Annotated in this window: 48 protein-coding genes and 2 pseudogenes (2 of these 50 running past the window's edge); 27 read left to right on the top strand and 23 right to left on the bottom strand. The window is 73.6% G+C overall.

Annotation, left to right across the window (positions count from 1 at the left end; translation table 11 throughout):
- On the top strand, nt 1-1,066 hold the 3' portion of the coding sequence (locus ACPXCS_RS13295; protein ID WP_425947022.1) for an MFS transporter. It extends 290 nt beyond the left edge of the window; the window shows 1,066 of its 1,356 coding nt (coding positions 291-1,356); its start codon lies beyond the left edge, outside the window; it ends in the stop codon at nt 1,064-1,066.
- Nucleotides 1,067-1,230: 164 nt separating this feature from the next.
- On the opposite strand, the gene ACPXCS_RS13300 is transcribed toward ACPXCS_RS13295, so the two are convergent.
- Nucleotides 1,231-2,436 (bottom strand): flavin-containing monooxygenase, encoded by a 1,206-nt coding sequence (locus ACPXCS_RS13300; RefSeq protein WP_425947020.1) that lies wholly within the window; start codon nt 2,434-2,436, stop codon nt 1,231-1,233.
- A 294-nt stretch (nt 2,437-2,730) separates the two neighbouring features.
- Here ACPXCS_RS13300 and ACPXCS_RS13305 point away from each other — a divergent pair, with 294 nt between their 5' ends.
- A complete protein-coding gene (locus tag ACPXCS_RS13305) occupies nt 2,731-3,690 on the top strand; it encodes a phosphatase PAP2 family protein (RefSeq protein ID WP_425947019.1) in 960 nt (319 codons plus the stop codon).
- A 24-nt stretch (nt 3,691-3,714) separates the two neighbouring features.
- Here ACPXCS_RS13305 and ACPXCS_RS13310 read toward each other — a convergent pair whose 3' ends face one another.
- Nucleotides 3,715-4,398: a sterol desaturase family protein gene (locus tag ACPXCS_RS13310; RefSeq protein WP_425947017.1), complete on the bottom strand. Its 684-nt coding sequence runs from the start codon at nt 4,396-4,398 to the stop codon at nt 3,715-3,717.
- Between the two features lie 76 nt (nt 4,399-4,474).
- Entirely contained in the window at nt 4,475-5,656 is a 1,182-nt protein-coding gene (locus tag ACPXCS_RS13315; RefSeq protein ID WP_425947015.1) for a GNAT family N-acetyltransferase, read from the bottom strand.
- 237 nt (nt 5,657-5,893) lie between these two features.
- Here ACPXCS_RS13315 and ACPXCS_RS13320 point away from each other — a divergent pair, with 237 nt between their 5' ends.
- From ACPXCS_RS13320 to ACPXCS_RS13350, 7 genes and pseudogenes are all read left to right on the top strand, one after another.
- Complete coding sequence (locus ACPXCS_RS13320; protein ID WP_425947014.1) at nt 5,894-7,567, top strand: AMP-binding protein; 1,674 nt, start codon at nt 5,894-5,896, stop codon at nt 7,565-7,567.
- A 28-nt stretch (nt 7,568-7,595) separates the two neighbouring features.
- A complete protein-coding gene (locus ACPXCS_RS13325; protein ID WP_425947012.1) occupies nt 7,596-7,874 on the top strand; it encodes an acyl carrier protein in 279 nt (92 codons plus the stop codon).
- Nucleotides 7,875-7,929: 55 nt separating this feature from the next.
- Nucleotides 7,930-9,129 (top strand): aminotransferase class I/II-fold pyridoxal phosphate-dependent enzyme, encoded by a 1,200-nt coding sequence (locus ACPXCS_RS13330; protein WP_425947010.1) that lies wholly within the window; start codon nt 7,930-7,932, stop codon nt 9,127-9,129.
- Nucleotides 9,130-9,205: 76 nt separating this feature from the next.
- Nucleotides 9,206-11,473 carry an MMPL family transporter gene (locus ACPXCS_RS13335; RefSeq protein WP_425947008.1) on the top strand — a complete coding sequence of 756 codons (2,268 nt, stop codon included), beginning with the start codon at nt 9,206-9,208 and terminating at the stop codon, nt 11,471-11,473.
- 75 nt (nt 11,474-11,548) lie between these two features.
- Nucleotides 11,549-12,151: a GNAT family N-acetyltransferase gene (locus ACPXCS_RS13340; RefSeq protein ID WP_425947007.1), complete on the top strand. Its 603-nt coding sequence runs from the start codon at nt 11,549-11,551 to the stop codon at nt 12,149-12,151.
- 94 nt (nt 12,152-12,245) lie between these two features.
- Nucleotides 12,246-12,458 (top strand): DUF4287 domain-containing protein, encoded by a 213-nt coding sequence (locus ACPXCS_RS13345; RefSeq protein ID WP_425947006.1) that lies wholly within the window; start codon nt 12,246-12,248, stop codon nt 12,456-12,458.
- Nucleotides 12,459-12,517: 59 nt separating this feature from the next.
- Nucleotides 12,518-13,470 (top strand): annotated as a pseudogene (locus tag ACPXCS_RS13350) (GNAT family N-acetyltransferase).
- Nucleotides 13,471-13,564: 94 nt separating this feature from the next.
- On the opposite strand, the gene ACPXCS_RS13355 reads toward ACPXCS_RS13350, so the two are convergent.
- From ACPXCS_RS13355 to ACPXCS_RS13365, 3 genes are all read right to left on the bottom strand, one after another.
- Nucleotides 13,565-14,230 (bottom strand): pyridoxine/pyridoxamine 5'-phosphate oxidase, encoded by a 666-nt coding sequence (locus ACPXCS_RS13355; RefSeq protein ID WP_425947005.1) that lies wholly within the window; start codon nt 14,228-14,230, stop codon nt 13,565-13,567.
- A 36-nt stretch (nt 14,231-14,266) separates the two neighbouring features.
- A complete protein-coding gene (locus ACPXCS_RS13360; RefSeq protein WP_402611912.1) occupies nt 14,267-14,692 on the bottom strand; it encodes a pyridoxamine 5'-phosphate oxidase family protein in 426 nt (141 codons plus the stop codon).
- A gap of 207 nt (nt 14,693-14,899) precedes the next feature.
- A complete protein-coding gene (locus tag ACPXCS_RS13365) occupies nt 14,900-15,535 on the bottom strand; it encodes a TetR family transcriptional regulator (RefSeq protein ID WP_425947110.1) in 636 nt (211 codons plus the stop codon).
- A 134-nt stretch (nt 15,536-15,669) separates the two neighbouring features.
- Between ACPXCS_RS13365 and ACPXCS_RS13370 the strand changes: the two genes are divergently transcribed.
- Together ACPXCS_RS13370 and ACPXCS_RS13375 are read left to right on the top strand one after the other, a co-directional pair.
- Entirely contained in the window at nt 15,670-16,392 is a 723-nt protein-coding gene (locus tag ACPXCS_RS13370) for a VOC family protein (protein ID WP_425947003.1), read from the top strand.
- A gap of 192 nt (nt 16,393-16,584) precedes the next feature.
- A complete protein-coding gene (locus ACPXCS_RS13375) occupies nt 16,585-18,957 on the top strand; it encodes a PQQ-binding-like beta-propeller repeat protein (protein WP_425947002.1) in 2,373 nt (790 codons plus the stop codon).
- Between the two features lie 230 nt (nt 18,958-19,187).
- Here ACPXCS_RS13375 and ACPXCS_RS13380 read toward each other — a convergent pair.
- The 4 genes and pseudogenes from ACPXCS_RS13380 to ACPXCS_RS13395 all read right to left on the bottom strand — a co-directional run bounded on the left by ACPXCS_RS13380 (nt 19,188) and on the right by ACPXCS_RS13395 (nt 24,477).
- Nucleotides 19,188-20,112: pseudogene (locus ACPXCS_RS13380) on the bottom strand (SMP-30/gluconolactonase/LRE family protein).
- A gap of 168 nt (nt 20,113-20,280) precedes the next feature.
- On the bottom strand, nt 20,281-20,466 hold the full coding sequence (locus ACPXCS_RS13385) for a hypothetical protein (protein ID WP_425947000.1): 186 nt from the start codon (nt 20,464-20,466) through the stop codon (nt 20,281-20,283).
- Nucleotides 20,467-20,656: 190 nt separating this feature from the next.
- On the bottom strand, nt 20,657-23,668 hold the full coding sequence (locus ACPXCS_RS13390) for a BTAD domain-containing putative transcriptional regulator (RefSeq protein ID WP_425946998.1): 3,012 nt from the start codon (nt 23,666-23,668) through the stop codon (nt 20,657-20,659).
- 416 nt (nt 23,669-24,084) lie between these two features.
- Nucleotides 24,085-24,477, bottom strand: a complete 393-nt coding sequence (locus ACPXCS_RS13395) for a nitroreductase/quinone reductase family protein (protein WP_425946996.1) — start codon at nt 24,475-24,477, stop codon at nt 24,085-24,087.
- Nucleotides 24,478-24,577: 100 nt separating this feature from the next.
- On the opposite strand from ACPXCS_RS13395, the gene ACPXCS_RS13400 reads away from it, so the two are divergent.
- Complete coding sequence (locus ACPXCS_RS13400) at nt 24,578-25,405, top strand: endonuclease/exonuclease/phosphatase family protein (RefSeq protein ID WP_425946994.1); 828 nt, start codon at nt 24,578-24,580, stop codon at nt 25,403-25,405.
- 9 nt (nt 25,406-25,414) lie between these two features.
- Here the strand turns inward: ACPXCS_RS13400 and ACPXCS_RS13405 are convergent, their stop codons facing one another.
- Nucleotides 25,415-26,944 carry a CehA/McbA family metallohydrolase gene (locus ACPXCS_RS13405; protein ID WP_425946992.1) on the bottom strand — a complete coding sequence of 510 codons (1,530 nt, stop codon included), beginning with the start codon at nt 26,942-26,944 and terminating at the stop codon, nt 25,415-25,417.
- 200 nt (nt 26,945-27,144) lie between these two features.
- On the opposite strand from ACPXCS_RS13405, the gene ACPXCS_RS13410 reads away from it, so the two are divergent.
- The 3 genes from ACPXCS_RS13410 (at nt 27,145) to ACPXCS_RS13420 (ending at nt 30,967) form a co-directional block, all read left to right on the top strand.
- Nucleotides 27,145-27,990, top strand: a complete 846-nt coding sequence (locus ACPXCS_RS13410) for an LLM class F420-dependent oxidoreductase (RefSeq protein WP_425946990.1) — start codon at nt 27,145-27,147, stop codon at nt 27,988-27,990.
- Nucleotides 27,991-28,130: 140 nt separating this feature from the next.
- The gene (locus ACPXCS_RS13415) at nt 28,131-28,337 is read left to right on the top strand and encodes a hypothetical protein (protein ID WP_425946988.1); all 207 of its coding nucleotides are present in this window, start codon (nt 28,131-28,133) and stop codon (nt 28,335-28,337) included.
- A gap of 44 nt (nt 28,338-28,381) precedes the next feature.
- Nucleotides 28,382-30,967, top strand: a complete 2,586-nt coding sequence (locus tag ACPXCS_RS13420) for a bifunctional FO biosynthesis protein CofGH (protein WP_425946986.1) — start codon at nt 28,382-28,384, stop codon at nt 30,965-30,967.
- Between the two features lie 7 nt (nt 30,968-30,974).
- Here the strand turns inward: ACPXCS_RS13420 and ACPXCS_RS13425 are convergent, their stop codons facing one another.
- Nucleotides 30,975-32,387: a hypothetical protein gene (locus ACPXCS_RS13425; RefSeq protein WP_425946985.1), complete on the bottom strand. Its 1,413-nt coding sequence runs from the start codon at nt 32,385-32,387 to the stop codon at nt 30,975-30,977.
- 18 nt (nt 32,388-32,405) lie between these two features.
- On the bottom strand, nt 32,406-32,876 hold the full coding sequence (locus ACPXCS_RS13430) for a GtrA family protein (protein WP_425946984.1): 471 nt from the start codon (nt 32,874-32,876) through the stop codon (nt 32,406-32,408).
- 120 nt (nt 32,877-32,996) lie between these two features.
- Here ACPXCS_RS13430 and ACPXCS_RS13435 point away from each other — a divergent pair, with 120 nt between their 5' ends.
- Together ACPXCS_RS13435 and ACPXCS_RS13440 are read left to right on the top strand one after the other, a co-directional pair.
- Nucleotides 32,997-33,995, top strand: coding sequence for a glycosyltransferase family 2 protein (locus tag ACPXCS_RS13435; protein WP_425946983.1), 999 nt, complete (start codon nt 32,997-32,999; stop codon nt 33,993-33,995).
- Between the two features lie 101 nt (nt 33,996-34,096).
- The gene (locus ACPXCS_RS13440; RefSeq protein WP_425946982.1) at nt 34,097-34,651 is read left to right on the top strand and encodes a hypothetical protein; all 555 of its coding nucleotides are present in this window, start codon (nt 34,097-34,099) and stop codon (nt 34,649-34,651) included.
- On the opposite strand, the gene ACPXCS_RS13445 is transcribed toward ACPXCS_RS13440, so the two are convergent.
- Nucleotides 34,644-35,156 carry a DUF2165 domain-containing protein gene (locus ACPXCS_RS13445; RefSeq protein ID WP_425946981.1) on the bottom strand — a complete coding sequence of 171 codons (513 nt, stop codon included), beginning with the start codon at nt 35,154-35,156 and terminating at the stop codon, nt 34,644-34,646. The genes ACPXCS_RS13440 and ACPXCS_RS13445 overlap by 8 nt on opposite strands.
- 91 nt (nt 35,157-35,247) lie before the next feature.
- On the opposite strand from ACPXCS_RS13445, the gene ACPXCS_RS13450 reads away from it, so the two are divergent.
- A complete protein-coding gene (locus ACPXCS_RS13450) occupies nt 35,248-37,650 on the top strand; it encodes a tetratricopeptide repeat protein (RefSeq protein ID WP_425946980.1) in 2,403 nt (800 codons plus the stop codon).
- Here ACPXCS_RS13450 and ACPXCS_RS13455 read toward each other — a convergent pair.
- Nucleotides 37,634-37,828 carry a DUF397 domain-containing protein gene (locus ACPXCS_RS13455; RefSeq protein WP_425946979.1) on the bottom strand — a complete coding sequence of 65 codons (195 nt, stop codon included), beginning with the start codon at nt 37,826-37,828 and terminating at the stop codon, nt 37,634-37,636. The two genes, ACPXCS_RS13450 and ACPXCS_RS13455, sit on opposite strands and share 17 nt — an antisense overlap.
- Entirely contained in the window at nt 37,825-38,637 is an 813-nt protein-coding gene (locus ACPXCS_RS13460) for a helix-turn-helix domain-containing protein (RefSeq protein ID WP_425946978.1), read from the bottom strand. The genes ACPXCS_RS13455 and ACPXCS_RS13460 overlap by 4 nt, the downstream gene beginning before the upstream one ends.
- Nucleotides 38,638-38,750: 113 nt before the next feature.
- Between ACPXCS_RS13460 and ACPXCS_RS13465 the strand changes: the two genes are divergently transcribed.
- The 5 genes from ACPXCS_RS13465 (at nt 38,751) to ACPXCS_RS13485 (ending at nt 43,281) form a co-directional block, all read left to right on the top strand.
- The gene (locus tag ACPXCS_RS13465; protein ID WP_425946977.1) at nt 38,751-39,173 is read left to right on the top strand and encodes an ATP-binding protein; all 423 of its coding nucleotides are present in this window, start codon (nt 38,751-38,753) and stop codon (nt 39,171-39,173) included.
- A gap of 247 nt (nt 39,174-39,420) precedes the next feature.
- Nucleotides 39,421-40,209, top strand: a complete 789-nt coding sequence (locus ACPXCS_RS13470) for a helix-turn-helix domain-containing protein (protein ID WP_425946976.1) — start codon at nt 39,421-39,423, stop codon at nt 40,207-40,209.
- A gap of 2 nt (nt 40,210-40,211) precedes the next feature.
- Nucleotides 40,212-40,529: a DUF6247 family protein gene (locus tag ACPXCS_RS13475; protein WP_425947108.1), complete on the top strand. Its 318-nt coding sequence runs from the start codon at nt 40,212-40,214 to the stop codon at nt 40,527-40,529.
- A gap of 160 nt (nt 40,530-40,689) precedes the next feature.
- Nucleotides 40,690-41,808, top strand: coding sequence for an ADP-ribosylglycohydrolase family protein (locus tag ACPXCS_RS13480; protein WP_425946975.1), 1,119 nt, complete (start codon nt 40,690-40,692; stop codon nt 41,806-41,808).
- 165 nt (nt 41,809-41,973) lie between these two features.
- Entirely contained in the window at nt 41,974-43,281 is a 1,308-nt protein-coding gene (locus ACPXCS_RS13485) for a phytase (protein WP_425946974.1), read from the top strand.
- Between the two features lie 62 nt (nt 43,282-43,343).
- Here the strand turns inward: ACPXCS_RS13485 and ACPXCS_RS13490 are convergent, their stop codons facing one another.
- The 3 genes from ACPXCS_RS13490 to ACPXCS_RS13500 form a co-directional block, all read right to left on the bottom strand.
- Complete coding sequence (locus ACPXCS_RS13490) at nt 43,344-44,918, bottom strand: sodium:solute symporter family protein (protein WP_425946973.1); 1,575 nt, start codon at nt 44,916-44,918, stop codon at nt 43,344-43,346.
- 271 nt (nt 44,919-45,189) lie between these two features.
- The gene (locus tag ACPXCS_RS13495) at nt 45,190-47,064 is read right to left on the bottom strand and encodes an MFS transporter (protein WP_425946972.1); all 1,875 of its coding nucleotides are present in this window, start codon (nt 47,062-47,064) and stop codon (nt 45,190-45,192) included.
- Between the two features lie 199 nt (nt 47,065-47,263).
- Nucleotides 47,264-50,059: a D-alanyl-D-alanine carboxypeptidase gene (locus ACPXCS_RS13500; protein ID WP_425946971.1), complete on the bottom strand. Its 2,796-nt coding sequence runs from the start codon at nt 50,057-50,059 to the stop codon at nt 47,264-47,266.
- Between the two features lie 241 nt (nt 50,060-50,300).
- On the opposite strand from ACPXCS_RS13500, the gene ACPXCS_RS13505 reads away from it, so the two are divergent.
- The 3 genes from ACPXCS_RS13505 to ACPXCS_RS13515 all read left to right on the top strand — a co-directional run bounded on the left by ACPXCS_RS13505 (nt 50,301) and on the right by ACPXCS_RS13515 (nt 52,551).
- Nucleotides 50,301-51,053, top strand: a complete 753-nt coding sequence (locus ACPXCS_RS13505) for a GOLPH3/VPS74 family protein (RefSeq protein WP_425946970.1) — start codon at nt 50,301-50,303, stop codon at nt 51,051-51,053.
- Nucleotides 51,054-51,305: 252 nt separating this feature from the next.
- Nucleotides 51,306-52,163, top strand: coding sequence for a helix-turn-helix domain-containing protein (locus tag ACPXCS_RS13510; protein WP_425946969.1), 858 nt, complete (start codon nt 51,306-51,308; stop codon nt 52,161-52,163).
- Nucleotides 52,164-52,359: 196 nt separating this feature from the next.
- Nucleotides 52,360-52,551, top strand: a complete 192-nt coding sequence (locus ACPXCS_RS13515; RefSeq protein ID WP_425946968.1) for a DUF397 domain-containing protein — start codon at nt 52,360-52,362, stop codon at nt 52,549-52,551.
- 106 nt (nt 52,552-52,657) lie between these two features.
- Here ACPXCS_RS13515 and ACPXCS_RS13520 read toward each other — a convergent pair whose 3' ends face one another.
- The 3 genes from ACPXCS_RS13520 to ACPXCS_RS13530 form a co-directional block, all read right to left on the bottom strand.
- A complete protein-coding gene (locus ACPXCS_RS13520) occupies nt 52,658-53,536 on the bottom strand; it encodes a MerR family transcriptional regulator (protein ID WP_425946967.1) in 879 nt (292 codons plus the stop codon).
- Nucleotides 53,537-53,663: 127 nt separating this feature from the next.
- Entirely contained in the window at nt 53,664-54,173 is a 510-nt protein-coding gene (locus ACPXCS_RS13525; protein WP_425946966.1) for a glutathione peroxidase, read from the bottom strand.
- A 9-nt stretch (nt 54,174-54,182) separates the two neighbouring features.
- A complete protein-coding gene (locus ACPXCS_RS13530; RefSeq protein ID WP_425946965.1) occupies nt 54,183-55,166 on the bottom strand; it encodes an ArsR/SmtB family transcription factor in 984 nt (327 codons plus the stop codon).
- 67 nt (nt 55,167-55,233) lie between these two features.
- Between ACPXCS_RS13530 and ACPXCS_RS13535 the strand changes: the two genes are divergently transcribed.
- A complete protein-coding gene (locus tag ACPXCS_RS13535; protein WP_425946964.1) occupies nt 55,234-56,424 on the top strand; it encodes an MFS transporter in 1,191 nt (396 codons plus the stop codon).
- Between the two features lie 36 nt (nt 56,425-56,460).
- Here the strand turns inward: ACPXCS_RS13535 and ACPXCS_RS13540 are convergent, their stop codons facing one another.
- On the bottom strand, nt 56,461-56,658 hold the 3' portion of the coding sequence (locus ACPXCS_RS13540) for a nucleotidyl transferase AbiEii/AbiGii toxin family protein (RefSeq protein ID WP_425946963.1). 504 nt of this gene lie beyond the right edge of the window; only the last 198 of its 702 coding nucleotides appear in the window; the start codon falls outside the window, past its right edge — the gene reads right to left on this strand; its stop codon occupies nt 56,461-56,463.

A 56,658-nucleotide genomic window follows, 5' to 3' on the forward strand; every position in this document is an offset into this window, starting at 1 on the left:
CGCCCTGAGCGTGATCGCGCTCGGCTCCGGCCTCACGGTGTGGATGACGGCGGCCTGGCAGCTGATGCTGTGCTGGGGGCTGCTGGTCGGTCTGGGCTCCGGCTCCATGGCGCTGGCCTTCGCCGCGACCGTCACCAACCGCTGGTTCACCGAGCGGCGCGGCCTGGTCAGCGGCATCCTCACCGCCGCGTCGGCCTCCGGGCAGCTGATCTTCCTGCCGCTGCTGTCCTGGATCGTGGAGACGTACGACTGGCGTCCGGCCGCCGTCACCGTCGCGCTCGCCGCGCTCGCGGTCGTGCCGTTCGTGTGGCTGCTGCTGCACGACCACCCCGCCGACGTGGGCCAGAAGCCCTACGGTGCCACCGAGTTCGTGCCGAAGCCGGCGCCCGTGCCGGGCGCCGCCCGGCGTGCCCTGACGGTGCTGTCCTCGGCCGCGCGCACCGGCCCGTTCTGGCTGCTCGCCGGCACCTTCGCGATCTGCGGGGCCTCCACGAACGGCCTGGTCCAGACCCACTTCGTGCCCGCCGCGCACGACCACGGCATGCCCCTCACGGCCGCGGCCTCGCTGCTGGCGGTCATCGGTGCCTTCGACGTCGTCGGCACGATCGCCTCCGGCTGGTTCACCGACCGGTTCGAGCCGCGCCGGCTGCTGGCCGTGTACTACGCGCTGCGGGGCGTGTCGCTCCTCTTCCTGCCGATGCTGCTGGCACCGAGCGTCCATCCGCCGATGATCTTCTTCATCGTCTTCTACGGCCTCGACTGGGTCGCCACCGTCCCGCCCACCCTCGCCCTGTGCCGCGAGCAGTACGGCGAGGACAGCGCGATCGTCTTCGGCTGGGTCCTCGCCTCCCACCAGGTGGGCGCGGCCCTGGTCGCCTTCCTCGGCGGCGTGGCACGCGACGCCTTCGGGTCGTACGACGTGGTGTGGTACGCGTCGGGGGCGCTGTGCGCCGCTGCGGCGCTGATGGCGCTGGTGATCAGGCGACGGACCGGGGGCGTGGCGGTGGCGCCGGAGCCGGTCGGTGGTCCGGGTCCGGGACCCCGGCGTGCAGCGGACGGCCGCTGACGTCGAGGCCGCCCCCCTGGGCCGGCCCGCCGTGCACGGCGGGCCCTCACGGCACGCCGCTCACCACCGACGCCGAACTGACATACCGTCAGGTCCGCGAGGCTGACGGAGCGTCAGGGAATGGGCGGGAGCCAAGCGAGTCGGCCCGGGTGGGCGGTGCGTGGTCAGCCCGGCAGCCGGGCCACCGTCCCCGAGCCGTCCCGGGCGACGGCCTTCGCGATGCGGACCGCGTCGATCGCCATCTCGCGGAGGTTGCCGCTGATCGGGTTGGTGAATCCGGTGAAGTACAGGCCCGGGGCGGTCCGAGGGGTGCGGGCGCCGTGCACGACGGGCCTGCCGCGGTCGTCGAGCACGCCGAGGTGGCCGACCAGATCCTCCAGGGCGCGGACGTAGCCCGTGGCGGCGATCACGACGTCGGGTGAGATCCGGCTGCCGTCGGCGAGGGCGATCTTGCCGCCGTCCTCGAAGCCGTCCACGGCGGCGACGATCTCCACCCGGCCCTTGCGTACGGCGTCGATCAGGCCGACGTCCTGCACCGGGATCGCGCCCTGCTTGACCCTGCTGTACAGGCCGGTGTCCGGGCGCGGCAGCCCGTGCGCCGACAGGTCGGGCGTCGCCACCCTCGCCTGCAGCCGGGACATCCGGTCGACCAGGCCGACCGGCAGCCGGCGCACGAGGATGCCGCTGTACTGGGCGGCCCAGCCCGCGGTCGACCGGCGCAGGATGTGCGGGACGGTGCGCACCGCGAGCCGGACCCGGGAGGCACCGCTGTCGGCCAGGTCCACGGCGATCTCGGCGCCCGTGTTGCCGACCCCGACGACGAGGACGTCCCGGCCGGCGAACGGCGTGCCGTTGCGGTACTGGGCGGCGTGCAGGAACTCGCCCGGATAGGAGTCGCGGCCCGGCCAGTCGGGCACGCGCGGGGTGTGGTTGAAGCCGGTCGCGACGACCACCGCGGCCCCGGTCAGCTCCCGGCCGCCGGTGGCGTGCAGCAGCCAGCCCGTGCCGTCGGGGAGGCGTTCCACGCGGGACACCTCGACACCGGTGACGATCTCCAGCCGGTGGTGCTCGGCGTACTTCTCCAGGTAGCGCACCACGTCGTCCCGGGACACCCACCGCCCGAACCGCCTCGGCATCGGCAGCCCGGGCAGGGCCGACAGGCGGCGCGTGGTGTGCAGGTGCAGCCGGTCGTAGTGGCGGCGCCAGGACGCTCCGACCCGGTCGGACTTCTCCAGGACGACGGCCCGTATGCCCCTCGCCCGCAGCGCGTACGCGGCGGCGAGTCCGCCGGGGCCGCCTCCGATGACGTAGACGGGGCGGTCGGGTGGGGGAGGCGCGGAGGAGTGTGTGGGGGGTGTGGAGTCGGCCATGAGCGGGAGCGTAATCCCGGACCTGCTTGATGGGTCTCGGTCAAGACCGGAATTGGTTGCGGATTGATCACGGCTGCGCGGCCCGGTCCGGCCCGCGGCCCGCGATGACCGGCGGGCTCGGCGGGCTCGGCGGAGTGGAACGGCTGGCCGTCCTGCGGCGGGACGCCCTTCACGGACCGCACGCCGTGCACCACCGCCTCGCCGTCCCCCTCGTGACCGGTCGTCGATTTCGGTGTTCATCAGGGTATACAGGGTGATTCCACCGAGAAGTCACGGAGCGGGACGGAGCGGCGCATGCGGACGGCGACCACCAGGACGGGCAGCCGGACCCGCACCGTCCTGTCCCTGCTGGAGCCCGGGGAAGCCGTCGTGCTGCCCTTCCTCGTCCTGCTGGCGCTGCTCGCCGTCGCACGTCCGTCGGCCGTCGGGCATCCCGACTCCCGGTCCGCGCTGGCCGCTTCGGCGGTGCTGGCGGCCCTGTGGTGCGCGGCCGCGGCATGGTGCCCGGTGTGGCACGGCAGGCGCTCGCGCCTCACCGGACACGCCCGCGGCCTGCTCGCCCTTGCGCTGTGCCTGCTGCTGTACCCGAGCCTGCGCTGGGCGGTCCCGATGCTGCACCCGGCCCGCTACGACGCGGCGCTCGCCCGCGCCGACCGGTGGCTGTTCGGCGGCCGCGACCCGCTGACGATGGTGGAGCCGCTGATGCACCCCACGCTGACGGCGGCGCTGTGCTGGGTCTACTTCTGCCTGTGGGTGCCGCCGCTCTCGCTCGCGGTGGTGCTGGCCGTACGCGGCCGCCACCGCGAACTGTCCGACCTGGTCCTGGCGTTGACGCTCGGCCACTGCGCGGGCTTCGCCGGGTACTTCCTGCTGCCGGCGATCGGCCCCTGGTACGAACTGGCCGACCGGTTCACCGTCTCGATCGACGGCAACTGGTGGATCGCCCACTACCGGGCGCACAACAACAACGTCGACGCCTTCCCCAGTCTGCACATCGCCACCACGACCCTGGTCGGCCTGCTCGCCTGGCGGGACTGCCGGCCGCTGCTGTGGCTGCTGTCGCCCCTGCTCGTCGCCATCGGCCTGTCCACCCTGTACCTGCGGTGGCACTACGTGGTCGACGTGCTGGCCGGCCTGGCCCTGGCCGCGGCCGTACGGCTCCTCGCCCCGCGCCTCAACGCGGCCTGGCCGCGGACCCGGGCCGTGCTGCCGCGCCCGGCGAAGGCGCCTGCGCGCCACGGCGTGCCCCTGTGACGCGCAGGTCTGCGGGCGGGCCCTTCAGCCGGCGGGCTGCGAGCCGCCGTCGCCGAGCGGGGTCCCGGGCTCCCCGGCCCGGCCCGTGCGGGTTCGCGGAGCCGTGCCGAACACGTGGTCCCAGTAGGGGCAGGAGACGCCGAAGCCGCGCTCGTGGTCGTCGAAGTGGTGCAGCAGGTGCCTGCGCCGCAGCGTCCTGCCGACCCTGCTGGACGGGCGGTGGTGGTGGACGCGGTAGTGCACCGTCTCGTAGACGGCGTACGCCGTGAAGAAGCCCGCGGTGACGGCGTGGCCGACGCCCCGGCCGGGCAGGAGCTCGAACAGGGCCATCGCCACCGCGGCGACCGGCAGGCTCACCACCGGCGGCATCACCACCCGGCGGACGTCGTTGGGGTGCTCGTGGTGGATGCCGTGCAGGGTCCAGTGCAAGCGGCGGCCCCAGCCGCAGGACGGCTCCCAGTGGAACACCAGCCGGTGCACCCAGTACTCGGTCAGCGTCCAGACCAGGTAACCGGTGAGGAAGGCCGGCAGGGCCGTGAGCCAGCCGGAGGCGCGCACCGAGGCGACCACGAGGACGGCCGCGGCGGGGCCGTAGAGCGCGGCCGGCAGCGCCGGGTGCACGCGGGTGAAGCGGTCGAGGAACGGCGAGTCGAACAGGGGCGGTGAGGCGCTGAGGCGCTCGGCGCGTGCGGGGCTCTCGGCTGTCATACGTGTCCCTGGGGTGAGAGGCGGAGCGGACGGGGCCGGACCCGGGTCCGGCGTGGGCGGATGCGGCGGCGGCCGGTCACACGGGGCCCTCGTACAGCGCGTACCGCTTGGACACCCGGGCCCCGAAGGCGGCCAGCGTCCGGTTGGCGGCCTGGTTGTCCGCCAGGGTCCAGGACACCTCGGCGGTGCGGTAGCCGAGGTGCCGCGCCCTGCGCGACACCTCCACGTGCAGCAGCGTGTCCAGCCCCCGGCCGCGGTAGGGGCGCAGCACACCGGCGGCGACCACCCGCACCCGGGTGACGCGCCGGGCCGCGCGCAGGTACCGCACCAGCCCGAGGGGCACGCCGCAGGTGTGCAGCCGCCCGCGGGCCGCCCGCAGCGCCGGGGCGACGTCCGGCAGCACCAGCGTGAAGGCGGCCGGCTCCCCGGCCACCTCGGCGATCAGCACCAGCTCGGGCCGTGCCACGCGGCGCAGCAGCTTCGCCAGGGCGTCGAACTCCTTCTCCGACGGTGGCGAGTAGCCCCAGTTGTGCTGCCAGGCCTCCTGGTAGAGGTGGCGCAGGACGGCCGTCTCGGCGGCGAAGTCCCGCAGGTCGACCGGCCGTACGCGCAGGCCCGGGACGGTGCGCGCCACATGGCGGGCGAGCCGCTCGGCCCGCGGACGCTCGTGCAGATCGAGGGGGATCTCCCAGGCCAGCAGGTCCATGGCAGGCTCCAGCCCGCCCGCCGCCAGCAGCCCGGGGTAGTAGGGCGGGTTGTACGGCATGAGGACGGCCGGGGGCTCGTCGAAGCCCTCGGTGAGCACACCGCACTGGTCGTTCGTCGTGAAGTCGACCGGCCCGACCACCCGCTCGTGGCCCCGCTCGCGCAGCCAGGCGGTCACGGAGGCGAGGAGCGCCCGCGCCGCGTCCGGGTCGTCGGCGCAGTCGAACAGACCGAAGAAGCCGTGCCGGGTGCCGTGGTGGGCGTTGTGGGCGGGGTTGTCGACCGCGGCGATCCGGCCGACCACGTCCCGTCCCCGCCGGGCGAGGAAGAGCCGCACCGAGCCGGTCTCGAAGAAGGGATTGGCCCGCCGGTCCACCAGCCGCCGCTGCTCCGTCCGCAACGGCGGGACCCACAGCGGCAGATCGCCGTGCAGGCGGTGCGGCAGACCCAGGAAGGCACGGTGGTCGGCCCGGGTGTCGACGCCGTGGACCCGCACGGCGGTGAGCGGTTGACGGGCGGGGCGCGGTGGATCCGTCTGCTGCGCGTAGGCCATCGAGTCAGGCCTCCAGGGTCGCTGTGGTCGGGGAGGTGAAGGCAACACCGGATATTACACAGAGCTATAGGACGACTACTTAGTGTATCTTCCGGTGGGGCCCGGCCTTCCGCGCAGCCGACGCTGCGGCGGGGTGCAGAAGACGATCTGAGAGGCAGCGCATTGAGGCAGAGCGGTACTGTCGCCGCGCCCCACGACACCTTGGTCGACGCGGTACGCGCCCATGCCGGAGCGGGCGTGGACAAGACCGTGGGGGCGGCGGAAGACGTCCGGCTCACGTATCCGGAGCTGTGGGCCGGGGCGACGGCCTGCGCCGCGCGACTGCGCGGTGCGGGGGTCGAACCGGGCACCCGTGTCGTCGTGGAGACGGGCACCTCGACCGCCGTGCTCTGCGCGGCGCTGGGGGTGCTGGCGGCCGGTGCCGTGCTGGTGCCCGTGGCCGCCACCTCGAGTGTGCGGCCCGACTCGGCGGACAACCGGCGGGTGACCGGCATCGTCCGCGCCAGCGGGGCCGGCTGCTACCTCACCTGCGGGGACGCCGTCGCCCGTGCGGACCTGCTGGCAACCGCCGGTCTGCACCTGACCGTTCTGCCCGTCGAGGACGTGGCCGCCGAGGGCGTGGCCGGGGCGGGAGAGCCGCACCCGCTGCCGCCGGTGCTGCCGGAGCAGGCGGCCCTGCTGCAGTTCAGCTCCGGGAGCCTGGCCGCCCCCAAGGGCATCCTGCTCAGCCACCGCAACCTCGTGGTGAACGTGTGGGCGTTCCTGCGGCGCATCGGACTCGTCGCGGGCCGGGGCGTGACCTGGCTGCCGCTCTCCCACGACATGGGGCTCATCGGCAGCTTCCTGGGCTGCCTGTACGGCGGTTCGGCCTTCCACGCCCTGGCGCCCGGCGCGTTCGTGCGCGACCCGCTGCGCTGGGTGGAGGCGATGTCCTCCTTCGGCGCGACCCACTCCAGCGGCCCCCCGTTCGCCCTCGACCTGACGATCCGGCGGGCCGAGCGCGACCCGGCCCGGCTCGCGGGGCTCGACCTGTCCGCCCTGCAGGCGCTCGTCGTCGGCTCCGAACGCATCGCGCCGCGGCTGTGCGACCGGTTCGAGGCCGTGTTCGCGCCGTACGGCCTGCGCCGCCACACGCTCCTTCCCGGCTACGGCCTGGCCGAGAACTGCCTGGCGGTGACCCTGCGCCGGCCGCTGACCCCCTCCGCCGTCCTCGCGGCCGACCCGGAGCGGCTCGAAGCCGGCCGGCTCACCGAGGCGCCGGATGCCGCGTCCGGGCAGACGCCGGCGAGGCCGCTCATCGGCCATGGCGTGCCGCTGGAGGGCACCGAGGTCCGGATCGTCACGGCCGACGGCGTCCCCGCGCCGCCCGGAGCGGTCGGGGAGATCCGCATCGGCGGCGAGTCGGCCTGCGAGTGGATCGTCGGCTCCGACGGGCGCCAGGTCCCCGCCCGCGGGCCGGACGGGCTGGTGCCCACCGGGGACCTCGGCGCCTTCGTCGACGGCGAGTTGTACGTCGTGGGCCGGATCAAAGAGGTCATCAAGCACGCGGGCCGCACGATCGCACCCGCCGACGTCGAGCAGACCGCCCTCGCCGCCGAACCCGCGCTCCTGGGCGCCGCCGCGGCCGTGGCCGTCGCCCGGCGTGAGACCGCCGACGACCTGGTGCTCTTCCTCGAGGTCCTGCGCACCACCGGCGAGGAGGAGCAGGCCCGGCTCGCGGACACCGTCCGGCTCGCCGTCCTGCGGGACTTCGGCCTGCCGGTGCAGGAGATCTACGTGGGGCGGCGCGGCGCCCTGCCCAGGACCACCAGCGGCAAGGTGCGGCGGCTGCACCTGGCCGAGGAACTGCGCACGGACCGGCTCGGCCGGTGCTGGAACCGGACCGTCCAGCTCGCGGCCGCGTCCCGATGACCCGCACACACCGAACGAGGAGAGCGACGTGACGGAAACCCTCTCAGGCGTGGGGAACGACGTGCGCGAGACGGTCAAGGCGCTGCTCGCCGCCCGGCTGCGGCTGACGCCGCAGAGCCTGGACGAGGAGGCGACGCTGGAACGCGTCGGCCTGGACTCGCTGTTGCTGTCGGAGACGCTGGCCGCCGTCGAGGAGGAGTTCGACGTCGCCCTGGACATCGTGTCCCTGGCCGAGCACCTGTACCCGACCCTGCCCGTGGGCCCCCTGCTGGACGCGCTCGCCGAGTCGGTGACGGCGGCGGCGTGAACGCGGTGCCCGCCCCCCTTCCCGCGACACGGCCCACCCCCCGAGGACGGCTCTGATGGACTTCTCCCCGGCAGTGAACGGCGCGCTCGACACCGTCGACACCTGGCGCCGGCAAGGCTGCTACCCCCTCTTCCCCGTCGTCGCCGAGGCCTGCGACACCACGGCCCGCATCCGCTCCGCCGACGGTGACGAGCAGCCGGTCACCGTCTTCGCCTCGGCCGACTACCTCGCGCTCTCCCGGCTGGACCAGGTCAGGCACGCGGCGGTCGAGGCGGTCGAGCGCTTCGGCACCGGCGCCTACGGCACCCAGGCGGTCGGCGGTTTCACCACGCTGCACCAGCAGCTCGAGGCGACCGTCGCGGACTACTTCGGCAAGCCGGCGGCGCTGCTCTTCCCGACCGGCATGCAGGCCAACGTGGGAGCACTGGCCACGCTGGCCCGGCCCGGGGACACCGTGCTGACCGACCACCTCAACCACGGCTCCATCACCCTGGGCATCCGGCTGTCCGGAGCCCACATGGCGCCGTTCCGCCACAACGACGTCCAGCATCTGCACGAGTTGCTGCGCCGCAGCACCGGACCCGGCAGACGGATCGTCGTGGTCGACGGGCTCTTCAGCGCCGACGGGGACCTGGCCGCGCTGGCCGAGATCGCGGACGTGGCGGAGGCGTACGACGCCGTGCTCGTGGTCGACGAGGCCCACAGCGCCGGACCGCTCGGCCCCCGCGGACGGGGCGCCGCCGAACAGCTCGGTGTGCTGGACCGCGTCGACGTGATCACCGGGACGTTCAGCAAGGCCTTCGCCTCCACGGGCGGCTTCGTCTGCGCCGGCGCGCGCGTGGTGGACGCGCTGCGGCACACGGCGGTCGCCTACCTGCTCTCCCTCGGGCTGCCGCCCGCCGCCGTCGGGGCGTCCCTCGCCGCCTTCCAGGTGCTGGAGAAGGAAGGGCCCCGGCGGCGCGAGCGTCTGGCGCGCACCGCCCGGTCGCTGCGCGAGCGCCTGCGCACGGCGGGCGTGGACATCGCCGGGTCGGCCGCCCACGTGGTGGTGGTCCCGGTCGGCTCGGTCGACCGCACCGCCCGGGTCACCCGCCGGCTGCGGGACCAGGGGCTGCTCGTCGGCCCGCTGTTCCCGCCCGCGGTGCCCATCGGCGGTGCCCGGCTCCGCCTCGGCGTCACCGCCGCGCACACCGAGGAGGAACTGGAGCGCGCCGCGCTCCTGGTCTCCCGGGCCCTGGCCGAGGAACCCCAGTGACGTGCGGGCCCGCGGCGGACGTCCCGCCCCGCGCACGAGGCAGGGCCCACCGCGGCCCTGAAGGAGGGGTACGGAAGTGACGACGAAGCCGGCCGGGACCGTCTCGCCCGGTGACGAGCACAGGGCCAGGCGCTGGGCCTGGGTGGTGGTGCTGGTCGCCTGTCTGCTCGGCGGCCTGTCCGCCGTGGCCTCGCAAGGGCTCACCGGACGGCTGTCCCAGGGCGGCTGGACCCTGGAGTCGGCCGAGTCCAGCCGCGCCGAGACCACGCTGGCCACCCGGTTCGGTGTCGTCGGGCCCCAGCTGATCGTCCGCGCGGACGCCCCCGGGCCGCTCGACGCACGGCGGACGGCCGCGGCCGGGCGCGAGGTGTGCCGCCGGCTGGAGGCCGATCCGCGGGTGGACCAGGTGACCTGCGCCTGGCCGGCCCGGGACCCGAAGCTGCGCGGCACCGACGGCCGGTCCGCCGTGGTGCTGGTGCACCTGCGCGGCGACGAGCAGACCGTCCGCACGGCGGCTCGGGACGTGCAGGACCGCTTCCCGGAGCGGGTGGGCCCGCTGCGGGTGTCCATGTCGGGCAAGGCCCTGGTCCTGTCGGAGACCGAGAGGCTGAGCGAGCGGAGCCTGCACCGGGCGGAGCTCATGGCCGTACCGCTCGTCCTGCTGATCCTGCTGTGGGTCCTGGGCAGTCTGCCGGCGGCGCTGCTGCCGGTGGCCGTGGGCGCGCTGGCGGCCGGTGTCAGCATGGTCTTCCTGCGGCTGCTCGCCGAGCACGTCACCGTGTCCGCGTTCGCCCTCAACATCACCACGATCCTGGGCTTCGGACTCGCGGTCGACTACTGCCTGCTGCTGGTGCGGCGCCACCGGGAGGAGACGGCCTCGGGACGCCGCACCCGCGAGGCGCTCACGGTGATGCTGCGCACCTCCGGGCGCGCCGTCGTCTACTCCGCGGCGACCCTCACCGTCTGCCTGTGCTCCATGCTGCTGTTCCCGCAGCCGCTGCTGAAGTCCGTGGCCTACGGCGGCATCGCCGTCGTGTGCGCCTCGGCGGCGGCGTCCCTCACCGTGCTGCCCGCCCTCCTGCTGCTGCTGGGCCGGCACATCGACCGCTTCGACCTCTTCGCACGGCTGCGCCGCCCGGTGCCCGACGTGACCCGCGGCAGGTGGTTCCGGCTGGCCCGGAGCACCATGCGGCACCCGGTCGCGGCCACCACCGGCCTGCTCGCCGTGCTCCTGCTGCTGGCGGCGCCCGTCACGGACGTACGGCTGGGCATGTACGACGAGCGCATCCTGCCGCCGTCGACGCGACTCGCCCAGGTCACCAGGGAACTGCGCGCCGACTTCGACCCCACGGTGATGGACCGGGCGCAGGTCGTCCTGCCCCGCTTCGGCACCGGAGGGCGGGCGGACAGCGCCCTCGACGCGTACGCCGAGCGGCTCTCCCGGGTGCCGGACGTACGCCGGGTGGACGCCGCGACCGGCACCTACCGCGAGGGGCGGCGCACCGCCGCGCCCGGCCGGGCCGCCGCCGCGTACACCGGCGCCGGCGGGACCTGGCTGGCGGTCGTGCCGGAGCGCGGACTCAATCCGTCGTCCCCCGAGGGCAGCGACCAGGCGCGTGCCCTGCGGGCGGTGCCCGCGCCGGCGCCCGCGCTGGTCGGCGGCCCGGGCGCGGCCCTCGCCGACCTGGAGGACGCCCTGACCGCCCGGCTTCCCTTCGCCCTCGGCATCATCTGCGCGGCGACGCTGCTCCTGCTGACCCTGTTCAGCAGGAGCGTCCTGATCCCCCTGAAGGCGCTGCTGCTGAACGTCCTCACGCTGGGCGCCGCGTCCGGTGTCGTGGTGCTGGTGTTCCAGGACGGCCACTTCCTGAGCCTGCTGGGCGACGCCTCGGCCACCGGGGTCACCGACGTGGTCGTCCCCAGCCTGATGTTCTGCCTGGCGTTCGGGCTGTCCCTGGACTACGAGGTGTTCCTGCTCTCCCGCATCGTCGAGGAGCACCGCCGCGGGCACCCGACGCCGATGGCCGTGGCGCTGGGACTGCAGCACACGGGCCGCCTGTTCACCTCGGCCGCGCTGGTCTTCGTGACCGTCGCGGTGTCCCTGGCGCTGTCCTCGCTGCTGCTGCTCAAGGTCTTCGGCGTCGGGCTCGCGCTCGCCGTCCTGCTGGACTGCACCGTGGTCCGCGCGCTGCTGGTGCCCGCCCTCATGAAGCTCTTCGGCGACGCCAACTGGTGGTTCCCGGCACTGCCGGGGTGGGCGCGTGCCCGGCCGCGTCCCGGGGCCGTACCTCAGTCCGCCGGTTCCGCCGAGGAGTTGCAGCCCACGGGCCCGCCCGGGAGGTGAGCCCGGCCGGCGGCGGGGTCCGCCGATCCTGCCGTCCCCGATCCCGTACCTCGGGGTACGGGATTGAATGGCCCCATGGCCTCCCTACGCGACCAGTCCCTGACCGGCCCCCACGCGGAGCTCCGCGGCCACGGCCTGGCCCTGCGTCCCTGGGACGCGGGATCGGGCACCGACATCGACACCTGGCTGCGCGGGATGCGGGACCCGGAGTTCCGCCGCTGGAACACCCCGTTGCGGCTGGTGTCGGACCGGAGGAGTGCCCGCGAGTCCCTGCTGGCGCGGGCGCAGAGCGCCATGGAGGGCACCTCGGTCTCCTTCCGTGTCGGGGACGCGCACACCGGCGAGGCCCTGGGGCACATCGGGATCAACGAGATCAAGTACCACCTGAAGGCCGCCCGCGTCGGCTACTGGGTGCTTCCCGAGGCCCGCGGCCGGGGCGTCGCCACCCGGGCCCTGCTGCTCGCCGCCGACTGGGCCTTCGGGGAACTGGGGCTGCACCGCCTGGAGTTGGATCACGCGGTCGGTCACCAAGTCTCGTGCCGGATAGCGGAGCGGTGCGGGTTCGCCCACGAGGGCACCCTGCGCGGGGCGATCTTCCAGGAGGGCCGGCACGACGCGTTCCGGGACGCCCACCTCCACGCCCGGCTGGCCACGGACCCGGCCCCGGCGGCCCCTTGAACACCCCGGGTGACCGGGATCACACGCCCCGGCCGCTCAGTCCCCGCCGCCCCGCCGGTCCTACGCGGTGACCACAGAGAAGGGACCAGCCGAGATGACCGCACCCGTGAAGGGCCCCGCGAGCTACTTCCCCTCCATCGAGAAGAAGTACGGCCGGCCGATCGCCGACTGGCAGGAACTCGTCCGCTCCTCCCCGCTGACCCGGCACATGGAGCTGGTCGCCTGGCTCAAGACCGAGCACGGCCTGGGCCACGGCCACGCCAACGCGCTCGTCGCCCACACCCTCGCCGAGGACAGCGGCACGTGAGCTGACGGACGGGCGAAAAACCAGGAGGGTCCCGAGGCCGGCCGGCGGCACCATGAGGCATGGACACCGACCCGGGCACCTGGCACCTCACCCGCGACCTCGACGGCTTCCTGCACAGGGCCGGGGACTTCCTGCGCTCCCGGCCGGCCCTGCACACCGTCCCGCTGACCGTCACGGAGACGCTGCGCAGACGGGGCCGCGGGTGTACGGCGACGGCGAGCCGGAGTTCGGGGCGCTGGAGCGGGACGGGACGGTCCGGGCGGCCTTCTTCCGCACGCCACCGCACTGGTTGAACCTGACCGCCCTCACCCCCGGGGAGGCCGACGTCCTCGCCGCGCGGCTGGCCGCCCTCGGCACGCCCCTGCCCGGTGTGAGCGCCGACCGGGACACCGCCGCCGCGTTCGTGCGGGCCTGGCGGCGGCACACGGGCGTCCCGGCCGTCCTGCGGCAGCGGCAGCGGCTCTACCGGCTGGGCACACCGACCGCGCCCGGGCCCGTACCGCCCGGCGGGCCCCGGATCGCCGGCGAGGCCGACCGCGCGCTCCTCGTGCGCTGGCACGACGAGTTCGCCGAGGCCGTGGGAGCGGGCACGGTCCGGGACGCCGCCGAGTGGGCCGACGCCCGGATCCAAAGCGGCGGCATCACCCTGTGGGAGACCCCCGACGGCACCCCGGTCGCCATGGCGGGCACCAGTCCGAGGGTCGCGGGCCAGGTGCGCGTCGCCCCGGTCTACACCCCGGCGCCCCTGCGCGGCCGCGGCTACGCGGGCGCCGTGACGGCCGAGGTCGCCCGCGCCGCCCGCGCCGCCGGGCCGGACGAGGTGCTGCTCTTCACGGACCTGGCCAACCCGACCAGCAACGGCCTGTACCGGCGGATCGGGTTCCGGCCGGTCGCGGACTTCGCGGTGTACGACTTCGTGGTGCACGGCTCCGGGCTGCGTGACTCCGCGCTGCACGGCTCCGGGCTGCACGGCTCCGGGCTGCACGGCTCCGGGCGGGGCGGCGAGGCGTGAGGCGGCGCGGCGCAGCGGCCGGCGGCGGGCCGGGCGGGGACCGCGCCGCCGGTGCCCGGGAGCGCAGTGTCGGTGCCCCGGACCCGACCGGCGGTCAGGGCCAGAGCAGCTCCCGGGTCCATCCCCCCTCCGCACGCCGGTAGCGCAGCCGGACGTGCCGTCGCCGCTCGTCGCCCTGGAAGAACTCGGCCTCCTCGGCCCGCAGCCGGTACAGCGTCCAGGAGGGCACCGGTGCCTGCGGCTCCCGCGCGGCCCGTTCCCACGCCGACTCCGAGGCCCGGTTCAGCTCCTCCAGGCAGCCGAGGACCTCGCTCTGGCGGCCGGTCAGGGCGGCGGCCAGGGCACCGGTCGAGCGGGCGTGCAGATCGCCCTGGGACTCCTCGGACGGCGCGACAGACACCGGGCCGCGGACGCGGACCTGGCGGCCCAGCACCGGCCAGTAGAAGCCGAGCGCGGCATACGGGCGGCCGTCGAGGTGGCGGCCCTTGCGGCTGCCGGCGTGGGACGCGAAGGACCAGCCCTCGTCGTCCGCGCCGTGCAGCATCACGATCCGTACGTCGGGCAGGCCCGAGGCGTCCGAGGTGGCCAGGGACATGGTGTGCGGCTCGGACTGCCCGGCCGCCACCGCCTGCGCGAACCACTCGGTGAACAGGGCCAGCGGGGCCGCGGGGGCGGTGGCCGGGTCGAAGGGCCGCAACTGCGTGGTCCGCGGGTCCCAGACCCGCTGCGACCTCAGCAGCGCGTGAAGATCGGTTGCCATGCCCCGATTGTCACCGCTGCGGCGGTCGCGGGGGGCTCACACCTGCCCCAGGTCCGAGGAGACCCACCGCTCCGGCCGCATCCGCAGCACCAGCTGCTCCCCGTGGTTCTTCCAGGCGAAGTCCACGTAGCCGTCGACCTTCTCGGCCGGCAGGTAGCGTGCCGAGATCTCCCGGAGCTGTTCGAGGGTCGCGGGGGCCGTGTCGACCACGGGTCCCTCGACGGACACGTACCGGATGGTGGGCTCGACCCGGTCCACCATGAGGGAGAACCGGCCCGCCGCACCGATCAGCTCGTTCTTCCGGGAGTCGCGCCCGGTCATGATCCAGATGTCGCCGCCGGGCTCGTACTGGTACCAGATCGGCACGGTGAGCGGGGCGCGGCCCGCCCCCGCGTCGACCGCGAGCGCCGCGATGTGCGGCTCGGCCAGGAACTGTTCACGTTCTTCGCGGGTCAGGGCCACCACGGTCTCCTTCGGCGAAACGGTCACTGCCCGGTCCAACGCCGGGACGCGCCGGACGTGTTCCTCCCAGGCCGCCGACGGCCGCGGCAACGACCCGTCGCCGCGCCGCACCCGCCGGTCCCCGCACAACACGACAGGCGGTGGTCCACCGGAGTGAACCACCGCCTGCCAGACAGGACTTGGGTAAGGAGAGGCCGCCGGGACCGGCTACTTCGTCGGCTTCCTCCCCGTGACGCCCAGGTACACCAACAGTGCGAGGTTTGGCCTCAGTTCGGCCTGCTTCACGCCCCAGGAGGAGAAGCCCTTCTGGTGCGAGGCGACGGCGGCGAGCATCGCCACCAGCGAGCCCGCGACGGCCGCCGGATTCACGTCCTTGTCGACCCGGCCCTTGGCCTGGAGCTCGGCGACGGCGTCCGCGAGGGAGTTGTTGACCGAGTTGAGGATCTTCATGCGGAGCTTGTAGAAGCGCTTGTCGCCCTCGGCGGCGCCGAGATCCACGACCCGGAGGATCGCGTCGTTCTTGCGCCAGAACTCCAGGAAGCCGTCGACGAGTTCCTGCGCCGTCTGCCAGCCGGCCTTGCCGGCCCAGGAGCGGCCCTCCAGGAGTTCGGTCAACGACGCGCCCTCGGTCGCCATTTGCTCGGCGACCTCCAGGACGGCGCCCTCGACGTCCGGGAAGTACTGGTAGAAGGTCGCGGGCGAAGTGCCCGCCTTCCGGGCGACATCGATGACTTTGACGTCCCGGTACGGGGAGGAGCTGAGCATCTCGCTGAGGCAGTCGAGCAGCTTCTGCCGGGTCGCCTGCCCACGCCGACCGGCCACGCGGCCGTCGACGGTACGCACTTGTCCTGTCATGACGTCAGCTTACCGAGGCGTGATCGGGGCGCGATTCGGCCGACTGCAAATGGGGTGCCCGGGAGTGCGGAGGCGGGTGTGCCTGGTCTGCGGGTTGCGGCGGTCGCGGTTACGTTGGCGGCATGGCCGAAAACAGGGCATCGGTGTACGCGGAGGGCGTCCCCTGCTGGGTGGACGCGCAGCTTCCCGACGTCGAGGCGGGCAAGCGCTTCTACGGCGAACTCTTCGGATGGACCTTCGAGGACTGGTCCGGACCCTTCACGCGGGCGCTGAAGGACGGGGAACCGGTGGCCGCGCTGGTCCGCAAGACGGACGGCCGGCTGCCCACCGTCTGGACGGTGTACTTCGCCACCCCGGACGCCCGGGCCCTGGTCCGGCGGATCCAGGCGGCCGGCGGGCAGGTCGTGCAGTCGCCGGTGCCGGCCGCCGAGCTGGGCGTCACCGCGCTGGTCACCGACCCGGAGGGGGCCGTCTTCGCCCTGTGGCAGCCGCGGGAGCACCCCGGTTTCGGCAGGCGGCACGAGCCGGGCACCTTCGCCTGGGCCGAGCTGTACGCCCGGGACACCGAGACGGCCAACAGCTTCTACGGGGAGCTCTTCCACGAAGCCCTGTTCGGGCCGGAGGCCGACCCCGACGTCGGCCGCGCCCCCGTCTCCGACGTCTTCCCGGCACAGATGCCGCCCCACTTCCTCGTCCACTTCGCCGTCGAGGACGTCCCGGCCGCCCTGGAGGACGTGACCCGGCTCGGCGGACGGGTCCAGGCCCCGCCGTTCGAGACCTCCTACGGCACCGTGGCCGTCGTCACGGACGACCAGGGGGCGTCCTTCGCGCTGCTGCGCCGCTGAGCGGCCACCCACTGGTCATGTTTCGTCCCCGTATGGACGGAGACACCCCAATGGTCACCGGGTTCGCCACCACGGCTTTGGCCAGGAAGAATCGGGGTGCGTGCCGCCATGGCGGTGCGGTGGTGAGACGCTGCACGGGGTCGCGTGGAAGATGTGGCTTGGCGCGGCTCGTACGGGGAGGTGGCAGGCAGAGTGGTGGATCAGCTGACGCAGCACGATCCGCGGCGGATCGGGCCGTTCGAGGTGCTGGGACGGCTGGGTGCCGGCGGCATGGGGCTGGTCTATCTCGCGCGCTCGGCGTCCGGCCGGCGCGTGGCGATCAAGACCGTCCGGACGGAGCTGGCCGAGGATCAGCTGTTCCGGGTCCGCTTCACGCGTGAGGTGGAGGCGGCCCGCGCCGTCTCCGGCTTCTACACGGCCGCCGTCGTGGACGCCGATCCGCGCGCCGCCGTGCCCTGGCTGGCCACCGCGTACGTCCCCGCGCCCTCCCTGGAAGAGATAGTGAACGACTGTGGGCCGCTGCCGGCCCAGGCGGTGCGCTGGCTCGCGGCGGGTGTGGCGGAGGCGCTCCAGTCGATCCACGGGGCGGGCCTGGTGCACCGGGACCTGAAACCCTCGAACGTCCTGGTCGTCGAGGACGGCCCGCGGGTGATCGACTTCGGTATCGCGTCCGGCGTTTCGAACACGCGTTTGACGATGACGAACGTGGCCGTCGGCACGCCCGCCTACATGTCCCCCGAGCAGGCCAAGGACTCCCGCAGCGTCACGGGCGCGAGCGACGTCTTCTCGCTCGGCTCCATGCTCGTCTTCGCCGCCACCGGGCACCCGCCCTTCCACGGCGCCAACCCGGTCGAGACCGTCTTCATGCTGCTGCGCGAGGGCCCGGACCTCGAAGGCCTCCCGGACGAACTGCGCCCGCTCATCGAGTCGTGCATGCAGATGGACCCCACGGCCCGCCCCAACCCGGCCGACCTCCAGGCGCAGCTGGCCCCGCACCTCTTCGGCTCCGGCTCCGACGACAGCGGCACGGCCTCCGCGTGGCTGCCCGAGCGGGCGGTGGGCCTGATCGAGTCCCGCCGCAACGGCCGCCCGGCCGCCAAGCCCGCCGCGGGCTCCGGCCGCAGCGGCGGCGGCCGGCCCGCCCCCGGCCCGGCGCCGATCCCGCCGCCGCCCTCGCACGACCCCGTCGTCCCGGCGCCCGCGCCGGTGCCCGCCCCGGTCGGCGGACCCGACACCGGCCCCGTGCGGCTGGCCGGCGCCCAGGTGCCCATCGGCCCGGGCCCGCGCGTCGCCGACGTCCGCGCCGCCGCGGTCAAGGCGCCCCCTCCCGAGGCCGCCCTCGCCGCCTCCTGGTCCAAGCCCCGCCCGGGCGTCAACGGCGCCGACCCCGCCGTCGCCGCGCCCGTGGCCCCCGCCGCCCCGCCCGAGCAGCCCGGCGGCTGGCGCCCCTGGCGCTTCCGCATGTCCAACGACGTCTGGGGCACCCCCTCGGTCGCCGGCGACCTCGTCTACGTCACCTCCTTCGAGGTGCACGCCCTCGACGTCGCCACCGGCCGGCGCCGCTTCAAGACCCGGGACGTCGCCTGGTCCATGGCGGTCTCGGACGGCCGCATCCACGCCTCCGACGGCCCCACGCTGTTCGCCCTGGACGCCCGCGAGGGCGGCGATCTGTGGCGCCTGCAGACCGACGCCTGGGTCTACGCGCTCAAGGCCGACCGGGGCACCGTCGTCACCGGCACCCGGGGCGGCGGCGTCCAGGGCTGGGAGGCCTCCAGCGGCCAGAAGCTGTGGGAGGTCACCGGCTGCCAGACCGACTTCGAGTCCCCGGAGGCCGGGCCCGCCCTGCACGACGGCACGGTCTACGTGTGGCAGGACGCCCGGCTGCGCGCCCTCGACGCCCGCACCGGCGACGAGCGCTGGTCCTACCCCATCGGCGACGCGGCCTCCTGCGGCGGCGTCCCGGTCCGGATCGTCCAGGCGCCCGACGGGTACGTCTACGTCTGCGCCGGCACCCGCGTGCTCGCCCTGGACGTGGCCGCCGGGCACGTGCGCTGGCACTTCGAGGCCCCGGCCGTCTTCCTCTCCCCGCCCACCTTCGTGCCGGGCCCGGCCGTCACCGGCGGCGGCATCTACCTCGCCGACTACCTCGGCACGGTCTACGCCCTCGACGCCACCGACGGCCGCGACCGCTGGCGCATCGCCACCGAGGCCCGCGCCTCCGTCGAGCCGGTCCTGGTCGCCGCCGGCCACGTCCACGTGGGCAGCGGCAAGGGCCTCTACACGCTGGACGCGGTCACCGGCACGCCCAAGTGGCGCTTCCAGGCGGGCGGCGACATCGTCGGCGCCCCCTCGGTCGCCGAGGGCCGCATCCACTTCGGCTCCACGGACCACCTGCTGTACACCCTGAAGGCCGACGACGGCCGGCTGCGCTGGAAGCTCGCCACCGGCGGCGAGATCACCGGCTCCCCGGTCGTCCGGGACGGGGTGGTGTACGCGTGCAGCAAGGACCGCTGCGTGTACGCGCTGGACGCGGAGAAGGGCACGGGCACGGCGCGCACCGCCTGACGCGTCCGGGACGGCCGTCGCACCGGCGCACGGAAGGGGTTCCGGACGGCGGCCGTCGTTCGGGGGAGCGGCCCGGTCGCCGCTCTCACCGCAGACGCTACGCCGGGTACGCACCGGTCGCCACGCGGTGACGTCGACCACTGCGAGAACGACCGCCAGGCGCTCGCCGACGACTGACGCGCGTCAGTCCCGCACGGGGGCGGGATCAGCAAGCCCAGCGGATGGCAGGGTCACCGGCTGACCGGCAGGGCCGGGGTTCCGGTCACCGACATCATCAGGGAGTGGAGCGTGGTGTCGGCGGCGATGAACAGGCGGTTGCGCCGGGCACCGCCGAAGCGGACGTTGGCGACCGTGCCGGGCACCAGGATCCGGCCGAGGAGGGTGCCGTCGGGGTCGTGGCACTGCACGCCCCCGTCCATGGCGGCCGCCCACACCCGGCCCCGGTCGTCGCACCGGATGTTGTCGAACGTGCCGCCCGCGCACGTGGCGAAGACGCGGTCGCCGCCGAGGGCGCCGTCCCTCGCGGACGTCGAAGACGCGGATGTGGTTGGCGAGGCTGCCGGACACGTACAGCCGGCGCTCGTCGGGCGAGAAGACCAGCCCGTTGGGCCCCTGGAACCCGTCGGCGGCCAGGTGCACCTGCCCGTTGCCCGGGTCCACCCGGTACACGTTCCGGGCGCCGATCTCGCTCTGCGCGCGGTGCCCCTCGTAGTCGCTGGCGATCCCGAACTCGGGGTCGGAGAACCAGAGCGAGCCGTCGGACTTCACCACGGCGTCGTTCGGGCTGTTGAGCCGCTTCCCGCGGAACCGCTCGGCGAGCACGGTCACGGAACCGTCGTGCTCGGTCCGGGTCACCCGCCGCGCCCCCTGCCCGCAGGTGATCAACCGGCCCTGCCCGTCCAGGGTGTTGCCGTTGGGGAACCCGGCCGGCGACCGGAACACCCCGACGGCGCCGGTGGTCTCGTCCCAGCGCAGCAGCCGGTCGTTGGGGATGTCGCTCCACACGAGGTAGCGCCCGGCGGGCACGTACACGGGCCCCTCGGCCCACCGGCAGCCCTCGAACAGCGTCTCCAGCGTCGAGTCCCCGGCCTGGCACCGGCCGGTGCGGAACCGCTCGTCGAGCGTCTCGTACGTCTGCGGTTGCTCGCCGGGCATGGGGCCGCCTCCGGGAAAGGGCCGACCGTGATCGCTCCGGACCCACCGTCGCGCGCCCGGGGCACCGGCGCACGCCACCGGCCCGGCCCCCGGCCCGGTGGCGCGCACGCCTCGGCCGCGACGGCTCCCCCTCCGCGCCGCCGCGGCCGAACCCCGCGTGGTGGTGGCTTACTTCGTCGGCTTGAACGGCTCCGACGTGGCGTGCAGGTCCTTCGTCTCCAGCGGCTCGGCGGTGGCGTGCAGGTCCTCGGTCTTCGCGACGCCCTCACCCGTGGCGTGCAGGTCCTCCGTGGAGGCCTCGCCGTCCGTCGTGCCGGTCGCGTGCAGGTCCTGCGGCTTGAGCTCGTCACCCATGATCGTCAACTCTCCTTGGCATGGATCGGGCAGTGCGGTCGGCGGGCCCGCCCGGTCACTCCCCCGAGTCCGACCGGACGGGCCCTGTGCGGCGACCCGTCTGCCCCCCGACGCGACGGATCGACTACGTCCAGCATGGCGGGGGGCGATAAACGAATGATGAACGCCCCGAACACGCCCCGAACGGTGCTCAGGCCGCCCGCACCGGAGTCAGCAGCGCGCGCACCTCGGCGGCCTCGGGGGAACTCAGCTCCTCGTAGATGACGGCCGCCTCCTGCCAGCACACCTGGGCCCGGCCGGTCTGCCCTATGCCGCTGAGCGCGCGGCCCAGCACGGTCAGGACGTTGCCCCGGCGCCACTCCCCGCCGATCCCGCGCAGCACGGTGAGGGCCATCTCGGCGTTGGCGGCGGCCTGTGCCGGACGCCGGGCGGCGAGGTCCACCTCGGCCAGCCGGAACAGGCTCATCCCCTCCCACAGGCGCTGCCTGCTGTCGCGGAAGACCTCCAGCGCCTCCTGGAGGCGCCCGGCCGCGTCGCCCAGCTCGCCGCTCTGGGTGAGGGCGAGACCGAGGGCGTAGCGGGCGTTCGCCCCGCGCAGGGAGTTGCCCATGCCGTCGTAGATGTCGATGCCCTCCTGGGCCAGCGCCACCGCGCTCTGGGTGCGGCCGGTCGCCAGGTGGATCCGGGACAGGTTGCACAGTGCGGCGGCCTCGCCGGGGCGGTCGCCCAGGGCCCGGAAGTGCTCGATGGCCCGGGACAGGTGCTCCTCGCCGTCCTCGTGGCGGTTCTGGTACAGCGCGATGATGCCGCGGGCGTTGCGCGCCCAGCAGACCGGCAGCAGGTCGTCGGCCTCCTGGGCGAGCAGGATGGCCCGCTCGGCCTCCTGGTCGGCCCGCTCGAAGCGGCCGCCGACGTGGTGGACGTTGACGAGGGTCGTCAGCGCCCGCGCCTCCCCCCGCCCGAGGCCGTGCAGCCGGGCCGCCTCCAGCAGGGCCTCGGCGGTCGCCTCGTACTCGCGGGCGTTGGCCCCCGACTCGGAGAGGTCGTGCGCGGCCCACAGCAGGTCGATGGCCCGGGGCAGGGTGTCCGGCTGGGCCGCGCACCGGCGTACGCACGCCAGCAGGCAGATGGCCTCCGCGTACAGCCAGTCCTGCGCCGCGTGCCGGCTGCCGAACCGCAGGCCCGGGTACTGCGTGGGCGCCAGGTGGTCCACCAGCCGGTCCCCGGGCCGTTCGATCGCGTACACGCCGGCCGCCGACGCCAGGTAGAAGTCCAGCAGGCGGGAGACGGCCGCCGTCCGCTCGCCCGGCGGCTGTTCGTCGCGTTCCGCGCACGCACGCGCGTAGAGCCGGACCAGGTCGTGGAAGCGGTAGCGGCCGGGGGCCGCCGACTCCAGCAGGGAGGTGTCGACGAGGGACTCCAGCAGGTCCTCCGTCTCCTCGGCGGGCAGGTCCAGCACGGCTGCCGCCGCCGCGAGGGAGATGTCCGGGCCGTCGGCGAGGCCAAGAAGGCGGAAGGCGCGGGCCTGGGCGGGCTCCAGCTGGCCGTAGCCCAGCTCGAAGGTGGCCTTGACCGCGAGGTCGCCGGCCTGGAGCTCGTCCAGGCGGCGGCGTTCGTCGGCGAGCTTCGCCGCGAGGACGGAGACCGTCCAGGTGCGGCGGGCCGCCAGGCGGGACGCCGCGATGCGGATCGCCAGCGGCAGGAAACCGCAGGCCGCCACCACGTCCAGGGCGGCCTCGCGCTCGGACGCCACCCGCTCCTCGCCGACGATCCTGGTGAACAGTGCCAGCGCCTCGTCCGGGGACATCACGTCCAGGTCGACCAGGTGGGCGCCCGCCAGGTCCACCATGCGCACCCGGGAGGTGACCAGGGCGGCGCAGCCGTCCGTGCCGGGCAGCAGGGGGCGGACCTGGGCGGCGTCGCGGGCGTTGTCCAGCAGGACCAGGACGCGGCGGCCCGCCAGCATCGAGCGGTACAGCGCCGCGCGCTCCTCCAGGGAGTCGGGGATCGCCGAGTCGACGGTGCCGAGCGCGCGCAGGAAGGAGCCCAGCACCGTCTCCGGCTCGGCGGCCCGGGCGCCGGCGCCCTGGAGGTCGACGTAGAGCTGCCCGTCCGGGAACGCCGCGCGCGCCTGGTGCGCCACGTGCACGGCGAGGGTCGTCTTGCCGACGCCGCCGATGCCCGCCAGGGCCGACACCGCCATGACACGGCCCTCGGCGGCGGCCAGCAGCCCGCCGAGTTCCCGCACGAAGGCGGAGCGGCCGGTGAAGTCCGGCACGGTCGCGGGCAGTTGTGCCGGGCGGACCGGGGCCGAGGCGGGTTCGGGGGCCGGGGAGGAGGGCTCCGCCAGGCCCGGGTCGGCCTGGAGGATGCGCTGCTGCAGCTCGCTCAGGCCCGGGCGCGGGTCCACGCCCAGTTCGTCGGCGAGCAGCCGCCGGGTGTCGGCGTAGACCGCCAGGGCCTCGGCCTGCCGGCCGCTGCGGTACAGCGCCAGCATCAGCAGCTCGCGCAGCCGTTCGCGCAGCGGGTGTGCGGCGGTGAGCGCGGTGAGTTCGGAGACGGCCTCGGCGTGGCAGCCCTGCTCCAGGTCCATGTCCAGCCGGGATTCCAGGAGTTGCAGCCGCCACTCCTCCAGGCGGACGCGCTGGGCCTCCGCGTACGGGCCGGGGACGCCGGCCAGGGTCTCGCCGTCCCACAGGGCGAGGGCGCGCCGCAGCACGTCGCGGGCGTGGCAGAGGTCGCCGGCCGTCCTGGCCTTCTCCGCCTCGGTGGCCAGGTCCTGGGCGACGGCCAGGTCCAGGGCGCCGTCGGCGAGGTCCCGCACCGCGTACCCGCCGGACTCGCTGACCAGGACACCCGGGTCCAGCACCTTGCGCAGCCGGGAGGCGTACGTCCGGACCGCCGCCAGGGCCTGCGAGGGCGGTTCCTCACCCCACAGGGCGTCGATCAGCTCGGCGGCCGTGGCCGTACGGCCCTCGCGCAGCAACAGGGCGGCGAGCAGGGCGCGTTGCTGGGGGGAGCCCGTGGTGATCGGCTCGGCGCCGCGCCAGGCGCGCACGGGTCCGAGCACGCTGAAGCGCAGCGCCGCGGACGGCGCCGCCTCGGTCGGCCCCGCCGGCTCCACCGGCCCCGGTGACTCCGGTGCGGAGCCGGGACGCCGCTGCTCCGGTACGCGCGGTACACCGGCCGGTACACCGTCCATGCAGTCCCCCTAGACATCCTGAGCAACCCCGCCAGTTTGCCTTGTGCGAGCGGATACGTCAGCCGTGGGAGACACCGATCACAGGGCGGCGCACGGGAGTCCACGAGGTCTGCACAGTCTCTCCGCAGGGGTCCCCGGCCGGAGCGGCCCGATCAGGCCGCCGCGTCCGGAATCCGCCCCTGACCACGGAGTTGACGATCCGGCAGATCGCTGCTGCGGTGAACCGCATGGACAGCCACGCGAGCACGTTCCCGCTGATCATCTCCGTGGACGACCACACCGTGGAGCCCGCGCACGTCCGGAGGGGTGGTGCGGCCCCGACGCGCACGGGCGGCTCGTCCCCCTGCCGATCGTCGAGCTGTGGGACGCCGGGCCGGCCGCCGCCGGGGTCCGCCGCAACGCCGCAGGGCTGACCCTCAGCCGGTCAGGTCCACCCGCACCGTCAGCAGATCCGTCCCGAACGCCCGCACCCCCAGGCTGTTGATCCGGGGCAGCCGGCGCAGCCGTGCCACCGGGTGGTCGTCCGGCAGCAGACGGGCCGTCCCCTCGTGCCACCGGCCCCGGATGCGCACCCGCACCCGCGGGTCGGCCTTGATGTTGCGGACGTACTGGGACCGTTCGCCGAACTCCGACACCAGCCAGAAGGAGTCGCCGACGCGGCGGCCGCCCACCGGGGTGCGGCGGGGCAGCCCGGAGACGCGGCCCCGGGTCTCCAGGACCGTCTGCAGCGGCAGGCGCCGCAGGAGCGGGTTGACGCGGCGCTGGAAGGCCGTGGTGGCGCGGAACCTCAGATCGGTGCGGTGGGACATGGCGGACGACTCCTTCACACACGGTTCTCATCGTTTCCGCGGGGCACCCTGCTTCCATGATGATCCCCTGACGCGGCGGGACGGGAGCGGGTGGCCGGCGGTGCGCATAGTGACCTGGAACCTCTGGTGGCGCTTCGGGCCGTGGCAGGCCCGGCAGAAGGCCGTCCTGACGGCCCTGCGGGAGCTGGATCCGGACGTCGTCGGGCTGCAGGAGGTGTGGGCCGCCGGCGGGGAGAACCTCGCCGAGTGGCTGGCGGGCGAACTGGGCCTGCACTGCGCCTGGGCGGCCTCGCCCGCCCCGGAGCGCTGGCGGGCCCGGCTCGGGGACCCCACGGTCGACATAGGCAACGCCGTGCTCAGCCGGTGGCCGGTCGTCGACCGGGACGCGCTGCCGCTGCCCGCCCCGGCCGACATGGACGACGGCCGGCTGGCCCTCTACGCGCGCATCGCCGCTCCCGGTCACGAGGTGCCCTTCTTCACCGCGCACTTCACCTCCGCGGTGCACGCCTCGGCGGTCCGCCGCAGCCAGGCCGCCGCGCTCGCCGAGTTCGTCGCACGGCACCGCGGCGGCACCGCCTTCCCGCCCGTCGTCACCGGCGACCTCAACGCCTGGCCCGACTCCGACGAGGTCCGCCTCCTCGGCGGCTACAGGACCGCCCCGGCCGTGCCCGGCCAGGTCCTCCTCGACGCCTGGGAGTACGCCGACCCGGCCGCTCCCGCCGCCACCTGGGACGCCGCGAACCCGTACGTGGCGGCGACCCACGAGCCCAGCGTGCGCATCGACTACATCCACGTGGGCCCGCCCGGCCCCGGCGGCCTGGGCCGGGTACGGGCCGTGCGGCGGGCCTGCGACGGCCCGGTGGACGGGGTGTGGCCCTCCGACCACGCGGCGGTGGTGGCCGACCTGGCCGGCCGCGAGGACACCTGACCCGCTCCCTCAGTCCGCGCGGCGGCCCAGGAAGACCGGGTTCGTGAACGCCGCCAGCGGCCCCGGCACCGGACCGGCCGCCGCCTCGTGCCGCAGCTCGGCCCGCACGTACGCCGCGTACGACGGGGTGGTGCGCCACTCGACGGTGCCCGAGCCGGACACCGGCAGCGGGGCGCTGGTGTGCAGCACGCCCTGGTCGGTGACGAAGCGGACCGTGCAGCGCGGGGCGCCCGTGACCTCCAGGCGGACGGTGACGGGGGTGTCGCGGCCGACGGCGAGCCGTTCGCCGATGCCCGCGTGCTCACCGCGCCCGCCGGACGCCCGGAACGACAGGGAGATCTTCGCGGACTCGGCGACGTAGGACCGCCCGGCCCGGATGCCGTCCTGGATCGCCCGCCGGGTCAGGTCGTCGGCCAGTACCACCGTCTGCGGACTGCCCACGGCGTCCGGGGAGCGGTGGGCGTCGCTGCTGCCCATCGCCGGGATCCAGTCGCGCCCGTCGCGCACGGACGCCACCAGCATGCTGTCCCAGTCGGCCAGCGCCACTTCGTCGTCGGGCGTGTACGGGCCGTTCCACACCTCGGCCGCGTCGGCCTCGCCGAAGCCGAACTTCCAGTTGCAGCCGACGCAGGTGGCGTGCGGATGGGCCGGGACGACCAGGCCGCCGGCGCGCCGGATCTGCCGGGCGAACCGGCCGAAGCGGTTGTCGCGGGCCCGGTAGCGCCAGTCCACGAAGGTGCCCGGGTCGGTGCCGAGGGCGACCACGTGACCGTTGCGGGTGGTGACCTCCTCGCCCAGCATGACCAGCAGGTCGTCCCCGGCCACGTCGGCCCAGTGGGCGTGCGCGGCGTGCGTGTTGTGCTCGGAGGAGTTGATGAAGTCCAGACCGGCCGCGCGGGCCAGCTCGCCGATCTCGGCGGGGGTGCGGCGGCCGTCGGAGAACCAGGAGTGCAGATGGCAGTCGCCCCGGTACCAGGCCCGGCCCCGCCCCTTGGCCCGCTCCGGCGGATACACCGGCCGGGCCGCCTCGCCCGGCTCGCCGTACGTCAGGGTGACGGTGATCTCGTACGCCAGACCCTGCGGGGCGACCGTGTACGGGCCGAGCGCGATGTGCCAGGTGCCCTCGCGCACCGGGCCGGGGAGGTAGCCGGGCGTCGCGTCGTCCGCGCGGAGGAAGAACTCCGTGCGCGCCCCGCCCGACCAGCCCCGGAAGCCCCTGCCCCCGAGGTCGGTGCCGCGCTCGTCGAAGATGCCGATGTCGAGGGCGTTGCCCGTGGTGCCGGCCGGTACGGACGGCCGGTCGTAGGTGTAGGCCACCCGCAGCTCCCGGACGCCGGCCGGGACCTCGACGGGCACGTACACGAAGTCGGGCGACCCGGGCGGCAGGGTGCCCCGCACCGTTCTGGTCTCCTGGCCGCCGTCGTCCTGGTCCCGGCCGTCCGCTGAAGCGAAGCTCACGCTCCCCAACGTAAGCGCGGCGGCCGCTCCCGTCACGAACAGAGCGCGCCGGCCGAGCCCGCCGTGGTTGTCCTCGCACATGCTGCTGCTCCCAAGGTGTCGTCGCTGACCTGTCATGGGTGGTGCAGGGGTGGTGCGCGCAACTCTTGTATTGAGGCGTGAACCGGCGTGCAAGGGAAGGGGATCCCACGGCGGGGAGCAGGGGAACGGGCCATGCGCCCGCAGATCGGTGCCGACCAGTCGGTATGGACACCCCGTCCGCCCTCGGGTACAGATGGGTCATGCGTATCGCCGTGACGATCTTCCTCACCGACGAGACGATCACCCCGGCCCGGCTCGCCCGGGAGCTGGAGGAGCGCGGTTTCGCCGGGCTGTACCTGCCCGAGCACACGCACATCCCCGTCGAGCGGACCACGCCCTACCCGGCGGGCGGGGAGCTGCCGCGCGAGTACGGCCGTACGCTCGACGCGTTCGTGGCGCTCGGCCAGGCCGCCGCCGTCACCGAGCGGCTCGGGCTCGGCACGGGCATCACGCTCGTCGCCCAGCACGACCCGATCGACCTGGCCAAGCGGATCGCCACCCTGGACCACCTCTCCGGCGGCCGCTTCACGCTGGGCGTGGGCTTCGGCTGGAACGTCGAGGAGGCCGCCGACCACGGCGTGCGCTGGCGCACCCGGCGCGAGCTGGTCAAGGACCGCATGGCGCTGATGCGGGCGCTGTGGTCGCCGGAACCGGTCGCCTACGACGGGGAGTTCGGCAGCGTCCGGGCCAGTGAGGCGCACCCCAAGCCGGTGCGCGAGCCGCGCGGTCCCGTGGTCGGTCCGCGCACCCTGGTCGGCGGGGCGGCCGGGCCCAAGCTCTTCGACCACGTCTGCACGTACGCCGACGGCTGGCTGCCCATCGGCGGCCGCGGCCTGTCCGAGTCCCTGCCGAAGCTGCGCACCGCCTGGAACGAGGCGGGCCGCGACCCCGAGTCCCTCCAGATCGTCCCGTACGCCGTCCACCCGACCCCGGGCAAACTCGCCCACTACGCCGACCTCGGCATCGAGGAGGTGGTGGTGCAGCTGCCGCCGGCGGGGGAGAGCGAGGTACTGAAGGCGTTGGACCGCCTGGGAGAACACCTCTGACAACAGGGGTGCCACGCAGCCGAGTTCACCTCCCAACTAAACTACGGGTCAGTAACGGACCGGGTCCGCACCCGCGCGCGACCGACCATCGCGCCGCAGGGGGGCGGGCCCGGTGCACGGTCGACTCGGGGGAGAGCGTCTTGAGGCTTGCCTGGTTTTCCTGGCTCGCGCGCCATTTCGACGACTACGGCTACAGCCAGGGCCCGGTGCGCGGCGCCGTCGGCACCGCAGCGGTCCTGGTGACCGCCGCGCTGCTGTGGTTCGCGCTGCACCGCGTCCGGCCGGCCGCCGTGGCCGCCGCCGGTCTGGTGTCCGCCCTGGGCATCGGCTGGCTGGCCTTCCACTGACCGGGCTCCCCGGAGCCTGATCAGCGCACTCGTATGCTCGAAGGATGACGACTCCCGCGACCTCCGGAACCGGACCCACCGAGAACTCCCTGCGTCGCGCCCTGAAACGGGCCAGGGACGGCGTCTCGCTCGACGTCGCCGAGGCGGCGGTGCTGCTCCAGGCGCGGGGTGCGCATCTGGAGGACCTGGCGGCCTCGGCCGCCCGGGTGCGGGACGCCGGGCTGGAGGCGGCCGGCCGGCCCGGCGTCATCACGTACTCCAAGAGCGTCTTCATTCCGCTGACCCGGCTGTGCCGGGACAAGTGCCACTACTGCACGTTCGTCACCGTGCCCGGCAAGCTGCGCCGCGAGGGCCACGGGATGTTCATGTCCCCGGACGAGGTCCTCGACGTCGCCCGCAAGGGCGCCGCGCTCGGCTGCAAGGAAGCCCTCATCACCCTGGGCGACAAGCCGGAGGACCGCTGGCCCGAGGCGCGCGAGTGGCTCGACGCGCACGGCTACGACGACACCATCGCCTACGTCCGGGCCATCTCCATCCGCATCCTGGAGGAGACGGGTCTGCTGCCCCACCTGAACCCGGGCGTCATGAGCTGGGCCGACTTCCAGCGGCTCAAGCCCGTCGCGCCCAGCATGGGCATGATGCTGGAGACCACCGCGACCCGCCTGTGGTCGGAGCCGGGCGGCCCCCACTACGGCTCGCCCGACAAGGAGCCCGCCGTCCGCCTGCGGGTGCTGGAGGACGCCGGGCGGTCCTCCGTGCCCTTCACCTCCGGGCTGCTCATAGGCATCGGCGAGACCTACGAGGAGCGCGCCGAGTCGCTGTTCGCGCTGCGGAAGGTCGCCCGGGCCTACCACGGCGTCCAGGAGCTGATCATCCAGAACTTCCGGGCCAAGCCGGACACCGCGATGCGCGGCATGCCCGACGCGGAGCTGGACGAACTCGTCGCCACGGTCGCCGTCGCCCGGCTGCTGATGGGCCCGGGCGGCAACATCCAGGCCCCGCCCAACCTCGTCGACGACGAGTACGAGCGGCTGATCGGCGCCGGCGTCGACGACTGGGGCGGCGTCTCCCCGCTCACCATCGACCACGTCAACCCCGAGCGCCCCTGGCCGCAGATCGAGCAGCTCGCCGAGAAGTCCCGGGCCGCCGGGTTCGAACTGCGCGAACGGCTCTGCGTCTACCCGGAGTTCGTGCGGCGCGGCGAGCCCTGGCTGGACCCGCGGCTGCGTCCGCACGTGGCCGCGCTGGCCGACCCGGAGACCGGCCTGGCCCGCCCCGAGGCCCTGCCGCGAGGGCTGCCCTGGCAGGAGCCGGAGGAGGTCTTCACCGCCTCCGGCCGCACCGACCTGCACTCCTCGATCGACACCGAGGGCCGTACGTCGGACCGCCGGGACGACTTCGACGAGGTGTACGGCGACTGGGACGCCCTGCGCGAGGCCGCCGCCCCGGGCATGGCCCCCGAGCGCATCGACACCGACGTACGGCAGGCGCTGCGCACGGCCGCCGACGATCCGACGAAGCTCACCGACGCCGAGGCGCTGGCGCTGCTGCACGCGGACGGACCGGCGCTGGACGCCCTGGCCCGGGTCGCCGACGACGTGCGGAAGTCGGCCGTGGGCGACGACGTCACCTACATCGTCACCCGCAACATCAACTTCACCAACGTCTGCTACACCGGCTGCCGTTTCTGCGCCTTCGCCCAGCGCCGCACCGACGCCGACGCCTACACCCTCTCCCTGGACCAGGTCGCCGACCGGGCCCAGCAGGCGTGGGACGTGGGCGCGGTGGAGGTGTGCATGCAGGGCGGCATCCACCCGGACCTGCCCGGCACGGCCTACTTCGACATCGCCCGGGCCGTGAAGGAACGCGTCCCCGGCATGCACGTGCACGCCTTCTCGCCGATGGAGGTCGTCAACGGCGCGACCCGCACGGGCCTGTCGGTCCGCGAGTGGCTGTCCGCCGCCAAGGAGGCCGGTCTGGACACCATCCCCGGCACCGCCGCCGAGATCCTCGACGACGAGGTCCGCTGGATCCTCACCAAGGGCAAGCTGCCCGCGGCCGACTGGATCGACGTCGTGACGACGGCCCACGAGCTGGGCATCCGGTCGTCCTCGACGATGATGTACGGGCACGTCGACCAGCCCCGCCACTGGCTCGGGCACCTGCGCACCCTCGCCTCGATCCAGCAGCGCACCGGCGGTTTCACCGAGTTCGTGACGCTGCCGTTCGTGCACACCAACGCGCCGGTCTACCTGGCGGGGATCGCCCGCCCGGGCCCGACCCTGCGGGACAACCGCGCGGTGACGGCCATGGCCCGGCTGCTGCTGCACCCGTGGATCCCCAACATCCAGACCAGCTGGGTCAAGCTCGGCACGCAGGGCGCGGCGGAGATGCTGCGCTCGGGCGCGAACGACCTCGGCGGGACGCTCATGGAGGAGACCATCTCCCGGATGGCCGGCTCGTCGTACGGCTCGTACAAGTCGGTCAAGGACCTGATCGCCGTGGCGGACGCGGCCGGGCGTCCGGCCAGGCCCCGCACCACCCTCTACGGCGAGGTCCCCGAGGAGCGGCAGCGGGCGGCGCGGGCCTCGGACGGGCACCTGCCGGAACTGCTGCCGGTGCTGGACTGACGCGCTCTCAGGGGTTCCCGGCGTCCGTGGGCTGCCGCACCGTCACCGTGCGGCCGGCCGCGGCGCCGGGGCTCGCCGGGCGCGGCGGCGCCGCGGTGCCCCGGCCCGCCCACAGCAGCAGCACCCCGAGGCCCCCGGCGAGCGCCGGCCAGTACACGTAGCGGAAGTCCGTCGCGGGCATGGTCGGCAGATAGCCGAGGATGTAGGCCGCCGAGCTGACGCCCAGCGTCCGGACCGGCAGGCGGAACACGCCGGTTCCCGGCCGGACGGCCAGCACCAGCGCGACGGCGAGCCAGAACCAGCCGCGGAACAGCCACCGCAGGTCCGCCGCCATCCCGCCGACGTACGTGCCGAGCGTGGCCTCCAGCTGCGGGTGCGCGACCTCGATGCCCAGGTCGTTGCGGGTGATGCCCGCCTTGTACACGTAGTCCGTCTCGAACAGCAGCGTCGCGAAGAGCCGCAGCCGGTACTGGACGTAGCCCGGCACGTGCCCGCCCATCTCCCGCAGCCACAGGGAGGTGATCTCGTCGGAGTCCCCGCGCAGCCCGTCGGCGGGGCGCTGGTAGCAGGCCCAGTAGGCGTCGGACAGGTCGCCGGTCCGGGCGCACTCGCGGGCCGAGGCCACCAGCCGGTCGCGCAGCGCGGGTGGCACGTCCGCCGACCGCAGTTCGTCCACCGTCAGCACGTGCACCAGGTCGTCGAGCATGATCTGCGCGCCCTGCTCGGTCCGCAGCGGCTTCGCGAACAGGGCGATGGCGGCGGCGGGCACGACGAGTGCGGCCGCCAGGGCCGCCGTGCACGTCACCCACGTCCGGCGCCCGGGAGCGCGCCACAGCGCGAGGACGAGCAGGGCGAAGACGGGGAGCGCGGCGAGGAAGGCGTTCTTGCGCACGAGCATGGCGTACGCCAGGAACAGCACGCCGAGCCCGAGCAGCGCCCACCGCACGGCGGGACGCGCGCCGCTGTCCCGGATCCGCAGCCCGGTGAAGGCGACCGCACACGCCGCGAGCAGCGCGAACGCCGCGTGCACGTCCTTCCACACCACACCGGCGAACGTCAGCACGAACGGCGCCAGACCCAGCCCGAGCACCGCGAGCGAACCGGCCCGGCTCCCGGTCAGCTCCCACACCGCCCAGGACAGCACCCCCAACGCCCCCCAGAGGACGAGGGACTGCAGGACCAGCATCGACGTGATCGAGCCGGTCACCGCGATGAGGGCCCGCCACACCAGGCTCAGCACGGGCGGATGCCAGTCGGTCAGGGGTCTGCTGCCCTCGGCCTGCTGGAGCTGGTCGAGGCTGTCGGGGCTCAGGAAGCCGGGGGCGAAGACGAGGACGGTGCCCAGGCAGCAGACCGCGGCGACGGCGGCCAGACCCGCGATCCAGCGCTGAGCATCCGACAACCGTCCCATTTGTGACATATGCCGGATGCTAGCGGCTCAGAGGGCGACGAAGACGTAGCGCCGGTAGGCGTAGAAGCGGAACAGCGTCGCGAGTACCCAGCCGAGGATGCGGGCGGTGTTGTCGCTGAGCGCCGAGTCGAGCCCGAGCAGCTGCCGCGAGGCGAAGACCGTCCCGGCGGTGATGACGAGCCCGACGGCGTTCGCGACGAGGAACAGCGCCAGCTCGTGGGTCACCTTCTCGCGGTGCTGGTGGCGGTAGGTCCAGTACCGGTTGCCGACCCAGCTGAAGAGCGCCGCCGCACCCGTCGCCACGACGGACGCCTGCACGGGAGCGGTCCGCATCACCCCGCCCTCGGCGCCACCGGGCAGGCCGAAGACCAGCAGGTTGTAGCCGCCGTTGTCGACGACGAAGGCCAGGGCCCCGATGACGCCGAACTTGGCGGCCTCCCGCCAGACGCCCTTGACGGCGTCGCGCGCACGCAGCGTCACGGATGCGAGGACCGGCACCCGGCGAGCGTAACGACCCGGCGCCCCCGCGCGCCCCAAACACGCGCATATCGCATGATTTACCCACACATACCTGCCTGGCGAACCGGCAGGCGAACCAGACATCGGTCCGGGTGAGGAGTGGTCGTGGAACCGACGATCGCGTGTGTCGTGCCGTGTCACAACGAGGAGGCGGCCGTCGGCAAGGTCGTCCGCGACCTGCGCGCCGCCCTCCCCGAGGCCGTCGTCTACGTGTACGACAACGCCTCCACCGACCGCACGGCGGAGCTGGCCCGGCAGGCCGGCGCGATCGTCCGGCACGAGTCCCGCAAGGGCAAGGGCAACGTCATCCGCCGCGCCTTCGCCGACGTGGACGCGGACGCCCTGCTCATCGTCGACGGCGACGACACCTACGACGTCTCCCGCGCCCGCGACCTGGTCGACCTGCTCTTCGAGGGACCGTACGACCAGGTCGTCGGCGCCCGCCGGGTCACCTGCGACGGGGCCTACCGGGCCGGGCACGCCGTCGGCAACAAGGTGCTCACCGGGGCGGTGCGCTCGCTGTTCGGCAACGACGTGACCGACATGCTCAGCGGCTACCGGGTCTTCTCGCGGCGCTTCGTGAAGTCCTTCCCGGCGCTGGCCCGCGAATTCGAGACCGAGACCGAGATGACCATCCACGCGCTGCACCTGCGGCTGCCCACGGCCGAGGTGCCCGTGGAGTACCGGGTCCGGCCCGCCGGCGGCGAGAGCAAGCTGCGCACCTACCGGGACGGCTGGCGCATCCTGCGGGTCATCCTGGATCTGGCACGCCGCGAGCGCCCCTCGCTCGTGCACACCGTGATCGCGGGCGTGCTGGCCCTGGTCTCGGTGATCCTCGGCATCCCCGTCATCGCCGACTTCGTCCGCACGGGCACCGTGCCCCGCGTGCCCACGGCGATCCTCGCCGCCGCGATCATGACGATCGCCGCGCTGGTCCTGCTCGTCGGCTACATCCTGGAGTCGCTCACCCACATGCGCCAGGAGCAGACCCGGCTGGTGCACCTGGCCTACCCGGCCCCCCGGCGCACCCCGCGCTACACCGCGCGCGGCGCCGGAACCGGCCCCGTCCCGGTCCGCAAGACCGCAGAGGGCCCCTGAGGACGAGGGCGGCGAGACCGTCGAGGAGGAGCAGGGCGCGCAGTACGATGATCGGAACCCCGGTGTGGCGCGGGGTCCCGTGACTGAGGAGATGCGTACCGGTGCCTGCCCGACTTCCTTCGTGGGCCTGGACGTCCGGGCTGACCGTGGGAGCGATAGCCGCGGTGACGGTCCTGGCCGTGCAGGCGGACAAGGGCCCGCACCCCACCGCGAGCTCGGCCAAGCCGAGCGCCCCGGTGTCCGCGCAGCCCACGCCCACGGCCACCGCCCCGGCCCGGGTCCCCGACGGCTCCGGCACCGGCCGGCGCATCGTCTACTCCCTCGGTGAGAAGCGGGTGTGGATGGTCGACGCGAGCGAGGCGACCCGCCGCACGTTCACGGTCTGGCCGGGCACGGTCAGTCCCGACCCCGGCAGCTACACGATCTCGTCCCGCAACGAGGCGACGACCGGCTCCGACGGCGTCCAGATCGAGCACATCATGTACTTCGCCGCGCAGGGCGGTGTCTCCGTCGCCTTCTCCAACGCGGTCGACGGATCGTCCCCGCCGCCCGCCGCCTCCGGCGGGAAGACCGGCGGGGTCCGGATGAAGAAGGCGGACGGCACGGCACTGTGGGCGTTCGGCACGGTCGGCACGACCGTGGCCGTGGTCAGGTAGCGGACGTCTCCGTGCGCGGGGCCGACAGCTGGTTGACGATCAGCACGACCCCGCTGAACAGGAAGATCCGGGTCGCGGCGTCCAGCCCGTTCCAGGTCTTCGACTGCCACATCGAGAACCACTCACCGCCGATCGCGATGAACCCGGCCCCGAACAGCAGCATCACCATCAGCAGCCCGTACGTCGACATCCGCCGGGCGCGCACGGCATCACGCCCGGCCCACAGCCACGTGCCGTATATGAGGACGAGCGCGGCGACGGTCTCCCACGCGATGATCGCGACGTAGGCGGCGTCCTGGAGCCCTTCACTGGTGATGGCACGCCACATCAGGTCCTCGTCCTTGAACGTGGTGTCCATCGCCAGCACGTGCCGGACGAACTGCTGGTTGGTGCCGAAGTCGGTGATGTTCCCGAAGGCGACCAGCGCCATGTAGAGCGCGATGGTCCCGGTGAGCAGCGTGGCGGCGAGGGACAGCCCGCCGCGAGGGGGTGTGGAGGTGGCCATGGCGATCATTTTCCCCAAGTGCCGGTGGACTCGCGACAGAATGCCGGTGGACACCCCTGTTTCCGAAGGCGAGTTGAGGGAGGGCGCGCGGATGGCACAGGCGAGGCCGTCGATGCAGGAGCTGATCCGGCGGCGCACCCGGGCCGGTTTCGTCGGCCGGTCCGCCGAACGCGCCCTGTTCCGGGCCAACTTCACCACCGAACCGGACGACGAACGCCACCGCTTCCGCTTCCACGTGCACGGCAACGCGGGCGTCGGCAAGACCTTCCTGCTGCGCGAGTGGGAGCAGATCGCCCGCGACCAGGGCGCGCTGACCGCACGGGTCGACGACAGCGCGGGCAGCCTGCCGGAGGTACTGGCCGGGATCAGCCGCCAGTTCGCCGCCCAGGGCCGCCGCATGAAGGACCTGGACCGCCTCCTCGCCGCCCACCGTGAGCGCCGGCACGAGGCGGAGCTGGCCGTGCTCGCCGCGCAGACGGAGGAGGAGGACGGCCCGTCGGCGGGCGGGCGGCTGGCGGCCCGGGCCGGTGTGGTGGCGCTGGGCATGGTCCCGGTGGCCGGGCCGCTGGCGGGCCTGCTCGACGCGGACCAACTCGCCGAGGGCGCCGACCGGTTGCGGACGAGGGTGCTGTCCCGGCTGCGCGACCACGAGGACGCCCAGCTGGTCCTCGCCCCGGAGCGGGTCCTCACGCCGGTCTTCCTGCGCGAACTCACGGAGGCGGCCGGGTCGGTCCCCTGGATCGCCCTCTTCTTCGACACCTACGAGCGCACCGCGGCGTACCTGGACGGCTGGCTGCACGAGACGATGACGACCGACCGGCACGGCGCCGTGCCCGCCACGGCGGTCGTGGTCACGGCGGGGCAGCGCCCGGTGGACCCGGCCCGCTGGGGCGGCCTGCGGGACTTCGTCACGGACGTGCCCCTGGCCCCCTTCACGGAGGCGGAGACGCGCGGCCTGCTCGCGGGCCGGGGGGTGACCGCCGAACCGGTCGTCCAGGAGGTCCTGCGCCTCACCGGCGGCCTTCCCGTCCTGGTCTCCACCCTCGCCGAGTCCCGCCCCGTCGACCCGGACGACGTCGGCGACCCGAGCGCCACGGCCGTCGACCGCTTCCTGCGCTGGGAGCGCGACCCCGTGCGGCGGTCCGCCGCGCTGGCCTGCGCGCTGCCCCGCTGGCTCGACGCGGACGTGTTCCGGGCGGCGGCCGACTGCCCGGCGGAGGAGGCGGAGAGCGTCTACGCGTGGCTGCGCGGCATGCCGTTCGTCACCGACCGGGGCGGGCAGCGGCTGCGGTACCACGACGTCGTACGGGCGCCGATGCTGCGCGCGGAGCGGCGGCGGTCGCCGCGCGGCTGGGCCGAACGGCACCGGCGGCTGGCCGCCACGTTCCGGACCTGGCGCGAGGAGGCGGAGACGGACCGGGAGCCCGGCGCGCTGTGGCCGGACGAGGCGTGGCGGGAGCTACGCCTGGCCGAGACGTACCACGTCCTGTGCGCCGGGACACGGGACGCGCTGCCGGACGCGTTGCACGACGTCGTGCACGCCTGCGAGGCGGGCGCGGGAGTGGCCGCGCGGTGGGCACGGCTCCTGCTGGACGCGGGCCGGGACGCGGAAGCGGAGGAGGTGGCCGCGTGGGGCGCGGAACTCACCGCGGCACTCGAAGCGGACGGCATCGGGTCCGCACTCGGCCTCCTCCTGCGCCGCGCGGGACTCGGCACGCCGGCCCAGGCCCGCGCCCGCCTGGTACGCGGCGACGCCCTGCGCGGCGACGGCGCCTACGAACAGGCTCTCGCCGAGTACGACCGGGCCGTCGCCCTGGACCCCGAACTGGCCCCCGCCCACCGGAACCGCGCCGTGCTCCACGGACAACTGGGCGACCTGGACGCGGCGATCACCGACCTCGACCGTGCCGTCGCCCTGGAGCCGGGCAACGCCTGGTGCCTCGCCCTGCGCGGCGAGCACCACCGGCTCGCGCGGCACGACGCCGAGGCGATCCGCGACCTCACCGAGGCCGTCCGCCTCGACCCGGCCAACGAGTTCCCCTGGGCCTCCCGGGGCGCCACCCACGAACGCACCGGGAACCCGGAAGCGGCCCTGGCCGACCTGAACCAGGCCCTCGACATCAAGCCGGACTACGCCTGGGCGCTCGCCCGCCGCGCGCGAGTATGGCGGGCCCTGGGCGACCCGGAGCGCCAACTCGCCGACCTCGACCGCGCGCTGTCGCTCACGCCCGACTGGGCGTGGGCCCGGTGCGAACGCGGCGACGCGCTGCGGGCCGCGGGCCGGGACGAGGAGGCCGTCGCCGACCTGGATGTCGCACTGACCCTGGACCCCGAGTACGCCTCGGCGTACGCGAGCCGGGGCGCGTCCCTGACCCGACTCGGCCGCCACGCCGAAGCGCTGGCCGACCTGAACCGGGCGGTGGAACTCCGGCCGGGATACGCCTGGGCGCTGGACCGCAGGGCGGAGGTGCTCCGGGTCAGCGACCTGCCGTGAACGCGAGGAACTCCGACCAGGCGGCGCGGGTGAATGCCAGGTGGGCGCCGTCGCGCTGCTTGGAGTCGCGGACGTGCAGGGTGAGTTGGGGGGTGGGGGATATGGCGGCTTCGAGGCAGTCGGCATCGTCGTTGCCGCTGTAGCTGCTTTTGAACCACCTCGGCGGGGTGGGTGTCATGTCTCTTCTCCCAGTACTTTCTCGATGAAGGCTCGCGACTCCCGGGGCGAGAGGGCCTGCGCCCGGATCATTCCATAGCGCATGTCCAGGACTTGGACGTCCTTCGGGTCGGAGATGACTCGGTCGTGCAGCTGGCCCGCCGAGTGCCCCAGCGTCGTGCCGTCCCTCAGCTTCAGCACCCTGAACGGGCCCATCAAGCCCGCGTGATCCTCCCGGTCCGTAGGCATGACCTGGATCGATACATGCCTCAACTCCGTTACCTCAAGCAGGTGTTCGAGTTGGCGGCGCAGGACCATCCTGCCCCCGAGAGGCCGCCGCAGTGTCGCCTCTTCCTGGACAAACGTGAGGAGCGGCCGGGGCACCTTCTCGAAGACGGCCTTCCGGGCCATGCGGGCGGCCACGAGCCGCTCGATCTCTTCCTCCGTGTAGGCCGGTCGCCGCATGGCGTACAAGGCGTGGGCGTACTCGGGTGTCTGAAGCAGACCGTGAATGTGCAGACCGGCGTAAGCCCCCAGTTCGACGGCGTCGTCCTCAAGCCGGGTGAGGTCCCGCACCTTTTTCGGATACCGAGCCTTCTCCACATCCTCCTTCATCGCGGCGAGCTTGCCCCCGGCGGCAAGCACTTCGTCCGCCTTGTCGAGAAAATCCGGCTTGGGGATGCGGCGGGCTCGCTCCACGGACGACACCATCTCCTCGCCGTACCCGATGGCCGCGCCCAACTCCGCCTGCTTCAGCCCCGCCGCCTCGCGCCACATCTTGATCTGCCGCCCGACGGTCCTGAGCACGGCAGCCGCTTCCTCGTCCTCCACGCCTTCCCCTCCTGACGTACGACCCGTACGACCCCGTCACGCGTCCGGACAGTCACGCTCCGTACCGGGGTCGTCGCTGTTCAGAGTAGGGACGGGCGACCACGCTGGGTGACATGAGTCAGAAATCCCCCACCCGGATCCCCGCGCACACCCGCCTCTTCGCCGTTCAGCTGTCGGCGACTCGAAGAGGTGCGCGACTGGCACGGCTGCTCGCCGAACGCCAACTCGACGCGTGGGGCGAGCCCTACGACGCCGCCGCACACGTCGTGGCCGAGCTGGCGTCCAACGCCGTACGGCACGGGCGGGTGCTCGGCAGGGACTTCCGGCTGCGGCTGGAACTGCGCGCCGACCGCACGCTCCGCGTCGAGGTCACGGACGCCCGGGGCGACCGGATCCCGCGGGTCCCGGACCCGGTGGAGGAGGACGCGGAAGGAGGCAGGGGCCTGCGCATCGTGGAGGCGTACGCGGACCGCTGGGGCGTGACGCGGGCCCCGGCCGGCGCCAAGACCGTGTGGGCCGAACTGGCGTTGGCGTGACCGCATCGCGGTGCGTCATGACCCGGCCGGTCCCGACGCCAAGAACCAAAGAACCTGGAAAAGAACCCACCCACCCCCGCCGCCCCCGCGGCTCACCCGCAGGGGTGAACATCACCAACTCGGCTGGCGCGGCGGGCAGTCGATGGTGCAGCGTCGGCGCAGACAACCCCACAGACGAATACGGCCCTCGCCGGGACTGCCATCCCACTGCGAGGGCCTGATCACCAAGGAAGAAGAGCCCTTCCCGATGACTGAGCAGCACCCTAGCGCGCCCTCGCGCGCGCAGTCCGGCACTTCGGGTGTCCAGCACGTGACGGAACGCCACGACGACCACTTCACCGTCGTCGGCAACCACCTCGCCCAGCACCCTGAGCTGTCCCTGACGGCGATCGGCCTGGCGGTCCACATCCAGTCGCTGCCCGCCGGAACGCCGGTCGGCATCAAGGCACTCACGGCGAAGTTCCCGGAGGGCGAGATCCGCATCGCGGCGGCCCTGCGCGAACTGGAGGCCCACGGGTACCTCGCTCGCCCCAGGGAGCGTCTTCAATCGGGCCGAGTCGTAACCCGCACGGTCTCGTACAACAAGCCCCGGACCGCCGCCGCCCCGGAGCCCCGACCGGAACCCGCGCCGCCCCGCCCGGAAGGCACGGCAACTGCGCGGCCGGACCGCTCGGCGGCCTCCGACGTCCTCACCGGCCTGCGCACGCTCGACTCCCGCCTGCTGCTCAGCGAGCGTGACGTGCACCGCCTGGCCCCGGCGGTCACGGCGTGGCTGGAGCGCGGGGTTCCGGCCGAGGCGGTCCGGCGCGCCCTGACGACGGGCCTGCCCGCGGCCCCGATCCAGCACCCGGCGGCGTTCCTGGCCCACCGCCTGACCGCCCTCCTGCCCCCACCGCTCCCCGCGGCCCCACCCCCTTCCCCGCCCCCGGTCCGCCCGGCTCCCCTCCAGACCTGCGACGGCTGTGACCGAGCCTTCCGCGCCCCCCACCCCGGCCACTGCCGCGACTGCCGAACCGACGCACAGAGGGCAGCGTGACGATGCCGAGTCCGATGCCTCCGCTCACGCCCGAGTCACTGCGTGATGCCGTGGCACGGATCGCCCCGAGCCGTCTCCCGACGCTGACGCGGCACCTCTTCGAGGCCACGACCAATGCTCAGCAGACTCAGAGCCTGGCGCCCCTGCGCGCCTTCGTGCACTCATGGGCCGTTTTCGTCGCGATCGAGCGCCACCCCGCCAGGGCCGAGCGTCTGCGGGAGCTGGAGCGCATCGTCGATGCCGGCGAACAGGACCCGACCGAGGCCATTGCCGAGATCCGCGCCATCCGGGACGCCGCAGAGGCCGAGGCAGGACTGTGACGGGCTGGTCCTGCGCGGGGCCGGCCTGGTACGGCTGACCCGTCCCACTCGAAGAATCCCGGGCCCCGTCCCCACCCCGTCCCGCCCCCTGAACCCACCGTCCCCATTCGATTACAGTGGCGAGCTGTCGTACGTGTGGACGGTGCCCTGGGAGGTCGAGGTGGGTGCGACTGCCGGTGCCGTCTGGGGGCGTACGGAGCAGCAGGACTTCCGCAGCAGGGTGCGCGGGACGCTGCTCGGCGTGGCCGTCGGGGACGCGCTGGGCGCGCCGGTGGACGGGCTGGGGATCGACGCGATCCGGGAGGCGCACGGGGCCGAGGGCCTGCTGGACCTCGCCCCCGCCTACGGCAGACGCGGCGCCGTCACACATCTCACGCAGCTGACCCTGTTCTCCGTGGACGGGCTGATCAGGGCGCAGGTGAGGCGTGACACCGGCGCCTGGCACCCGCCGACCGACCTGCACCGCGCCTACCTGCGCTGGGCCGCCACCCAGCGGGACTGGGGCCCGGACGAGCGCCGCAAGGAGGACGGCTGGCTCGCGCGCGAGGAGTGGCTGTACGCGCGCCGCGACCCCAGCCGCGCGCTGCTCCTGGGGCTCGGCGACGACACCATGGGGACGCCGGACGCGCCCAAGAACCCGGGGGAGGCGGGACCCGAGGCCGCCGCGCGGTCCGCGCCGTTCGGGCTGCTCGTCGGGTGGGAGCCGCAACTGGTCGCCCAGCTCGCGGTGGAGTGCGCGGCGCAGACCCACGGCCACCCCACGGCCTGCCTCGCCGCGGGCGCCTACGCCGTGGTCGTGCACGGTCTGGCCCTCGGGGAGAGCCTCGACGGCGCGGTGCAGCGTGCCTTCGCCCTGCTCGCCGCGCGCCCCGGGCACCAGCCCGTCGCGGAGGCGCTGCAGCACGCGCTGGGCGCCGTGCGGCAGGGCATGCCCGGGCCCGAGCGAGTCGCCGAGCTGAGCGGGGCGGGCACCGCCGAGGGACTCGTCGCGGCCGCGGTGTACTGCGCGCTGGTCGCCCCCGACGTCCGCCACGGTCTGTGCCTCGCCGTCAACCACGACGGCCCGTCCGCCGCCACCGGCGCCCTGACCGGCGGGCTGCTCGGCGCACTGCACGGCGAGACGGCCCTGCCGCCGGCCTGGCTGGCCGAGCTGGAGGGCCGCCCCACGATCCTGGAACTGGCCGACGACTTCGCCATGGAGATGACCCAGGGCCCGGCGCTGCACGGCCCGGCGGGCTCGTCCCCGGCCTGGCTGGCCCGCTACCCGCGCGCCGTGTAGGACGCACTCCCTTCCATTGCTCACTCCCGTGGCATGGGCACGTCACCGTACCGTGGTCGTCCCGTCACCTTCGGTCCACAGGATCTGCACGGCCCGACACGGGGATCACCCTCCCGTGGCAGCTCCACCGGGTCTCGTCCGTTCATCCCCCTTCGTGGAGGCACTGTGCGCAACCTGCGCGGGACACAGACGGCCGCGATCGCCGCGGTTCTCACGGCCATGGCGGTTCTGCCCGCCCCGGCCCGGGCCGCCGACTCCGGTCTCCCGGAGGTGACCGCCACCACCGAGACCCCGGCCCTCTACGGCGACGACGCCGGCGGCAACGCCGACGCCGACGACCCGGCGATCTGGCGCAACGCCGCCGACCCCGGTGCCAGCCTGGTGATCGCCACCGCCAAGGAGGGCGGCCTGCGCGTGTACGACCTGGCCGGCAAGGAGGTCCAGTCGATCCCGGCGCCGCCCGCCCCCACCCCGGACGACAAGCCGGGCCGCTTCAACAACGTGGACCTGATCTCCGGGTTCCCGCTGCCGACCGGCCGCGCCGACGTCGCCGTCGTCACCGACCGGGGCCGCGACCACCTGCGGATCTACCGCATCACCCCCGACGCCGCCCGGCCCCTGACCGACGTCACCGACCCGCACGCCCCGCTGGTCTTCTCCCGGACCCAGGACGAGGTCAACGACCAGGCCACCCCCTACGGCCTGGCCACCTGGAAGGACAAGGCCACCGGCCGCTCCTACGCCGTGGTCAGCCAGCGCAGCCGCACCCGGCTCGCCCTGCTGGAGCTGAGGACGACCTCCGGCGGAGCGGTCACCTACCGGCAGGTGCGCACCTACGACCTGCCCGCCTCCTTCACCCTCCCGAACGGCACCTCCTGGACCCCCTGCACCGACCCCGGCGACCTCCCGCAGGTCGAGGGCATGGTCGTGGACCCGGCGAACAAGGTGCTCTACGCCGGCCAGGAGGACGTCGGCATCTGGCGGCTGCCCGCCGACCTCGGCGGCAAGCCGAAGCTGATCGACAAGGTGCGGGAGTACGGCGTCCCCGCCACCTACGACGAGGCGACCGAGGAGTGCGTGGCGGGCACCGACCCCGGCTACGGCGGCACGCACCTGTCCGCCGACGTCGAGGGCCTGACCCTCCTCGACGAGGGTGACGGCGACGGCTACCTGCTCGCCTCCAGCCAGGGCGACGACACCTTCGCCGCGTACGACCGCGAGGTCTCCGACGCCAACGAGTACGAGAGCGGCTTCCGGATCACCGCCGGCACCGTCGACGGCTCCGAGGAGTGCGACGGTGCCGCCGTCCTGAACGCGCCCCTCGGCTCCCGCTACCCGAACGGCCTGCTCGTGGTGCAGGACGGGCACAACACCCCCGACGAGACGGACGCGGACGGAGAGGTCCGCGACAACACCGACTTCAAGTTCGTCGACCTGCGCAAGGTCACCGGCGCGCTGGACGAGGACGACTGAACGGCGGTACGCCCTCCGCCCGTTCGGGCGGAGGGCGTACCGCCGTCGCGGCCGCGCCGCCGCTAGTCCTTCACCGTGCTGCGCACGGCGGTGTCCTCCGCACCGCCCGCCGGCGCGGGTACGGCGGCAGCGGCCGCCCCGTCCCCGTCCGTGTTGATCTTCTCGATGATCGCCAGCCGTTCCGGGGTGTCCTCCGGGCGGATGTAGCCGACGAGGATGTACAGGACCAGCGAGACCGCCAGCGGGATCGACACCTGGTACTGCAGGGGCACACCGCCCTCGACGCTCCAGTTGATGGGGTAGTTCACCAGCCAGAAGGCGAGCAGGCCCATCGACCAGCTGGTGAGGGCCGCCGTGGGCCCGGAGCGGCGGAACGCCCGCAGCAGGCCCAGCATCATCGGGATCGCCATCGGGCCCATCAGACCGGCCACCCACTTGATCACGACGGTGATGATGTCCTTGAACGTCGGCGAGTTGACCTGCGTCGCCGCCGCCATGGACAGACCGAGGAAGACGACCGTCGCGATCCGCGCGACCCGCAGGCCCTGGCTCTCGTTCCAGGCCCGGGCCCGCGCCCAGATCACCGGCGCGCAGTCCCGGGTGAACACGGCCGCGATGGCGTTGGCGTCCGAGGAGCACATGGCCATGGTGTGCGAGAAGAAGCCGACGATGACCAGGCCCAGCAGGCCGTGCGGCAGCAGCTGTTCGGTCATCAGCGCGTACGAGTCGGAGCCGTCCGGCTTCTGTGACTCCACCAGCAGCGGCGACATCCACATGGGGAAGAACAGCACCAGCGGCCAGACCAGCCACAGGATCGCCGACAGCCGGGCCGAGCGCTCGGCCTCCTTGGCGTTCGGGGTGGCCATGTAGCGCTGGGCCTGGTTGAGCATGCCGCCGTTGTACTCGAAGAGCTTGATGAAGAGGAACGCCAGCAGGAACACCGTGCCGTACGGGCCGACCAGCGGTTTCTCATGGCCCTGGAGCTCGGGGGAGTCCCAGACGCCGAAGAAGCCGCCGTGGTCGTCGAGCCGGACGAACACCGCCACGAACATCGCGATGCCGGCCAGCAACTGGATGATGAACTGGCCGAGTTCGGTCAGCGCGTCCGCCCACAGACCGCCGATCGTGCAGTAGATGGCCGTGATGCCGCCGGTGATGAGGATGCCCTGGTTGAGGGAGATCCCGGTGAAGACGGAGAGCAGCGTGGCGATCGCCGCCCACTTGGCGCCCACGTCCACGATCTTCAGCAGCATGCCCGACCAGGCCAGCGCCTGCTGGGTCTTCAGGTCGTAACGGTTCTTCAGGTACTCCAGCGGGGACGCCACATGGAGCCGGGAGCGCAGCCGGTTGATGCGCGGCGCGAACAGCTTCGAGCCGATGGCGATGCCGAGGGCGATGGGGAAGGACCAGGTGACGAAGGACGTGACGCCGTAGGTGTAGGCGATGCCCGCGTACCCGGTGAACATCACCGCGCTGTAGCCCGACATGTGGTGCGAGATGCCGGACAGCCACCACGGCATCTTCCCGCCCGCGGTGAAGAAGTCGCTGACGTTGTCCACCCGTTTGTGCGACCAGACGCCGATCGCGACCATCACGGCGAAGTAGCCGATGAGCACGGCCCAGTCGAGACCGTTCATGTGCGCCCTCCCAGGGATCAGCCCGGCGCTCATCGTGGGTGCTGCCGCGTGAACACGACAAGTAAGCGTAGAGTCAAAGGGAGGTAAAAATGTTCGGCGTGCTGGCCTCGGTTCATCTATGTGAACTCGATGAATCGACTCTCCTGCGTTGACCAGTACTGATGATGGGATGATCGTCCGCGCCCGGTCCGACGCCAGGAACGCCACAGCGTCGGTTCGGGCGCGTGAGCGACTGACCCGATCCCGGCGGCCGGGGTCCGCCGGGTGTGCGTCAGCGCAGTTCCTCCGGGCAGGGCGTCCCGCGCGGCAGCTGGTACGGCGCCGCCAGGCGGTACGTGCCCGGCTTCGGGGCGAGGAGCTCCGTCCAGCGGTCGCCCTGGGCGTCCTCCTCCGTCTCCCGAAGGCAGCCGTTGACGTTGGTGTACGACTTCGGCTCGCCCTCCGGACGCTCCTTGGAGGCCTCCGTCTCCTGCGGCGGCTTCAGGCTCTTGCCCTCCGCGTCGACGATGCTCAGCCACGGCGAGTACGGGATGCGGACCAGGATCCGCCCCGCCTCACGCACCTGCAGGACCATCTCGCCCTGCTCGGCCCGGTCGACCACGGCGTTCGGCTCGGCCAGCGGCGTCGGGTCGGTGACCTCGAACAGCTGCCAGTTGGCGTCGCCCCACACCTGGTTCAGATACGGCAGGCCGCGCTGCACGAGCGCCCGCTCCCGCTCCCCGCCGTCGCCGTCCGGCTCGTCCTTGGGCAGCACCACGTAGTGGACCGCCCAGCGCTTGAGCCACTCGCGGTAGTTCGCCGAGTTCAGGGTGTCGTCGTAGAAGAGCGGGTTGCGTTCCATGTCGGCCTGGCGGTTCCAGCCCCGGGCCAGGTTGACGTAGGGCGCGAGGGCGGACGCCTCGCGGTGGGAACGGGCCGGGACGACCTCGACCCGGCCCTTCTCCGCGCCGACCTCCTGCAGCTCGTTGACGAGCGGCGCGAGCTCGCGCGACCAGGAGGCCGCCGGGGCCGTGTGCACGATGTCGTCGATCGTCTTGAAGCCGATCCACACCCCGAAGCCGACGAGGGCGACCACGGCCGCGTACCACTTGCGGCTGCGCGGCACCGTGAAGGGGAGCGCGGCGACCAGCGCGACACCGGCGAACAGCATCGCCAGACGCGTGATGTTCGAACCGATCTGGGAGCTGATCAGCCACACCAGCACGACCCCGAGGCCGTACACCGCGGCCGTGAGCCGGACCGTCTTCCACTCCCGCGGCACCAGGACGAAGACGAGCACCGAGAACGCCAGGGGCAGCACCACCGAACCGAACATCATCGGCTGGGTCCCCGAGAACGGGAACAGCCAGGCCGACACCGCGACCACCGCGCTCGGCGCCAGACCCAGCGCCCACGCGCCCGGCCGCCGCTTCTGCAGGAACAGCGCCACGGCCACCAGGCCCACGAACAGGCCCGCCACCGGCGACGCCATCGTGGCCAGCGCCGCCAGCGGCGCCGCGCACAGGGCCTTCGCCCAGCGCTTGTAGCGCCAGCGGTACGGCCAGCAGAACACCACGGCCACCGCGCCGAGCGCGAACATCATGCCCAGACCGAAGGTCACCCGGCCGGACACCGCGTTGCAGAACAGCCCGAACACGCCCGCCAGCGACGCCCACAGCGGATTGCGGACGGAGCGGCTGCGCAGCAGGAGCAGGGTCAGCAGCCCCGCCGACACCGTCCCCGCGATCATCATGGTCGTCCGCACACCGAGCACGGACATCAGATACGGCGACACCACGCTGTACGACACCGGGTGCATGCCGCCGTACCAGGCGAGGTTGTACGCCGAGTCCGGATGCCGCCCGACGAACTCCGCCCACGCGTCCTGCGCGGCCAGGTCGCCCCCGCTGTTCGCGAAGGTGAAGAACCAGACGACGTGCAGCACCCCGGCGAGCGCGGTGACGGAGAGCACCGGGTGGCGCAGCATCCGCTCCCGCACGGCCATCACGAAGGGGAGCCGGCGGAGTCCGGAGGAGGCGCTCTCGGGCACGGGGTCGGCCGTGCCGTCAGGTGTGCCGGGGTCCGGTGTTCTGGGCGCGCCTATTCGCGGGCCCGATACCGCACCCGGCCCGGTGTCGTCTGCGCGTGTCGGCTCCGCAGTGGCCACTCGAAGGCACTCCCCGTGTCCCGTCTTCTGTTCTTTCCCGGCTTCTTCCCCCGGCCGCGTCCCGTTCGCCCGCGGTTCCCGGCCGCGCCGCCGCGCACGGCGACCTGCCCCGATTCGCGACGCTAGCACGCACCCCGCCGGGCAGCGCCCGGACGGGCCGCCACCGGCGGGGTGCGCTCGCGCGGGGCGCCGCCCCGGCTCAGGCGATGCGTGTGAGCTTGTCCGCGAAGCCCGGCTCCACCAGGTCCTCCTGGAGGGCCACCGGAACCTTCACGGCGCCGCTGCTGCCGTCCCCGACGGTCAGCGTGCCCACCTTCGTGCCGGCCTCGGCCGTGTGCGGCAGGTCGTCCGCCGCGAACGTCAGCTTCACGGACAGGCCCGCCCAGCCGACGGCCGTGACGTCCTCGGTGACGGCGACCGGCGTACGGCCGCCGAGACCGTCGTCCGCGTACCCGACGACCGTGCCCTTCTTCAGGATCGTCGCCGTCTCCAGCGCGCCCTGCGCGGCCCGGATGAGCCGGTCGCCCTCGTGGAGCGCGGCGCCCAGGATGGTGTTGTCGGGGCCGCCCGCGGGCTGGCGCACCACCGCGCCGATGATCCGGTGCGTCTCGCCGTCGACGTCCTTCTTCGCGGAGAAGACCAGGTTGCCGAGCGCGGAGGTGGTGGTGCCGGTCTTGATGCCGGTGACGTCGTTGGAGCCGACCAGGCGGTTCCAGTTGTCGTGCCTGGTGCCCTTGTAGTCGACGTACGACATCATCGCCGCGACCTCGCGGAAGGCGGGCTGCTCCATGGCGGCCTTGGCGAGCTTCACCTGGTCCACGGCCGTGGAGACGGTCGTGTTGTTCAGGCCGGACGGGTCGGTGTACGTCGTGTTCTTCATGCCGAGGTCCTCGGCGGCGTCGTTCATCTTCTGCACGAACGCCTTCTCCGACCCCGCGTCCCAGCGGGCGAGCAGCCGCGCCACGTTGTTCGCGGACGCGATCAGGATGCTCTCCAGGGCCTCCCGCTGCGTGATCTTGTCGCCCTTGGTGACGTCGACGGTGGACTCCTGGCCGGCGTCGGACTGGTCCTCCGCGGCCTGGTCGATGTCGATCTTCGGGCCCTCGGCGCCGCTCTTGAGCGGGTGGTCGCGCAGGATCACGTAGGCGGTCATGACCTTGGCGACGCTGGCGATCGGCACGGGCTTCTGCTCACCGGACGAACCGAACGTGCCGATGCCCTGGACGTCCAGCGCGGCCTGGCCCTTGGCGGGCCAGGGGATGTCGACCTCGCCGCCCTCGAAGGTGTAGCTGTCCTTCGCGGTGAGTTCGAGGGTGGGCGCCGGCAGCGGGCGCACGTTCTGCACGACCGCGAAGACGATCACCAGCAGCAGCACCAGCGGCGTCCAGATCTTCACCCGCCGCACGGCCGTGCGCAGCGGGGTGTCCGGGGGCGGCGGGGTGTTGGTCAGCTCGGCCAGCAGGTCCAGCGGCGGCTTCGGCGGCAGCGGCTGCTGGGTGGTCCGCTCGGGGCCGACGGCCGGGACGGGCGCGGTGGCCTCGGCGGGCGGGACGGGCTTGCGTCCGGCCGGGTCGTCCAGGGGCTTGAGCGCGACGAACTTGCTGGTCCGCTCGGCGTCCTTCTCGGGCGCGACCTTCTTCTCGGCCGCGTCCTTCTCGGGCGTGTCCTTGGTGGCGCCGCCGAGCTTGAGCATGGTGGTGGGCTGATCGACGGGCGCCCGCACGGCCTTGAAGACGGCGGTGGGCTGGTCGACGGGGGGTTCGGATCCCTCACCGCCGACGGGACCGGCCTTGTCGGCCGGGGTTTTGGCGGCGGCGCCGGTGGCGGCGCCGGTCTTGTCTGCGGCGGGTGCGGCGGGTGCGGCGGGGCCGGCCTTGTCAGCGGGGGTGTCGTTACCGGCCGTGCCGCTGTCGGCCTTGTCGACCGGGGTCTTGGCGGCGGTGCCGGGCTTGCCGGCGGCAGCGGTGCCGGGCTTGCCGGCGGGGGTGTTGTTACCGGCCGTGCCGGCCGGGGTCTTGGCGGCGGCGGTGCCGGGCTTGCCGGCGGCGGCGGTGCCGGGCTTCCCGGTGGGGGGCGCGGCGGGGCCGGCCTTGTCGGCGTGGGTGCCATTGCCGGCTTCGCCGCTGCCGACCGTGTCGCTGTCGGCCGGGGTCTTGGCGGCGGCAGCGGTGCCGGCCTTGTCGCCGTCGGCCGTGTCGGTGCCCGTCTTGGCGCCGGTAACGGCGGTGGCGGGCTTCGGCGTGGCGTCGGCCTCCGGCAGGGACGTGCCGGACTCGGCGTCGTCCGCGTCGCGCTCGGGCGCGGAGGCCGCTGCCCCGCCGTCCTCGCCGCCCTCGTCGTCCGCGTCGGAGGCGGGCGCGTCGGCCGGCTCGGCCTCCTCGCTGCCCGTGCCGCCGCCGGACGTGGACGTGGCGGAACGGTCCGCCTCCGCCTCCTCGGCCTTCTCGGCCGCGTTCTGGTCCAGGGAACCTCCCGGCGCCTTCTCAGCGGCCTCCTGGGCGTCTTCCCGGGCGGGCCCGTCGTCGCTCCCGGCGGTCACGGAGTCCTCGGCGTCCTTGGTCCGCCGCTCGCCTCCGTCCGCCGACGACACCCACGCCGCCACCGCGTCCCGCAGCCGTCCGCCCGTGCCGCCCGAGCCGCCCTCGCCCCGCTCGCCGGAGCCGGAGGTCTCCTCGGACTCCTGGGACTCCTCGACGGACGTCTTCGCGGACCCCGAGGGTTCCGCGGACTCCGCGGCCGGGTCCTCGACGCCCGGGTCGTCGCCCTCGCCGCCGCGCTCCGCGTCCCGCGGCGCGTCGTCACCCGTCCGTGCGGACAGCACGCGGGTCGCCGTGTCGACACCCGCGCGCCCCGAGGGCACCTTCGCCTCCCGTGCCATCGCCAGCCGCGGGTCCGCGGACTCGCTCCTGGCTCCGGGAACCGGACCCGCGCTCCCCGACGTCGGTTCTGCCGACGACTCGCGCTGCTTCGACCTGTCGGGGGACTCGCCCGCCACCGATGCCTCCTCCTCGCGCCGCACCACCCGCGTGCGCGTACCGAACCGAACCGTGAACCGCCGCCCTGACAACGCTCCCCGGCGCTGTCCGAACCATGTACCAGTGTCCTGTGTGCGGACCGGACCCATCCGGTAGACGAGAACGACATACCTACTGGTTCCACTACGAACCGGTCACGCACCCTCGACAGACCAATGTGAGAGGGGTCACCCTGTCATTCATCCACGCGGGGAGGCATGGATGGGCAGGAGCCGCAGAACACTTCCGGAGGAGCTTCTGCTGCTGGCGTTGGACCCGGCCACGGGTACCACTGCACAGCCGCAGTCGCTCGACCTCGGTCTGGCCGGAGCACAGCTAGTGGAGCTGGCGCTGGCCGGACGGATAGCCCCAGACGGGGATCGTATCGCCGTGGTGGTACCACGGCCGACTGGAGATCCGACTCTGGACTGCGCGTTGGAGTTGCTGCGAAGGCGTGGCGCTCCCGTACGGGCGGTCCATTGGATAGGCGGGCCGCGCTTGGGGCTCCGCCAGACCTACCTCTCGCATCTGGAGCGGTGCGGCATGGTGCATGCCGTGGCGGGTCAGATGTGCGGAGTGCTGCCGACGACTCGCTACCAGGCGACGGACACCGAGATCAGCCGGGAGATCAGGGCCCGGCTGGACTCCGCGATCCGCACCGGCGTACCGCCGGACCCGCGGACCGCGGCGCTCGCCGCGCTGGCGCACGCGGTCGGCCTCGGCAAGCACCTGTACCCGGGCAACGAGGGACGCTCCTCTCGCTCCCGGCTCAGGGACCTGATCAGGCACGACCCCATGGGCGGTCTCGTCGCGCACGCCGTGATGGACGTCCAGAACGGCGTGGCGGCCCAGCCGCGCCGCAGCCCGGCACCGACCGGCCGTCCGGCCGCCGGAGCCAGGCCCGCACCGGAACCCGCCCGCGGCGTTCCGATGCAACCGCGCCACGGATCCATGGCGCGTGCCGTGGCCCACTGAGCCGCACCGCACCACCCGGCACGACCTACGACCGGTACACCTCACGGGACCCACGAACCCGGTCACGGGAGCCGCTGTCCGAGCGGGGCGGCGAGAGTTCGCACTCTCGCCGCCTCGCTCGGCGTGCCGTGCCCGAACTGGCGTGTACCCGTCGCTTATCCACCGTTTCCCAGCGGTAGGAAGCACCTTGGTGGCAGTCTGCTCAACAGCAGATACGCAAAGTAGAGGCACGCAGCCGGAGGTGCACGTCCCGTGGCGTCCAATGTCAATCCCACCGTCAGGCGGCGCCGGCTGGGCCAGGAGCTCCGCAGGCTCCGCGAGCTCAAGGGCATGACGGCCGAGGAGGTGGCCGAGCGCCTGCTGGTGTCGCAGTCGAAGATCAGCCGCCTGGAGAACGGGCGGCGCAGCATCAGCCAGCGCGACGTACGCGACCTGTGCGGGGTCTACGAGGTCGAGGACCAGCGGATCGTCGACTCGCTGATGCAGATGGCCAAGGACTCCCGCCAGCAGGGCTGGTGGCACGCCTTCGGTGACATCCCCTACTCCGTCTACATCGGCCTGGAGACGGACGCCGAGTCGCTGCGCGTCTACGAACCCCAGATCATCACCGGCCTGTTGCAGACCCGCGCCTACGCCGAGGCCATCATCCGGGGCGGTTCGCCGGAGGCGTCGGAGGCCGACAACGACAAGCGCGTCGAGGTCCGGCTGCGCCGGCAGGGCCGTATCACCGCCGAGACGGACCCGCTGCGGCTGTGGGTGGTGCTGGACGAGGCGTCCCTGCACCGGGTCGTGGGCAACAAGCTGGTGATGCGGGAGCAGCTGGAGCACCTCATCGAGATGTCGCAGCTGCCCCACATCACCGTGCAGGTCCTGCCGTTCGAGGTCGGCGCGCACGCGGGCATCAACGGCCAGTACTCCATCCTGGAGTTCGCCGACGCCGCCGACTCCAGCGTGGTGTACATCGAGGGCGTCACCAGCGACCTGTACCTGGAGAAGCCGCTCGACGTGCAGAAGTACACGGTGATGTACGAGCACCTGCGCGCCCAGTCGCTGAACGTGGACCAGTCGCGGCAGCTCATCGAGCGTCTGGCGAAGGACTACGCCCGCTGAACGGCCGTCGGAAGAGGCCTTCCACCGGGCAAAGCGCGGGATGCTACACCCCTGACAGGCCTGACTGGAAGTCTCCCCTGGAATATGCCATCCGGTCGAGTGAATGACTGCTCCGAACGAGGATGGGGGCGAGTAGCGTCGATCACGCCAACCACCAGCACAGGTTGGCGTAAACGCAACTGGCTACGGAGCGAACATGGCAATTCGTCTGGGCGCCACGGAAACGTGGACGACGTCCTCCTACACCAACAACAACGGCGCCTGCGTGATGGTCAGGTCGACCGTCGAAGAGGCCCTGGAGCTCGGGGACACCAAGGTCCCCGAGGGTCCCAAGCTGGCCTTCCCCGCCGACGCGTGGAACGCCTTCGTGGCTTCGGTCAAGATCTGACCGCGAGACCGGCCACGGCACAGGTAACACCGACAGAGCCCTCTCGACCAGCATCGCCGTCCTTGCCGAGAGGGCTCCGCTCGTGCCCGCGGGCTCCCGAGGGATCTCAGTCCACCGGGAACGCGACGTCGCACACCGGGTCCTGGGGCCCGGCCGCCGCCCAGTCCGCGAAGTACAGCTCCCGGCCCGGACCGGTCGCGGTCAGCCCCCGCGCTCCCATCCACTCCTCCACCGCCTCGAAGGCGGCCAGGATCTGCGGATACACCACCTGCGCCTTCGTGATCCTGGTGTAGGCCAGCCGCCCGGCCGGCTCGAGGCGCACGGCCGTCTCCCACGCCCGCCCCCGCCGCTCCACCCAGGCCCGGGCCGCCGCCTCGTCGGCGACCGGCACACACGCCTCCGCCGGGCCGTCGCTCTCCATCGACACCTCGGCGTGGTAGGCGACGTACGGCACCCCGGCCACGCCCCCGCACTCCCGGGCCGCCTCCTCCAGCCGGCCCAGCGCCGCCCCGATCCACGCCGGCAGCTCGTCCGCGAGCGTGTGCCGCTTCTCGGTGATCACCACCTGTGCGGGCATCCGCACCGTCTCGACCGTGAACGTTCCGTACATCCCGGAGCTCCTCCCCGAAAGTCGTCCACGGAGGTACGCGGCGAGCGTCCGCTGCCCCGCCACGCGCGCCTCGACGTCCGCCCAGTACGCGTCGAGCAGCCCCGCCGCCGTCGGCCCGTCGCCCGCGGCGACCACCTCGGCGATCCGGGCCAGGGGCATGTCCAGCTGCCGCAGCATCGCCACGAGCCGGGCGCGTTCCACCTGGGCGGCCCGGTAGTAGCGGTAGCCGGTCGCCTCGTCGACATGCGCCGGGGTCAGCAGGCCCAGCCGGTCGTACAGCCGCAGCGCCTTGGCCGACAGCCGGGCGCGCGCGGCGAACGCCCCGATGGTCAGCAGCTCCCCGTCCGGTACGTCCACCACGGCATCCTCCGTCATCGGGCGGCTGGTCCGCCCGACGAGGAGGACGCTCGGGCCTGCCCCAGGGGCAAGGTCAAGCGGCGGGTACCGCAGCCCGGCCGGGCTGCGGCGGGTGGCTCGGCCCGGCCGGGCCGCGGCGGGTGGCTCAGGCCAGCTGGGCCTCTATCGCCGCCACGACCTCGGCCGACTCCGGCTCGGTCTGCGGCGAGAAGCGGGCGACGACCGAGCCGTCCCGGCCGATCAGGAACTTCTCGAAGTTCCAGCGGATGTCCCCGCTGTGTCCCTCGGCGTCGGCGAAGCCGGTCAGGCGCTCGTACAGCGGGTGCCGGTTCTCCCCGTTGACCTCGACCTTCTCCGTCATCGGGAAGCTCACGCCGTAGGTCGCCGAGCAGAACTCGGCGATCTCCTCGGCGCTGCCCGGCTCCTGGCCGAGGAACTGGTTGCAGGGCACGCCGAGGACGGTGAAGCCGCGCCCGGCGTAGCGCTCCTGGAGCTTCTCCAGGCCGGCGTACTGCGGGGTCAGACCGCACTTGGAGGCGACGTTCACCACCAGCACCGCCGTGCCCGCGTACTGGGACAGGTCGGCGGAGCCGCCTTGAAGGGAGCCGATCTCGACGTCGAGGGGGGAGGAACCGGTGTTCTCAGTAGTCGTCATGGGCGGATGCTAGCCCTGCCGGGTGGCGGGCCCGTTCCGGGCCTCCACCAGGACCTGCCCCGCCGCCGTCCGCGAGTACAGCACCGACCTGCCCGCCCGCCGCCGTTCCACCAGCCCCGCGTCCAGCAGCACCCGCAGATGCCGCCCGACCGAGCCGAGCCCTTGGCCGGTCACGGCCACCAGCTGGCTGGTGCTCAGCGGTGAACCGAGCCGGACCAGCACCCCGGCGCGGGCCGGGCCGAGCAGCGCGGCGAGGCTCGCGGGCACCGGCCTGCCGCCGGGGTCGGCGAGGGCACCGGCGCACGGATAGACCAGCGCGTACCGGTCCGTCCCCTCCCAGGACACCCAGCCGATGCGCTGCGTGGTGATCGGCACGAACACCAGCTCCGCGCCGGAGATCTCGCGCGGCGGGTACTCGTGCGCGTTGACCTGCAGCCGGTTCTCGCCGAGCCACCGCGTCCCCGGCCGCAGCGTGTCCAGCGCGCTCGCCCAGCCGCCCCGGCTGACCTGCGCCGTCCGGGCGACCACGTCGGCTTCGAGGACGCGCCGCCGCCGGGTCCAGTACGGCCGTACGGCCGTGGTCCACACCCAGGTCAGCAGGTCCGCGGCGCGCTCCGGCAGGTCGTCGCGCTCCAGCGCCGCCGGGACCGGGCCGCGCAGCGAGACGGTGAGGTCGGCGCGGGCCCCCGCCGGGCAGGCCGCCCGGACCTGCGCCACCGCCTGCTCGAAGGTCTCCCCGTCGCGCGGGGTGGGGGCGAAGAAGTCGGCCGTCCACTCCGTCCCGATGCCGGCACCGACCAGCAGCGCGGTCACCGGGTCGCGTGCCAGCCGCCGCCGGTAGTCCGGCAGGTGCGTGCCGAGCCAGCGGCGCTCACCGGGGTGCGTGGCCGCGGCCGTGTGCAGCAGCTTCAGGCTCCCGAAGGCCTCGGCGAACGGCGAGATCACGAACCGGCTCCCCGCGAGGGTGTCGGCGTTGATCTGCCACCAGCCCACGGCCTTCTCCTTTCGCGTGTGCGCGAAACAATAACCGCGGCCTCGGAGCCGGACCGAGACTCCGCGCATGCGCAGCTACCGCGATCTGTTCCGCACTCCCGAGTTCACGCCCTTCTTCCTGGCCGCCTCCACGCAGACGGTCGCCCAGACCATGGGCGGACTGGCCCTGGGCACCCTGGTGTACCGGCAGACCGAGTCGCCGCTGCTGTCCGCGGTGAGCATGTTCGGCTCGTCCCTGGTGCAGGTGCTGGGCGCGACGTTCCTGCTCTCGGCGGCCGACCGGCTGCCCCCGCGGGCCGCCCTGACGGCCCTGCCCCTGCTCTTCGCCACGGCCACCGCAGCCCTGGCCCTGCCCGGGCTGCCCGTCTGGTCGCTCCTCGCGATCGTCCTGGCCAGGGGGCTGGCGGAGTCGGTGGGCGGGGGAGTGCGCTGGGGCCTGCTCAACGAGATCCTGCGCAAGGACGGCTATCTGCTGGGCCGCTCGGTCTTCAACATGATGAGCGGCCTGATGCAGATCGCCGGCTACGCCACCGGCGGCGCCCTGGTGGCCCTGCTCTCCCCCCGGCTGTCGCTCCTGGCGGCGGCCGCCCTGTACGTCCTCGCGGCCGCGGTGGTCCGGCTGGGCCTGAGCCGCCGCCCGCCCCGCACCACGGGCCGCCCCTCGGTGGCGGCGACCTGGCGCGCCAACGCCCTGCTGTGGTCGTCCGCGCCGCGTCGCCGGACCTACCTGGCCCTGTGGATCCCCAACGGCCTGGTCGTCGGCTGCGAATCCCTCTACGTCTCCTACGCACCCGCATCCGCCGGCACCCTGTTCGCGTGCGCCGCGCTCGGCATGCTGGCCGGGGACGTGCTGGTCGGCCGCCTGGTCCCGCCCCGGCTCCGCCCCCGCCTCGGCTTCCCCCTCCTGCTGCTCCTGGCCCTCCCCTACGTGCCGTTCCTGCTGCACCCGCCGCTCCCGCTCGCGGCGGCCGCGGTCACGGTGGCCTCGGTCGGCTTCGGCGCGAGCCTGGCGCAGCAGGAGCGGCTGGTGGCCCTGACCCCGGACGACCTGACGGGGCACGCCCTCGGCCTGCACTCGGCGGGAATGCTCACCCTGCAGGGCGTGGCGGCGGCGCTGGCGGGATCCCTGGCCCAACTGACCTCGCCCGCCCGGGCCATGACGGCGATGGCCGCGGTGTCGGCGGGAGTGACCCTGCTGCTGGCGGCGGCGGAGCGACGGGAGGGAGTGCAGCGACGGACGACGGCGGCGAGCCCCTGAGAAGCCCCGCACCGACCGCCCCTGCCGAGGGCCCGTCTACGGCTCCCCGTCCGGCTCGCTCTCCTGCGGAGCCTCGCCCTCGATGAGCCGTTCCGCGATGTCGTCGGCCCACTCCTGCGCCCAGCGGCGCAGCCCGGCCACGGCCCCGGTCTGCAGGCCCTGCGAGGTGAAGGCCCTGTCGTCGAGCCAGTCCGTACCGGTCAACCGGGCCTGCAGATCGGTGAGATCGAAGGT

This window comes from Streptomyces sp. DT190, assembly GCF_049846985.1.
Classification (GTDB): domain Bacteria; phylum Actinomycetota; class Actinomycetes; order Streptomycetales; family Streptomycetaceae; genus Streptomyces.

Excerpts from the sequence above, each read along its gene's own strand:
- ACPXCS_RS13420 (WP_425946986.1), top strand. The coding sequence starts at position 28,382 with ATGACGACTCCCGCGACCTCCGGAACCGGACCCACCGAGAACTCCCTG.
- ACPXCS_RS13490 (WP_425946973.1), bottom strand. The coding sequence starts at position 44,918 with ATGAACGGTCTCGACTGGGCCGTGCTCATCGGCTACTTCGCCGTGATG.
- ACPXCS_RS13410 (WP_425946990.1), top strand. The coding sequence starts at position 27,145 with ATGCGTATCGCCGTGACGATCTTCCTCACCGACGAGACGATCACCCCG.
- ACPXCS_RS13330 (WP_425947010.1), top strand. The coding sequence starts at position 7,930 with ATGGACTTCTCCCCGGCAGTGAACGGCGCGCTCGACACCGTCGACACC.
- ACPXCS_RS13505 (WP_425946970.1), top strand. The coding sequence starts at position 50,301 with ATGGGCAGGAGCCGCAGAACACTTCCGGAGGAGCTTCTGCTGCTGGCG.
- ACPXCS_RS13515 (WP_425946968.1), top strand. The coding sequence starts at position 52,360 with ATGGCAATTCGTCTGGGCGCCACGGAAACGTGGACGACGTCCTCCTAC.
- ACPXCS_RS13445 (WP_425946981.1), bottom strand. The coding sequence starts at position 35,156 with ATGGCCACCTCCACACCCCCTCGCGGCGGGCTGTCCCTCGCCGCCACG.
- ACPXCS_RS13425 (WP_425946985.1), bottom strand. The coding sequence starts at position 32,387 with ATGTCACAAATGGGACGGTTGTCGGATGCTCAGCGCTGGATCGCGGGT.
- ACPXCS_RS13395 (WP_425946996.1), bottom strand. The coding sequence starts at position 24,477 with ATGTCCCACCGCACCGATCTGAGGTTCCGCGCCACCACGGCCTTCCAG.
- ACPXCS_RS13385 (WP_425947000.1), bottom strand. The coding sequence starts at position 20,466 with ATGGGTGACGAGCTCAAGCCGCAGGACCTGCACGCGACCGGCACGACG.
- ACPXCS_RS13390 (WP_425946998.1), bottom strand. The coding sequence starts at position 23,668 with ATGGACGGTGTACCGGCCGGTGTACCGCGCGTACCGGAGCAGCGGCGT.
- ACPXCS_RS13340 (WP_425947007.1), top strand. The coding sequence starts at position 11,549 with ATGGCCTCCCTACGCGACCAGTCCCTGACCGGCCCCCACGCGGAGCTC.
- ACPXCS_RS13535 (WP_425946964.1), top strand. The coding sequence starts at position 55,234 with ATGCGCAGCTACCGCGATCTGTTCCGCACTCCCGAGTTCACGCCCTTC.
- ACPXCS_RS13455 (WP_425946979.1), bottom strand. The coding sequence starts at position 37,828 with ATGACACCCACCCCGCCGAGGTGGTTCAAAAGCAGCTACAGCGGCAAC.
- ACPXCS_RS13470 (WP_425946976.1), top strand. The coding sequence starts at position 39,421 with ATGACTGAGCAGCACCCTAGCGCGCCCTCGCGCGCGCAGTCCGGCACT.
- ACPXCS_RS13345 (WP_425947006.1), top strand. The coding sequence starts at position 12,246 with ATGACCGCACCCGTGAAGGGCCCCGCGAGCTACTTCCCCTCCATCGAG.
- ACPXCS_RS13355 (WP_425947005.1), bottom strand. The coding sequence starts at position 14,230 with ATGGCAACCGATCTTCACGCGCTGCTGAGGTCGCAGCGGGTCTGGGAC.
- ACPXCS_RS13450 (WP_425946980.1), top strand. The coding sequence starts at position 35,248 with ATGGCACAGGCGAGGCCGTCGATGCAGGAGCTGATCCGGCGGCGCACC.
- ACPXCS_RS13405 (WP_425946992.1), bottom strand. The coding sequence starts at position 26,944 with ATGTGCGAGGACAACCACGGCGGGCTCGGCCGGCGCGCTCTGTTCGTG.
- ACPXCS_RS13475 (WP_425947108.1), top strand. The coding sequence starts at position 40,212 with ATGCCGAGTCCGATGCCTCCGCTCACGCCCGAGTCACTGCGTGATGCC.
- ACPXCS_RS13370 (WP_425947003.1), top strand. The coding sequence starts at position 15,670 with ATGGCCGAAAACAGGGCATCGGTGTACGCGGAGGGCGTCCCCTGCTGG.
- ACPXCS_RS13525 (WP_425946966.1), bottom strand. The coding sequence starts at position 54,173 with ATGACGACTACTGAGAACACCGGTTCCTCCCCCCTCGACGTCGAGATC.
- ACPXCS_RS13520 (WP_425946967.1), bottom strand. The coding sequence starts at position 53,536 with ATGACGGAGGATGCCGTGGTGGACGTACCGGACGGGGAGCTGCTGACC.
- ACPXCS_RS13300 (WP_425947020.1), bottom strand. The coding sequence starts at position 2,436 with ATGGCCGACTCCACACCCCCCACACACTCCTCCGCGCCTCCCCCACCC.
- ACPXCS_RS13310 (WP_425947017.1), bottom strand. The coding sequence starts at position 4,398 with ATGACAGCCGAGAGCCCCGCACGCGCCGAGCGCCTCAGCGCCTCACCG.
- ACPXCS_RS13465 (WP_425946977.1), top strand. The coding sequence starts at position 38,751 with ATGAGTCAGAAATCCCCCACCCGGATCCCCGCGCACACCCGCCTCTTC.
- ACPXCS_RS13305 (WP_425947019.1), top strand. The coding sequence starts at position 2,731 with ATGCGGACGGCGACCACCAGGACGGGCAGCCGGACCCGCACCGTCCTG.
- ACPXCS_RS13315 (WP_425947015.1), bottom strand. The coding sequence starts at position 5,656 with ATGGCCTACGCGCAGCAGACGGATCCACCGCGCCCCGCCCGTCAACCG.